This window comes from Streptomyces sp. NPDC050508, assembly GCF_040655155.1.
Taxonomy (GTDB): domain Bacteria; phylum Actinomycetota; class Actinomycetes; order Streptomycetales; family Streptomycetaceae; genus Streptomyces.
Map to the genome: position 1 here is coordinate 365,143 of NZ_JBFAJJ010000001.1, position 57,671 is coordinate 422,813.

The 57,671-nt window shown below is 70.2% G+C and carries 46 protein-coding genes (1 of these 46 running past the window's edge); 32 read left to right on the forward strand and 14 right to left on the reverse strand.

What is annotated here, in order from left to right; all coding sequences use genetic code 11:
- Positions 1–692: 692 nt before the first annotated feature.
- Positions 693–2,912, reverse strand: a complete 2,220-nt coding sequence (locus tag AB0I69_RS01650; RefSeq protein ID WP_363093456.1) for an NADP-dependent isocitrate dehydrogenase — start codon at positions 2,910–2,912, stop codon at positions 693–695.
- Positions 2,913–3,122: 210 nt separating this feature from the next.
- On the opposite strand from AB0I69_RS01650, the gene AB0I69_RS01655 reads away from it, so the two are divergent.
- Positions 3,123–4,694 (forward strand): M1 family metallopeptidase, encoded by a 1,572-nt coding sequence (locus tag AB0I69_RS01655; RefSeq protein WP_363093457.1) that lies wholly within the window; start codon positions 3,123–3,125, stop codon positions 4,692–4,694.
- A gap of 41 nt (positions 4,695–4,735) precedes the next feature.
- On the opposite strand, the gene AB0I69_RS01660 is transcribed toward AB0I69_RS01655, so the two are convergent.
- A complete protein-coding gene (locus tag AB0I69_RS01660; RefSeq protein WP_363093458.1) occupies positions 4,736–5,842 on the reverse strand; it encodes a mechanosensitive ion channel family protein in 1,107 nt (368 codons plus the stop codon).
- A 539-nt stretch (positions 5,843–6,381) separates the two neighbouring features.
- Here AB0I69_RS01660 and AB0I69_RS01665 point away from each other — a divergent pair.
- Genes AB0I69_RS01665 through AB0I69_RS01675 form a run of 3 tightly spaced genes read left to right on the forward strand, consistent with a single transcriptional unit; the run spans position 6,382 to position 10,444 of the window.
- Entirely contained in the window at positions 6,382–7,821 is a 1,440-nt protein-coding gene (locus AB0I69_RS01665; RefSeq protein WP_363093459.1) for an FGGY family carbohydrate kinase, read from the forward strand.
- Positions 7,818–9,221 (forward strand): FAD-dependent oxidoreductase, encoded by a 1,404-nt coding sequence (locus AB0I69_RS01670; protein ID WP_363093460.1) that lies wholly within the window; start codon positions 7,818–7,820, stop codon positions 9,219–9,221. Before AB0I69_RS01665 ends, AB0I69_RS01670 begins: the two co-directional genes overlap by 4 nt.
- Positions 9,218–10,444, forward strand: a complete 1,227-nt coding sequence (locus AB0I69_RS01675; RefSeq protein WP_363093461.1) for an FAD-dependent oxidoreductase — start codon at positions 9,218–9,220, stop codon at positions 10,442–10,444. The genes AB0I69_RS01670 and AB0I69_RS01675 overlap by 4 nt, the downstream gene beginning before the upstream one ends.
- Here AB0I69_RS01675 and AB0I69_RS01680 read toward each other — a convergent pair.
- Positions 10,437–11,369, reverse strand: coding sequence for a lysylphosphatidylglycerol synthase transmembrane domain-containing protein (locus tag AB0I69_RS01680; RefSeq protein WP_363093462.1), 933 nt, complete (start codon positions 11,367–11,369; stop codon positions 10,437–10,439). The two genes, AB0I69_RS01675 and AB0I69_RS01680, sit on opposite strands and share 8 nt — an antisense overlap.
- Before the next feature lie 153 nt (positions 11,370–11,522).
- On the opposite strand from AB0I69_RS01680, the gene AB0I69_RS01685 reads away from it, so the two are divergent.
- On the forward strand, positions 11,523–13,412 hold the full coding sequence (locus AB0I69_RS01685) for an ABC transporter ATP-binding protein (RefSeq protein WP_363094146.1): 1,890 nt from the start codon (positions 11,523–11,525) through the stop codon (positions 13,410–13,412).
- Between the two features lie 6 nt (positions 13,413–13,418).
- On the opposite strand, the gene AB0I69_RS01690 is transcribed toward AB0I69_RS01685, so the two are convergent.
- Positions 13,419–14,870, reverse strand: a complete 1,452-nt coding sequence (locus AB0I69_RS01690) for a cytosine permease (RefSeq protein WP_363093463.1) — start codon at positions 14,868–14,870, stop codon at positions 13,419–13,421.
- 136 nt (positions 14,871–15,006) lie between these two features.
- On the opposite strand from AB0I69_RS01690, the gene panD reads away from it, so the two are divergent.
- From panD to AB0I69_RS01710, 4 genes are all read left to right on the forward strand, one after another.
- Complete coding sequence (gene panD / locus AB0I69_RS01695; protein WP_363093464.1) at positions 15,007–15,426, forward strand: aspartate 1-decarboxylase; 420 nt, start codon at positions 15,007–15,009, stop codon at positions 15,424–15,426.
- A 23-nt stretch (positions 15,427–15,449) separates the two neighbouring features.
- Entirely contained in the window at positions 15,450–15,794 is a 345-nt protein-coding gene (locus AB0I69_RS01700) for a GNAT family N-acetyltransferase (RefSeq protein ID WP_363093465.1), read from the forward strand.
- 29 nt (positions 15,795–15,823) lie between these two features.
- A complete protein-coding gene (locus AB0I69_RS01705; protein ID WP_363093466.1) occupies positions 15,824–16,462 on the forward strand; it encodes an aspartate/glutamate racemase family protein in 639 nt (212 codons plus the stop codon).
- Positions 16,463–16,787: 325 nt separating this feature from the next.
- Positions 16,788–17,141: a VOC family protein gene (locus AB0I69_RS01710; RefSeq protein WP_363093467.1), complete on the forward strand. Its 354-nt coding sequence runs from the start codon at positions 16,788–16,790 to the stop codon at positions 17,139–17,141.
- A 39-nt stretch (positions 17,142–17,180) separates the two neighbouring features.
- On the opposite strand, the gene gndA is transcribed toward AB0I69_RS01710, so the two are convergent.
- Positions 17,181–18,620 carry an NADP-dependent phosphogluconate dehydrogenase gene (gene gndA / locus AB0I69_RS01715; protein WP_363093469.1) on the reverse strand — a complete coding sequence of 480 codons (1,440 nt, stop codon included), beginning with the start codon at positions 18,618–18,620 and terminating at the stop codon, positions 17,181–17,183.
- A 233-nt stretch (positions 18,621–18,853) separates the two neighbouring features.
- Between gndA and AB0I69_RS01720 the strand changes: the two genes are divergently transcribed.
- A complete protein-coding gene (locus AB0I69_RS01720; RefSeq protein ID WP_363093471.1) occupies positions 18,854–20,083 on the forward strand; it encodes a transglycosylase family protein in 1,230 nt (409 codons plus the stop codon).
- Here AB0I69_RS01720 and AB0I69_RS01725 read toward each other — a convergent pair.
- On the reverse strand, positions 20,073–21,212 hold the full coding sequence (locus AB0I69_RS01725) for a DMT family transporter (RefSeq protein WP_363093473.1): 1,140 nt from the start codon (positions 21,210–21,212) through the stop codon (positions 20,073–20,075). The genes AB0I69_RS01720 and AB0I69_RS01725 overlap by 11 nt on opposite strands.
- 209 nt (positions 21,213–21,421) lie before the next feature.
- On the opposite strand from AB0I69_RS01725, the gene AB0I69_RS01730 reads away from it, so the two are divergent.
- The 8 genes from AB0I69_RS01730 to AB0I69_RS01765 all read left to right on the forward strand — a co-directional run bounded on the left by AB0I69_RS01730 (position 21,422) and on the right by AB0I69_RS01765 (position 33,103).
- Complete coding sequence (locus AB0I69_RS01730; protein WP_363093474.1) at positions 21,422–22,171, forward strand: (2Fe-2S)-binding protein; 750 nt, start codon at positions 21,422–21,424, stop codon at positions 22,169–22,171.
- 39 nt (positions 22,172–22,210) lie between these two features.
- A complete protein-coding gene (gene glgA, locus AB0I69_RS01735; protein WP_363093476.1) occupies positions 22,211–23,362 on the forward strand; it encodes a glycogen synthase in 1,152 nt (383 codons plus the stop codon).
- Positions 23,363–23,413: 51 nt separating this feature from the next.
- Positions 23,414–24,634 carry a glucose-1-phosphate adenylyltransferase gene (gene glgC / locus AB0I69_RS01740; RefSeq protein ID WP_363093478.1) on the forward strand — a complete coding sequence of 407 codons (1,221 nt, stop codon included), beginning with the start codon at positions 23,414–23,416 and terminating at the stop codon, positions 24,632–24,634.
- A gap of 122 nt (positions 24,635–24,756) precedes the next feature.
- Positions 24,757–27,372 (forward strand): PA14 domain-containing protein, encoded by a 2,616-nt coding sequence (locus tag AB0I69_RS01745; RefSeq protein WP_363093479.1) that lies wholly within the window; start codon positions 24,757–24,759, stop codon positions 27,370–27,372.
- Positions 27,373–27,401: 29 nt separating this feature from the next.
- The gene (locus AB0I69_RS01750; RefSeq protein WP_363093480.1) at positions 27,402–29,717 is read left to right on the forward strand and encodes a GH92 family glycosyl hydrolase; all 2,316 of its coding nucleotides are present in this window, start codon (positions 27,402–27,404) and stop codon (positions 29,715–29,717) included.
- A gap of 155 nt (positions 29,718–29,872) precedes the next feature.
- A complete protein-coding gene (locus AB0I69_RS01755) occupies positions 29,873–31,198 on the forward strand; it encodes a wax ester/triacylglycerol synthase family O-acyltransferase (protein ID WP_363093482.1) in 1,326 nt (441 codons plus the stop codon).
- Between the two features lie 105 nt (positions 31,199–31,303).
- Positions 31,304–32,797 (forward strand): SDR family NAD(P)-dependent oxidoreductase, encoded by a 1,494-nt coding sequence (locus AB0I69_RS01760; RefSeq protein WP_363093483.1) that lies wholly within the window; start codon positions 31,304–31,306, stop codon positions 32,795–32,797.
- A gap of 72 nt (positions 32,798–32,869) precedes the next feature.
- On the forward strand, positions 32,870–33,103 hold the full coding sequence (locus AB0I69_RS01765) for a hypothetical protein (RefSeq protein ID WP_363093485.1): 234 nt from the start codon (positions 32,870–32,872) through the stop codon (positions 33,101–33,103).
- A gap of 13 nt (positions 33,104–33,116) precedes the next feature.
- On the opposite strand, the gene AB0I69_RS01770 is transcribed toward AB0I69_RS01765, so the two are convergent.
- Positions 33,117–33,947: an SDR family oxidoreductase gene (locus AB0I69_RS01770; protein ID WP_363093486.1), complete on the reverse strand. Its 831-nt coding sequence runs from the start codon at positions 33,945–33,947 to the stop codon at positions 33,117–33,119.
- Between the two features lie 25 nt (positions 33,948–33,972).
- Entirely contained in the window at positions 33,973–34,548 is a 576-nt protein-coding gene (locus AB0I69_RS01775; RefSeq protein WP_363093487.1) for an HD domain-containing protein, read from the reverse strand.
- 478 nt (positions 34,549–35,026) lie between these two features.
- On the opposite strand from AB0I69_RS01775, the gene AB0I69_RS01780 reads away from it, so the two are divergent.
- Together AB0I69_RS01780 and AB0I69_RS01785 are read left to right on the forward strand one after the other, a co-directional pair.
- A complete protein-coding gene (locus AB0I69_RS01780) occupies positions 35,027–35,200 on the forward strand; it encodes a hypothetical protein (RefSeq protein WP_363093488.1) in 174 nt (57 codons plus the stop codon).
- A 56-nt stretch (positions 35,201–35,256) separates the two neighbouring features.
- Positions 35,257–35,739, forward strand: coding sequence for a GNAT family N-acetyltransferase (locus tag AB0I69_RS01785; protein ID WP_363093489.1), 483 nt, complete (start codon positions 35,257–35,259; stop codon positions 35,737–35,739).
- Positions 35,740–35,747: 8 nt separating this feature from the next.
- On the opposite strand, the gene AB0I69_RS01790 is transcribed toward AB0I69_RS01785, so the two are convergent.
- A complete protein-coding gene (locus AB0I69_RS01790; protein ID WP_363093490.1) occupies positions 35,748–37,091 on the reverse strand; it encodes an amidase family protein in 1,344 nt (447 codons plus the stop codon).
- Positions 37,092–37,348: 257 nt separating this feature from the next.
- On the opposite strand from AB0I69_RS01790, the gene AB0I69_RS01795 reads away from it, so the two are divergent.
- Both AB0I69_RS01795 and AB0I69_RS01800 read left to right on the forward strand, forming a co-directional pair.
- Positions 37,349–39,202: a family 20 glycosylhydrolase gene (locus AB0I69_RS01795; RefSeq protein ID WP_363093491.1), complete on the forward strand. Its 1,854-nt coding sequence runs from the start codon at positions 37,349–37,351 to the stop codon at positions 39,200–39,202.
- A gap of 17 nt (positions 39,203–39,219) precedes the next feature.
- On the forward strand, positions 39,220–40,767 hold the full coding sequence (locus AB0I69_RS01800) for an alpha-L-fucosidase (protein WP_363093492.1): 1,548 nt from the start codon (positions 39,220–39,222) through the stop codon (positions 40,765–40,767).
- Positions 40,768–40,788: 21 nt separating this feature from the next.
- Here AB0I69_RS01800 and AB0I69_RS01805 read toward each other — a convergent pair whose 3' ends face one another.
- Positions 40,789–41,694 (reverse strand): helix-turn-helix transcriptional regulator, encoded by a 906-nt coding sequence (locus AB0I69_RS01805; protein WP_363093493.1) that lies wholly within the window; start codon positions 41,692–41,694, stop codon positions 40,789–40,791.
- A 160-nt stretch (positions 41,695–41,854) separates the two neighbouring features.
- Positions 41,855–42,106 (reverse strand): DUF397 domain-containing protein, encoded by a 252-nt coding sequence (locus tag AB0I69_RS01810; protein WP_363093494.1) that lies wholly within the window; start codon positions 42,104–42,106, stop codon positions 41,855–41,857.
- Positions 42,107–42,319: 213 nt separating this feature from the next.
- Between AB0I69_RS01810 and AB0I69_RS01815 the strand changes: the two genes are divergently transcribed.
- Positions 42,320–42,868, forward strand: a complete 549-nt coding sequence (locus AB0I69_RS01815; protein WP_363093496.1) for an ATP-binding protein — start codon at positions 42,320–42,322, stop codon at positions 42,866–42,868.
- 66 nt (positions 42,869–42,934) lie between these two features.
- Here the strand turns inward: AB0I69_RS01815 and AB0I69_RS01820 are convergent, their stop codons facing one another.
- Entirely contained in the window at positions 42,935–43,738 is an 804-nt protein-coding gene (locus tag AB0I69_RS01820; protein ID WP_363093497.1) for an SAM-dependent methyltransferase, read from the reverse strand.
- A 70-nt stretch (positions 43,739–43,808) separates the two neighbouring features.
- On the reverse strand, positions 43,809–44,816 hold the full coding sequence (locus AB0I69_RS01825; protein ID WP_363094147.1) for a LacI family DNA-binding transcriptional regulator: 1,008 nt from the start codon (positions 44,814–44,816) through the stop codon (positions 43,809–43,811).
- Between the two features lie 271 nt (positions 44,817–45,087).
- On the opposite strand from AB0I69_RS01825, the gene AB0I69_RS01830 reads away from it, so the two are divergent.
- From AB0I69_RS01830 to AB0I69_RS01860, 7 genes are read left to right on the forward strand one after another with little or no spacing between them, the layout of a single operon-like run.
- Entirely contained in the window at positions 45,088–46,380 is a 1,293-nt protein-coding gene (locus AB0I69_RS01830; protein ID WP_363093498.1) for a sugar ABC transporter substrate-binding protein, read from the forward strand.
- A 6-nt stretch (positions 46,381–46,386) separates the two neighbouring features.
- Entirely contained in the window at positions 46,387–47,280 is an 894-nt protein-coding gene (locus AB0I69_RS01835; protein WP_363093499.1) for a sugar ABC transporter permease, read from the forward strand.
- Complete coding sequence (locus AB0I69_RS01840) at positions 47,277–48,179, forward strand: carbohydrate ABC transporter permease (RefSeq protein WP_363093500.1); 903 nt, start codon at positions 47,277–47,279, stop codon at positions 48,177–48,179. The genes AB0I69_RS01835 and AB0I69_RS01840 overlap by 4 nt, the downstream gene beginning before the upstream one ends.
- A gap of 52 nt (positions 48,180–48,231) precedes the next feature.
- A complete protein-coding gene (locus AB0I69_RS01845; RefSeq protein WP_363093501.1) occupies positions 48,232–49,488 on the forward strand; it encodes a glycosyl hydrolase in 1,257 nt (418 codons plus the stop codon).
- The gene (locus AB0I69_RS01850) at positions 49,485–51,518 is read left to right on the forward strand and encodes an endo-beta-N-acetylglucosaminidase (protein WP_363093502.1); all 2,034 of its coding nucleotides are present in this window, start codon (positions 49,485–49,487) and stop codon (positions 51,516–51,518) included. The genes AB0I69_RS01845 and AB0I69_RS01850 overlap by 4 nt, the downstream gene beginning before the upstream one ends.
- Before the next feature lie 56 nt (positions 51,519–51,574).
- On the forward strand, positions 51,575–54,589 hold the full coding sequence (locus AB0I69_RS01855) for a glycoside hydrolase family 38 C-terminal domain-containing protein (protein ID WP_363093503.1): 3,015 nt from the start codon (positions 51,575–51,577) through the stop codon (positions 54,587–54,589).
- Between the two features lie 47 nt (positions 54,590–54,636).
- On the forward strand, positions 54,637–55,104 hold the full coding sequence (locus AB0I69_RS01860) for a DUF4231 domain-containing protein (protein ID WP_363093504.1): 468 nt from the start codon (positions 54,637–54,639) through the stop codon (positions 55,102–55,104).
- A 146-nt stretch (positions 55,105–55,250) separates the two neighbouring features.
- Here AB0I69_RS01860 and AB0I69_RS01865 read toward each other — a convergent pair whose 3' ends face one another.
- Positions 55,251–55,979: a FadR/GntR family transcriptional regulator gene (locus AB0I69_RS01865; protein ID WP_363093505.1), complete on the reverse strand. Its 729-nt coding sequence runs from the start codon at positions 55,977–55,979 to the stop codon at positions 55,251–55,253.
- Positions 55,980–56,142: 163 nt separating this feature from the next.
- On the opposite strand from AB0I69_RS01865, the gene AB0I69_RS01870 reads away from it, so the two are divergent.
- Positions 56,143–57,225 (forward strand): sugar ABC transporter substrate-binding protein, encoded by a 1,083-nt coding sequence (locus AB0I69_RS01870; RefSeq protein WP_363093506.1) that lies wholly within the window; start codon positions 56,143–56,145, stop codon positions 57,223–57,225.
- Positions 57,222–57,671, forward strand: partial view of a sugar ABC transporter ATP-binding protein gene (locus AB0I69_RS01875; RefSeq protein ID WP_363093507.1) — the beginning only. It continues 1,056 nt past the right edge of the window; the window shows 450 of its 1,506 coding nt (coding positions 1–450); the start codon lies at positions 57,222–57,224; its stop codon lies off the right edge, out of view. The genes AB0I69_RS01870 and AB0I69_RS01875 overlap by 4 nt, the downstream gene beginning before the upstream one ends.

A 57,671-nucleotide genomic window follows, 5' to 3' on the forward strand; every position in this document is an offset into this window, starting at 1 on the left:
GGCCACGGGCCACGGGCCACGGGCCACGGGCCACGGGCCACGGGCCACGGGCCACGGGCCACGGGCCACGGGCCACGGGCCACGGGCCACGGGCCACGGGCCTGCGGCCCGGCTGCGGTGCGGGCTCGGGCGGGCGGAGGGGCCGCTCTCCGGCACGGGCTACCGGCAGGCCGCTGGGGCACGGGTAAGTGGCGCTCTGCCAAGGGCCGACGGCCGGTTGAGGTTCGGGCCGGGGCGGCTGGAAGGCCGCTCTCCGGCACGTGTGACCGGTAGGCCGCTACGGCACGGGTGAATGGCGCTCCGCCCGGGGCCGGCGTCCGGGACGGGTGAGCAGCGGGCCGCGCGCAGCTTCGGGCGCCGCACACATCGTCGGGCGCAGCGCAGACCTCCGGGCCGGGACGCGGACCTCCAGGCCGGGACCGGCCGTCCCGTGGAAGGGCATCGGAGTCCCGTCCAGCGGGAAACGCGGCCGTCGTGACCGGTGAGCCCATCAGGGCCGCGCGGCCGGTGTCGGCCCGTTCGTGCCCGGGGCAGCGCTGCGGACTCCGTCTGGAATTCCGTCGCCAAGTGCGCGCGGCGGCGCGTGTGTCGGCTCGCGGGACGAGGCCGGTGTCGGCTATCGCCGCAGCCCCGGCCGGGAGAACCCGGCCGGGGCTGCGGTTGGCAAACAAGAGCCCTCAGGCTCGTTGCCGTCAGCTCAGCGAAGCCAGCGCCTCGTTCCACGTCGTCGACGGGCGCATGACCTTCGCGGCCTTGGCCGGGTCGGGCTGGTAGTAGCCGCCGATGTCGGCCGGGCTGCCCTGGACCGCGAGGAGCTCCTCGACGATCTTCTGCTCGGCGCCCGCGAGGGTCTCGGCGAGCGGCGCGAAGGCCTTCGCGAGGTCCGCGTCGTCGGTCTGCGCGGCCAGCTCCTGGGCCCAGTACAGGGACAGGTAGAAGTGGCTGCCGCGGTTGTCGATACCACCGACGCGACGGGTCGGGGACTTGTCCTCGTTGAGGAAGGTCGCCGTCGCGCGGTCGAGGGTGTCGGCGAGGACCTGGGCGCGGGTGTTGCCGGTGAACGTCGCGAACTGCTCCAGGGAGGGGACCAGCGCGAAGAACTCACCGAGCGAGTCCCAGCGCAGGTAGTTCTCCTTGACCAGCTGCTGCACGTGCTTCGGCGCGGAGCCGCCGGCGCCCGTCTCGAAGAGGCCGCCGCCCGCCATCAGCGGGACGACCGACAGCATCTTGGCGCTGGTGCCCAGCTCCAGGATGGGGAAGAGGTCGGTCAGGTAGTCGCGCAGCACGTTGCCGGTCACCGAGATCGTGTCCTCGCCGCGGCGGATGCGCTCCACGGAGAGCTTGGTGGCCTCCTCCGGCGCGAGGATACGGATGTCCAGGCCCTCGGTGTCGTGCTCCGGCAGGTACGCCTTGATCTTCGCGATCAGCTGGGCGTCGTGCGCGCGGGTCTCGTCGAGCCAGAACACCGCCGGGTTGCCGGTGGCGCGGGCGCGGGTGACGGCGAGCTTCACCCAGTCCTTGATCGGGGCGTCCTTGGTCTGGCAGGCGCGGAAGATGTCACCCTTGGCGACCGGCTGCTCCAGGACGACGTTGCCGCCCTGGTCGACGAGGCGGACCGTACCGGCGGCCGGGACCTCGAAGGTCTTGTCGTGGGAGCCGTACTCCTCGGCCTTCTGCGCCATCAGACCGACGTTCGGCACCGAGCCCATGGTGGAGGGGTCGTAGGCGCCGTGGGCACGGCAGTCGTCGAGGACGACCTGGTAGACGCCGGAGTACGACGAGTCCGGGAGCACCGCGAGGGTGTCCGCCTCGGCGCCGTCCGGGCCCCACATGTGGCCGGAGGTGCGGATCATGGCCGGCATCGAGGCGTCGACGATCACGTCGGACGGCACGTGCAGGTTGGTGATGCCCTTGTCGGAGTCGACCATCGCGAGCGCGGGGCCCTCGGCGATCTCCGCGTCGAAGGACGCCTTGATCGCGTCGCCCTCGGGCAGCGCGGCCAGGCCCTTGAGGATGCCGCCGAGACCGTCGTTCGCGGAGAGGCCGGCCGCGGCGAGCGTCGCGCCGTACTGCTCGAAGGTCTTCGGGAAGAAGACGCGGACCACGTGGCCGAAGATGATCGGGTCGGAGACCTTCATCATCGTGGCCTTGAGGTGCACCGAGAAGAGGATGTCCTCGGCCTTGGCGCGGGCGATCTGCGCGGTGAGGAACTCGCGCAGCTCGGCGACGTGCAGCACGGAGGCGTCGACGACCTCGTCCTTGAGGACGGGTACGGACTCGCGCAGCACGGTGGTGGTGCCGTCCTCGGCGACCAGCTCGATGCGCAGCGCACCGGCCTCGGTGATCGTCACGGACTTCTCGGTGGAGCGGAAGTCGTTCTCGCCCATGGTGGCGACGTTGGTCTTGGAATCCGCCGACCAGGCGCCCATGCGGTGCGGGTGGGTCTTGGCGTAGTTCTTGACCGAGGCGGGGGCGCGGCGGTCGGAGTTGCCCTCACGCAGGACCGGGTTGACCGCGGAGCCCTTGATCTTGTCGTAGCGGGACTGGATGTCCCGCTCCTCGTCGGTCTTCGGGTCGTCCGGGTAGCTCGGCAGTGCGTAGCCCTGCGCCTGCAGCTCGGCCACGGCGGCCTTGAGCTGCGGGATGGACGCCGAGACGTTCGGCAGCTTGATGATGTTGGCCTCGGGCGTCTTCGCCAGTTCGCCCAGCTCGTGCAGGGCGTCCGGGATCCGCTGGTCCTCGGTGAGGTACTCCGGGAACACGGCGATGATGCGCCCGGCCAGAGAGATGTCCCGCGTGGTCACGGGGACACCCGCCTGCGAGGCGTACGCCTGGACCACCGGCAGGAAGGAATACGTCGCCAGGGCCGGGGCCTCGTCAGTGTGCGTATAGATGATGGTCGAGTCAGTCACCGGTGCTCCGCTCCACGTCTGCAACATTGCTCGACATCAAGATATCTCGTGATGCGGTCGCACTCGACAGCGGTCCGTCCGCACTGAGCGAACACATGTGCGTCGATCAAGGGCAACCGACCGCCCGGTCCGGAAGTCAGTAAGGGGTGGATCACCTTCACTGACCGACGGCCGGAGCTGACCACCCGGCTGCCCGAGCGAAAGCGGATCATGAGATATCGCACCAGAGTGACGGCCCCCGTGGCCGCCCTGATCGGTACGACCACGGCGCTGACCGTGGGTTCCCCGGCCTTCGCGGCCGGACGGGGGAACGGCGACAGGACGACCGGACGGGGGACCGGCGACGAGGGCGCCGAGACCCTCGGCGACCCGGTGTTCCCGACCCTCGGCAACGACGGCTACCGCGTCCTGTCCTACGACCTCGACCTCGCCTACGACGCGACGACAAAGCTCGTCGACGGCACGGCGACGATAGAACTCCGCACCACCGAAGCCCTGACCCGGTTCTCCCTCGACGCCCTCGGCCTCGACATCCACGCGGTCCGCGTCCAGGGCCGTACGGCCGGATTCGAGCAGGCCGACGAGAAACTGCGGATCACACCCGCCGGAACTCTCCCGGCGAAGGCCCGGGTCACCGTCTGCGTGGAGTACTCCGTCGACCCGGGCCGCGCCGCCGCCCCCACCGGCGGCTGGGTCGTCACCCCCGACGGTTTCGCGGTGTGCGGCCAGCCGAACCTGGCGCACACCGTCTTCCCCTGCAACGACCACCCCAGCGACAAGGCCGACTTCACGTTCCGGATCACCGTCCCGGACGGGCTGCGCGGCGTCGCGAACGGTCAACTGGTGTGCACCGAGCGGCTGGACGGCGACCGGACCGCGTTCAGCTACCGCTCGCGCTCACCGATGGCGACCGAGCTGGTGCAGATCACGGTCGGCGACTACGTGGTCAAGGACCGGCCGGGCCCGCACGGGTTGCCCCTGCGCGATGTCGTGCCGACCGCCCGCGCCGCCGCCCTGGAACCGGCGCTCGCACTGACGCCCGGACTCGTGGACTGGCTGGAGCAGCGGCTCGGGGCGTTCCCGTTCGAGACGTACGGACTGCTGCCCTGCAACTCCGACGACCCGAATGCCTTCGACTTCACCGGACTTGAGACCCAGACCCTCACCCTGTACAAGCCGAACTTCCTGCTCCAGGTGGAGAGCAAGATCGGCTCGCACATGATGCACGAGCTGGTCCACTCCTGGTTCGGCAACAGCGTCAGCCCCGCCACCTGGGCCGACCTGTGGCTGAACGAGGGCCACGCCGACTTCTACGGGCTGCTGTACCGCTACGAGCGCGGCTGGGCCGACTCCCTCGGCCTGACCACGATGGAAGCCCGGATGAAGGACACCTACGCCCGCGGCGACCAGTGGCGCCACGACTCAGGACCGGTCGCCGCCCCGAACGCGGCCAACCTCTTCGACAGCCAGCGCTACCTGGGTGGTGTCCTGGTCCTGTACGCCCTGCGGGAGTTCATCGGCGAGGACACCTTCCACGCCGTCGAACGCGCCTTCCTCGCCCGGTACCGCGACTCCGCGGCGACCACCGAGGACTACATCGCCGTCGCGTCGACGGTCTCCGGCCAGGACCTGTCCGGCTTCCTGCGGGACTGGCTCTACGGTACGGCGACGCCGCGCATGCCCGGTCATCCGGACTGGACGGTGACGCCGGTGAACCCGTCCCTCGCCGTCCCGCACAGCCGGACCGGCGGGCATTACCACGACAACTCGGCGACGCTCTGAGGGAGTTGATCCGAGGGACTTGATCTGAGCCGGCTGATCCCTCAGTCGAGCCGGGTGGAGGGAACTCCGCCCGGCTCGTCCTCCGGGATCCGCTGTTGCGGTATGGCGACCGCACCGACCGCACCCTGCTGGAGCGCCACCGTGCGGGTCGGTGCCGGGATGCGGATGCCCTCGTCCCGATACCGCTTGTGCAGGCGCTTGATGAACTCGTGCTTGATGCGGAACTGGTCGCTGAACTCGCCGACACCCAGGATCACCGTGAAGCCGATCCGGGAGTCGCCGAAGGTGTGGAAGCGGATCGCCGGCTCGTGCTCCGGGACCGCGCCGGTGATGTCGGTCATGACCTCGGCGATGACCTCCATGGTCACCCGCTCGACGTGCTCCAGGTCGCTGTCGTAGCCGACGCCCACCTGGACCAGGATCGTCAACTGCTGCTCGGGACGCATGAAGTTGGTCATGTTCGTCTTGGCGAGCTGGCCGTTCGGTATCACCACGAGGTTGTTGGAGAGTGCCCGCACGGTCGTCTGACGCCAGTTGATGTCCTCGACATAGCCCTCCTCGCCGCTGCTCAGCCGGATGTAGTCGCCGGGCTGGACGGTCTTCGAGGCGAGGATGTGGATGCCCGCGAAGAGGTTCGCGAGCGTGTCCTGAAGGGCGAGCGCGACGGCGAGACCGCCGACGCCCAGGGCGGTGAGCATCGGCGCTATCGAAATGCCCAGCGTCTGCAGCATCACCAGGAAGCCGATCGCCAGGACCAGTATCCGGGTGATGTTGACGAAGATCGTGGCCGAACCGGCCACCCCGGAGCGGGAGTTGGTGACCGCCCGGACCAGTCCGGCGATCACCCGGGCCGCCGTTGCCGTGACGACGAAGATGAGCAGCACCTGGAGGGACTGGTTGACGTGGTGCTGGACGCTTCGGGTGAGCGGCAGTACGGCAGCGGCGGACGCGGCGCCGGCGATGACCGCCGACCAGGGGATCACGGTCCGTACCGCGTCCACGATCATGTCGTCGCCGCTCCACCGGGTGCGGCTCGCGTGCTTGCCCAGCCAGCGCAGCAGCAGGCGCAGCAGGAAACCCGCCAACAGGCCGGAGATGAGCGCTATTCCGGCGAGCGTGAGGTCGTCCAGGGTCAGCGCGCGGGTCATCGGTCACCGCCGGGGAGAGAAACCGGGGCGAAGGGTGTCGCCGACGGCCGGATGTGAAGAGTCGTCACGTTGTCCACCTGCTCGAATTGCGGGCATTGCTGGAATTGCCGTCGCGCCGGCCGGGACGGACCCGTGCGACGGCGCGACCGCTCATCCTGCCGTATCCGGACCGGGAGTTCGTACCTGGTCGGGGGCTGTACGGGGCCGACGCCCGGAACGTCATCAACGCGGCCCGCCGTCGGGGCGTGCCTCGCTCTCAAGGACCTGCCGGACGCCCCGAGTGGGGGTCTCATGCGCTCCCGTACCCCACGGGAGGCCGCCGCTGGGTATGCCCGCACCACGTCGGTACCGACCGCCGCAAGGCGGTTCGCGGGCACGACGGCAGGGTGGAGTGACAACAGCCCTCCTCATCACCCCTGGTTTCCCGATCGTCCCCAACTCGGTAGATATATCTGCGAGTTGACTGATGATCAGAAATGCTTGACGTGGTGTGCGGACCGGCGGCAGGCTGTCGCGCAGTGATCTACGGGAGGGGTGGTATGACGGGTCCGGTACTCGCCGTCGACCAGGGAACATCCGGCACGAAGGCCCTGGTGATCTGTCCCGAACGTGGCGTGATCGGCACCGGGTTCGTCTCGGTGGGGACCCGCCCGCTGCCGGGCGGCCTGGTCGAGGCCGACCCCGAGGAACTCTACGAGTCGGTGATCGTCGCCGGGCGCCGCGCACTCGCCGAGGCCAACGAACCCGTCGAGGCACTGGGCCTCGCAAACCAGGGCGAGACCGTGCTCGCCTGGGACCCCGACACCGGAATGCCGCTCACCGACGCGCTCGTCTGGCAGGACCGCCGCGCCGAGAGCGTCTGCGCCGAACTCGCCGAGCACGCCGACGAGTTGCGCCACCTGACCGGCCTGCCGCTCGACCCGTACTTCGCCGCGCCCAAGATGGCCTGGATCCGCCGCCACCTCACCCGCGACGGCATGGTCACCACCAGCGACTCCTGGCTGGTCCACCGCCTCACCGGCACGCATGTCACCGACGCCGCGACCGCCGGCCGCACCCAACTCCTCGACCTCGACAAGGCCGCCTGGTCGCCCCGCGCCCTCGACCTGTACGGACTGTCCGGGGAGCGGCTGCCGGGCGTGGTCGACTGCGCCCAACTGATCGGTACGACCACCGCGTTCGGCGCGGAGATACCGCTCACCGGCCTTGTCGTGGACCAGCAGGCGGCCCTGCTCGCCCAGCGGATCACCGCGCCCGGCGGCGCCAAGTGCACTTACGGCACTGGGGCGTTCCTGCTCGCGCACACCGGTGACACACCCCGGCGCGGGGACTCGGGGCTGGTGAGCTGTGTGGCGTGGCGGCTCGGCGGGCGGACCAGTTACTGCCTCGACGGGCAGGTGTACACCGCCGCGTCCGCCGTGCGCTGGCTCACCGACATCGGCGTGATCAGCGGCGCCGCCGACCTGGACCGCGTGGGCGGCACCGTTTCCGACAGCGGCGGCGTCATCTTCGTTCCCGCCCTCGCCGGACTCGCCGCCCCCTGGTGGCGCGGCGACCTGCGCGGCTCGCTCACCGGACTCGGCCTCGACACCACCGCAGGGCACCTGGTGCGCGCCCTGTGCGAGGGCCTCGCCGCGCAGGTCGTCGAACTCGCCGAAGCCGCCGCGACCGATCTCGGCACACCTCTTGACGTGCTGCGCGTCGATGGCGGCCTCACCCGCTCCGCCCTGCTCATGCAGACCCAGGCCGACCTGTTGCAACGCCCCGTCGAGGTGTCCGCGCTGCCCGACGCGACCGCCCTGGGCGTGGGCGCGCTGGCCCGACTCGGCGCCCACCCCGGACTGACGCTCGTCGACGCGCTGCCCGACTGGAAACCCGCCGCCGTCTACGAACCGCGCATCACCCCCGACCGGGCGGCCGAACGCCTCGCCGCCTTCCGCACCGAAGTCACCGCACTGCTCGACCGGGCAGCGGCATGACGGTCACGGTCAACGGACCGCTGCCGCCGCGTACTTACGACGTGGCCGTGGTCGGCGCCGGAGTGGTCGGCTGCGCGATCGCCCGCGAACTCGCCCGCCACCCGCGCCTGCGCGTGGCCCTCGTCGAGGCGCAGGACGACGTCGGCCAGGGCACCTCGAAGGCGAACACCGCGATCCTGCACACCGGCTTCGACGCGGTACCGGGTTCCCTGGAAGCACGGCTCGTCCGCGAGGGCTCACGCCAACTCGCCGCGTACGCCGCCGAGTCGGGCATCGCCGTCGAGCCGGTGGGCGCGTTGCTCGTGGCGTGGGACGAGGAACAGCTCGCGGCGCTACCGCACTTGGCGGAGAAGGCCGTACGCAACGAGTACGGTGACACCCGCCTGATCGATCCCCCCGAACTCTACGAGCGTGAACCGCACCTCGGCCCGGGTGCACTCGGCGCCCTGCACGTCCCCGGCGAGAGCATCATCTGCCCCTGGACGACGACACTGGCGTACGCGACCCAGGCCGTCCGGCACGGGGTCGACCTGCACCTCAACTCGCCGGTGTGCGCGGTCAGTCGGCGAGAGGGCGCCCACTTCCTCACCACCGCCCGCGGCACCGTCCGCGCCCGCTACCTCGTCAACGCGGCCGGACTGCACGCCGACACCCTCGACCGCCACCTCGGCCACCAGGACTTCACGGTCACCCCGCGCCGGGGCCAGCTGATCGTCTTCGACGGACTCGCCCGCGACCTGCTCCACCACATCCTCCTGCCCGTCCCCACGGCACTCGGCAAGGGGGTCCTCGTCGCCCCGACCGTTTACGGCAACCTGCTGCTCGGCCCCACCGCCGAGGACCTGCACGACAAGCGCGCGACCGGCTCGACCGCCGAAGGCCTCGCCCTGCTGCGGGAGAAGGGCGCACGTATCCTCCCCGCACTGCTCGACGAGGAGATCACCGCCGTCTACGCCGGCCTGCGCGCCGCCACCGAGCAGGACGACTACCGCATCGCGGCCCACCCCGAACAGGCGTACATCACGGTCGGCGGCATCCGTTCCACCGGCCTGACGGCGTCCCTGGCCATCGCCGCGCACGTGACCGCGCTGCTGGCCGACACGGGCCTCGACCCGGGTCCCGTGGAGGAGCTGCACCCGGTACAGATGCCGAACCTCGGCGAGGCGTCCCCACGCCCGCACCAGAACGCCCGACTCGTCGCCGCCGACCCGGAATACGGCACCCTCGTCTGCCACTGCGAGCGCGTCTCACGCGGCGAGATCCGCGACGCCCTCTCCAGCACGGTCCCACCACGCAACCTCGACGGACTGCGCCGCCGCACACGGGCTCGGGCGGGCCGCTGCCAGGGGTTCTATTGCGGGGCGGCCGTACGGGAGTTGTTCGAAGGGGCCGGCGCGTGACTCACCAAGGACGCGAGGTCGACGTCCTCATCGTCGGCGCCGGTCCCGCAGGGCTCGCCGCCGCCGCGCGTCTCGCCGTCGCCGGTGTCGCCCGGGTCGAAGTCCTGGACCGGGAGCAGCAGGCCGGGGGAGTGCCCCGGCACTGTCACCACGGCGGCTTCGGTACCTGGACGCGTCCGCTCACCGGACCCGCGTACGCCCGCCTCGTCCTCGCCGCCGCCGTACGCGCCGGAGCTGTCGTCCGTACCGGGGTCACCGCCCTCGGCTGGGCGGGACCGTCGGCCCTGGACACCGTCGGCCCGCAGGGACCCGAGACCATCCGGGCGGCAGCGGTCGTGCTGGCCACCGGTGCCCGCGAACGGCCCCGCGCGGCCCGCCTGGTGCCGGGCACCCGGCCCGACGGGGTGTACACCACTGGGGAGTTGCAGCAGGCGGTGCACCTGTACGGGCAACGGATCGGCACCCGGGCCGTCGTGGTCGGCGCCGAGGACGTCTCCTATTCGGCCGCCGACACCGTACGCGCCGCCGGAGCCGAAGTCGTCGCCATGGTCACCGACGTGCCCCGCTCCCAGACGACACCAGCCCGCGCCCACAACGCCCGCCTCCGGCACCGCATCCCCCTCCTCACCGACACCGCAGTCACCGAACTCCTCGGCCAGGGCCGGCTGTCCGGAGTCCGCGTCCGGCACCGGGACGGCCGTTCGGCCCAACTGCCCTGTGACACCGTCGTGTTCACCGGGGACTTCGTGCCCGACCACGAACTGGCCCGGCGCGGCGGCCTAGTCCTGGATCCCGGTACCCGTGGACCGGCCGTCGACGGGGCCCTGCACACCTCACGGCCGGGCGTGTTCGCCGCGGGCAGCGTGCTGCACGCCGTGGAGAGCGCGGCCACGGCCACGCGGGAGGGCGTCCGTGTCGCCGCTGCCGTCCTGGCGGACTTTGCCGGCGCCGAGCGGCCCCGCACGACAGTCCCCCTGCTCGTCGATCCGCCCCTGCGCTGGATCGCCCCGAACCGTGTCGCCCCGGGCGACGACCACCCTTACGTCCTGCGCACCTCGGCCCTGCTGCACCGGCCGGTCCTGCACGTCGTCCAGGACGGCCGCCTCCTGCATCAGGAACGGCTTCGGACGGCCGTACCGAATCGCACGCTGACCCTGACGGCGGGATGGACCGGTTCCGTCGACCGGAAGGGCGGGCCGGTGCGGGTGGGGCTCATCAGATGACTCTCAGCCGGACCAGTGCGCCGAGCGTCAACGCGCCCGGCAGCAGGGGCAGCCAGACCGTGATGATCCGGTAGGCCAGCACCACCGCCGTGGCCACCGCGACCGGGCCGCCCGCCGCGACCAGCGCCACGATCAACGCGGCCTCCACCGAACCGATTCCGCCCGGTGTGGGCACCAGCGCGACCGCGACGGTCGCCGCCAGATAGGCGAGCGCCATCTGCGCGGGCGGCACCGGCAGGTTCAATGCCTGCCCCACGGCCACGAGTCCGGCCGCCTGGAGCGTGGGGAACGCCAGCGAACCGCCCCACAGCGCCATCGCCCGCGCCGGTCGCGTGTGCACGGAGCGGGCCTCGCTGAGCGCCGTACGGAGGAACGACAGGATCGCCGTACGCAGCCGTCGTACCAGAACGAGGACCACGACCGCCGCGCACAGCACGGTGCCGATGATCAGGAGGAGTGGGCCAAGTGCCCCTGCCGGGAGGAGAGTTCCGAGGTGCAGGGCGTCCGGGAAGGCGATCAGCAGACTGGTGAGCAGGGTCAGCCGGGCTATCGACTCCGCGAGCAGGAACAGCGCCAGCGCGGCCGACGAACGGGCCAGCGGCAGCCCGCACACCGTCAGGAAACGCAGGTTCACCGCGCCCGCCCCAAGTCCCGTGGGCAGCAGGTGGTTTGCCGCGCCCGCCGCGAACTGTGTGGCCAACAGCCGCCGGGCGGGCAGCCGTTCGACCACGGCACCCTGCCGGGTGAAGGCGGCGGCGACCCAGGTCAGACAGGTGGCACCGGCCGCCGCCACCAGCCAGGGCCACTCCGCCGCCCGCAGCTGGCCGAAGCCCTCGGCGAGGACGGACCGGTGCTGTACGGCGACGACGGTGACCAGGAGCAGCGGGAGCAGGCACAGGATCTGCCGGACGCGGACGTGTCTCACATCCCTAGAGGGTTTCCGCGTCACGCCAACTGCGGGTTGCGGCAGCGGGGACAGTTCCTTACGCGCGTCCCTACACGGGGATGCGGCACGGAGGGAAGCGGCGTATTCGTTGACCTCAACGGTGCTTGAGGTCCTACGGTCTCTCCCATGAGCATGGAGAGCACGGCCTGGACCCAATTGCACAGTGTCATGACCGCAGAACAGGAGCGCCGCCCGTTCGCCCGCGCCACGCTGCGCCGCATCGCGGAGTTCGCTCGGCCGCACCGCCGTCCGATCGCGAGGTTCGTGCTGCTCGGGGTGGTGACCGCGTTGCTCGCCGTCGCGACCCCCGTACTGGCCGGGCACGTCGTCGACGCGATCGTGTCGGGCGGCGACGACGGCACCGTCGTACGCCTCGCCCTGCTCATCGCCCTGATCGCGGTCGCCGAGGCGGCCCTCGGCATTCTTGGCCGACGGCTCTCTTCGGCGCTCGGGGAAGGGCTCATCCTCGATCTGCGGACAGCTGTGTTCGATCATGTGCAGCGCATGCCGGTCGCGTTCTTCACACGTACCCGTACGGGCGCGCTCGTCTCCCGACTCAACAACGACGTCATCGGAGCCCAACGGGCGTTCAGCAACACCCTGTCCGGAGTGGTCAGCAACTTCGTGACGTTGCTGCTCACGCTGGCCGTCATGCTCACCCTGTCCTGGCAGATCACCCTGCTCGCGCTCGTGCTGCTGCCGGTGTTCGTGATCCCGGCCCGCCGGATGGGCAGCCGCATGGCCCGCATGCAGCGCGAGGCGGCGGAACTCAACGCGGCGATGGGCACCCGCATGACCGAACGCTTCTCCGCCCCCGGCGCCACCCTCGTCAAACTCTTCGGCCGCCCCGAGGAGGAGTCCCTGGAGTTCGCGGACCGCGCGAGCCGGGTCCGGGACATCGGCGTCCGCACGGCCACCGCCCAGTCCGTCTTCATCACCTCCCTGACCCTGGTCTCCGCCCTGGCCCTCGCCCTCGTCTACGGCCTCGGCGGCTGGTTCGCCCTGCACGGCACCCTGGAGCCCGGCGCGGTCGTGTCCCTCGCCCTGCTCCTGACCCGCCTCTACGCCCCGCTCACCGCCCTCGCCGGAGCCCGAGTCGAGGTGATGAGCGCCCTCGTCAGCTTCGAGCGCGTCTTCGAGGTCCTCGACCTCAAGCCCCTCATCGAGGACAAACCCGACGCCCGCGAGGTCCCCGAAGGCCCGGTCGCGGTCGAGTTCGACGAGGTCCGCTTCGCCTACCCCTCCGCCGACAAGGTCTCCCTCGCCTCACTGGAGGAGGTCGCCTCCCTCGACACCCGCGGCGGCGCAGAGGTCCTGCACGGCGTCTCCTTCCGCGCCGAACCCGGCCAGACCATCGCCCTCGTCGGCTCCTCCGGCGCCGGCAAGTCCACCGTCGCCCAACTCCTGCCCCGCCTCTACGACGTCGACGAAGGCGCCGTACGCGTCGGAGGCGTCGACGTCCGCGACCTCACCGCTTCCTCCCTGCGGGCCACCCTCGGCATGGTCACCCAGGACGGCCACCTCTTCCACGACTCCGTGCGCGCCAACCTGCTGCTGGCCCAACCCGCCGCGACCGAGGACGAGTTGTGGGACGCGCTGCGCCGCTCCCGCCTCGACGATCTCGTACGGTCCCTGCCCGACGGCCTGGACACGGTCGTCGGCGAACGCGGCTACCGGCTCTCCGGAGGCGAGCGCCAACGCCTCACCATCGCCCGGCTGTTGCTGGCCGGTCAGCGCGTCGTCATCCTCGACGAGGCCACCGCCCACCTGGACAACACCTCGGAAGCGGCCGTCCAGGAGGCCCTCGCCGAGGCGTTGCAGGGCCGTACGGCGGTGGTGATCGCCCACCGGCTGTCCACCGTGCGCTCCGCCGACCAGATCCTTGTCGTCGAGGCGGGCCGCATCGTGGAACGCGGCACGCACGACGAACTCCTCGCCACCGGCGGACGGTACGCCGAGCTGTACCGCACGCAGTTCGAGAAGCAGCCGGAGATCGGACCGATTCAGGAAGCGGTGGTGTAACGGACGTCAGGGCTCGCGGTGTTCGTGCGCCGCCTTCTCCAACTCCGCGGCCTCCGCCTCGGCCACCCGGATCTCGGCCTCCACGTCGATCGAGCGGCTCAGCCACCAGTACAGCAACCCGGCCACCGGCAGCCCGACGAACAGGGAGAGGTCGGCGCCGTCCATGGCGTGCGCGATCGGGCCGACGTAGAGCGTGCCGACGGAGAAGAACGGCACCATGACGCCGAAGCCCACCAGGTAGGAGATGATGCCGTGCCAGCCCCAACGGCCGTAGATGCCATGGGGGTTGAAGATCTCCGCGATGGCGTAGTGACCGCGGCGCACCACGTAGTAGTCCATCAGGTTGACCGCGGTCCACGGGATGAACAGATAGAGCACCAGCAGCAGGAAGTTGTTGAAGTTGGTGAGGAAGTCGGAGGTCGCGGCGAATGCGCCGGCCAGGGAGAGCGCGGCGGTCAGCCCGATCGTCAACGCCCTGACGCCCACGGTCGGATGGACCTTCTTGAACGAGTCGATCGCGCTGATCAGGGTCAGTGAACCGCCGTACATGTTCAGCGCGGTCACGGAGACCAGACCGAGCGTGGCGAAGAGGAGCACGATCGCGCCGAAGCCGCTGAACACCTTGTCGCCGGCCGCGTTGATCGAGCGGATCGTGTCGAAGTCCTTGCCCGCCCAGGCGGCGAGCAGCGCGCCCAGCGTCATCAGCCAGACCCCGCCGAGCGCCGAGCCGAAGTAGGTCCAGTAGAAGGTCTTGCGGACGGTCACGTTCGGCGGGAGGTAGCGCGAGTAGTCCGAGACGTAGATCGCCCAGCTGATCTGGTAGCCCGCGACCACGCCGAACTGCGCGAGGAACGGCGTCCAGGAGAAGCCGCCGAGGTCGAAGGAGCCCGCTGGGTAGTGCAGGGTCGCCAGCACGCCCACGGTGAAGATCCCGAAGACGACCAGGAAGGTGTACGTCAGGAACTGCTCCGCCTTGTGGATGACGTCGTAGCCCACCAGCGCGATCACGAACCCGACCACGGTGACCACGGCCACCCACATCTTGGTGTTGCCGTGCACCGTGGTGTGCAGGGCCTCACCGGCGAGGATCGTGTTGAAGACGTTGAAGCCCGCGTACTGCACATAGGCGAACAGCCACACCAGCAGGGCCCCGACATAGCCGAACTGGGGCCTCGACTGGATCATCTGCGGCAGTCCGAGCTGCGGGCCCTGGGCCGAGTGGAAGGCCATGAAGAACGTGCCGAGCAGGGTGCCCGCGACGATCGCGATGAGCGACCAGATGAGGTTTCCGCCCTCGGTGATGCTGATCAGGCCCACCGCCAGCGTGGCGATCTGCGCGTTCGACATGAACCACAGGGGGCCCAGGTGCCACAGCTTGCCGTGGCGCTCGTCGAGGGGGACATAGTCGATGGAACGTATCTCCAGCCCCGACACCCGGGGCTCTGATGCGGTGGTCACGGCGCCTCCCAGGTGCGGATCCAGCCTCTGTGGCCACATTCATCCCCCGCAGGAGCCGCCGCAACCGCTCCGGATACTGTGAAGAACGCCCTTGACCCGCGGCCGCGGGCAGGGAGCCGAGTTCCGGGAGTCTCCGATGCTGCGCAGCATGTTCAAATCCAAGATCCACCGTGCCACCGTCACCCAGGCCGACCTGCACTACGTCGGCTCGGTCACCATCGACGCCGACCTGCTGGACGCCGCCGATCTGCTGCCCGGTGAGCTGGTCCACATCGTCGACATCACCAACGGCGCCCGCCTGGAGACGTACGTCATCGAGGGCGAGCGAGGCACCGGCGTCATCGGGATCAACGGGGCCGCCGCCCACCTCGTGCATCCCGGGGACCTGGTGATCATCATCAGTTACGCTCAGGTGTCCGACGCCGAGGCGCGGGCGCTTCGGCCCCGGGTCGTGCACGTGGACTCCGCCAACCGGATCGTGGGCCTGGGCGCCGACCCGTCCGAGCCGGTGCCGGGTTCGGAGCAGGCGCGCAGCCCGCAGGCCGTCACGGCCTGACCATCGCACCAGTGAGGATGCCCATGAGCGAGATCGAGATCCGCGACGACCGGGCGGCGGGCCGCCTGGAGGCGATCGGCGACGGCGAAGTCGTAGGCCACATCGAGTACTTCGTCCTCGAATCCCCCGAGCGCGCCCTCGTCCCGGTCCACACGCTCGTGGAACCGGCCCACGAGGGAAAGGGCATCGCGGGCTCACTGGCCCGCGAGCTGTACGGCATCGCCGCCCGCGAGGGCATCGTCGTCGCGCCGCTCTGCCCGTACGTCGTGAAGTGGGCGGCACGCCACCCCGACGAAGCTCCGGCTGCCGACCCGGAGTTGCTGCGCGCGGCGATGGAGTGGCTGACGGCGCATCCCGGTCGCTTCTAGCCCACCGTTCTCAGAAAGGCCCCGCCCGCATGCTCGCCCTGCTGCACACCTCGCCCGCCCACGTCCCGGTCTTCGACGCACTGCGCGACGAGGACCACCAGGGCCTGGAACTACGGCACTTCGTCGACGAGGAACTGTTGGCGCGGGCCCGGCGCGAGGGACCGGAAGCGGTGGCAGGCGCGGTGCGGGACGCGGTGGACGAGGCCGTCGCCGAAGGGGCTCGGGCGGTGCTGTGCACGTGCTCGACCATCGGCGGGGTCGCGGAGACGGCCGGTGCGCAGGCCGGAGTGCCGGTGCTGCGCGGTGACCGTCCGATGGCGGCGGCTGCCGTGGCCGTCGGTCCACGCGTCGTCGTGGCCGCCACGTTGGAGAGCACTCTGCAGCCGACCGTGGCGCTCGTCGAGGAGGAGGGCAGGCGGATCGGCCGCCCCCTCGAAGTCCGCACACTGCTCGTTGCCGGCGCCTGGTCCCGCTTCGAGGCCGGCGACACCGAGGGGTGCGCGCGTCTGGTGGCGGACGCCGTGGACGCGGTCACCGGCGCCGACGCGATCGTGCTCGCGCAGGGTTCCATGGCACCGGCCCAGCACCTCACGACCACGGTGATCCCGGTGCTGTCGAGCCCCCGCCCGGGGCTGGCCGCCGGTGCCCGGGCGGCGCGCGCCGGCTGAGCCCAGCCGGGTGAGTGGCGGCGCGGGTGACGGGTAGGTGGGGGAGTAGTCCAGAGCCGACGTACCCATTGGCTGGAGGACACGATGACCGACCCGTACCCCGACCCCGTCCCCCCGGGTCCGACCCCGGGCCCCGTGCCCACACCGTTCCCGGACCCCGAGCGCCCGGTACCGTTCCCCACACCACCGCCGGACCCCCGCCCCACCCCGGACCCGTCCCCGATCCCGCCGGGCCCGGAACCGGTACCGAACCCGGAACCGGGACCACCGCTCACCTGACACGGGTCACCCGGCATCGGCCCGGTCGCGCTGGCACGATGACCCCATGGAACGTGTGCTGGGAATCGGCGGATACTTCCTGCGGGCCACCGACCCGGAGGCGATCGGCGCGTGGTACCGGGACTGCCTCGGCCTCGATGCCGACGAGCACGGTCTGTGGGGTCAGGAGGCCGGGCCGACGGTGTTCGCGGCCTTCGAGTCCGGGACCGACTACTTCGGGTCCCGCACCCAGCAGACCATGCTCAACTTCCGGGTCCGCGACCTCGACGCGATGCTCGCGCAGCTGCGCGCCAAGGGCGCGGACGTCACCGGGGAGACGCAGGACATGGACGGCATCGGCCGATTCGGCTGGGTCACCGATCCGGAGGGCAACCGGATCGAGCTGTGGCAGCCCGCCTGACCGTCTCATCGGCAGGCGGGCCCGGCACAGCGGGAGAGGTCAGCCGGAGACCTCCGAGCGGTCACCGCCCCAGAGGGTGTGGAAGGAGCCGTCCCGGTCCACCCGGCGATACGTGTGCGCCCCGAAGAAGTCCCGCTGCCCCTGCGTCAGCGCCGCCGGCAGCCGCTCGGCGCGCAGCGCGTCGTAGTAGGCGAGGGCCGCGGAGAAACCGGGGGTCGGAACGCCCTGGCGGGTCGCCGCGACGACGACCTCGCGCCAGTCGTCCTGCGCCGCAGCGATCTCCTGCGCGAACGTCTCGTCGGACAGCAGGCTCGGCAGGTCCGCGCGAGCGTCGTAGGCGGCGCGGATGCGGTCGAGGAAGGCCGCGCGGATGATGCAGCCGCCGCGCCAGATCGAGGAGACCGCGCCGAGGTCGACGTTCCAGTCGTACTCCTCGCTGCCCGCCGCGATCTCGTGGAAGCCCTGCGTGTACGACACGATCTTCGACGCGTACAGCGCCTGCTCGACCCGGTCCGCGAAGGCCGCCGCCTCCGACTCGTTCAGCGGGGAGGCCGTGGGTCCGGCCAGGCCGCGCGAGGCCTCGCGCAGTGCCGCGTGCCCGGAGAGGGAGCGGGCGAAGACCGCCTCCGCGATGCCCGAGACCGGAACGCCGAGGTCGAGGGCGATCTGGACCGTCCAGCGGCCCGTGCCCTTCTGCTCGGCCTGGTCGACGACCACGTCCACGAACGGCTTGCCGGTGGCCGCGTCCACGTGGGACAACACCTCGGCGGTGATCTCGATCAGGTAGGAGTCCAGCCGGCCCGTGTTCCAGGTGCGGAAGATGTCCGCGATCTGCGCGGGGGAGTACCCGGCGACATCGCGCAGCAGCTGGTACGCCTCGCCGATCAGTTGCATGTCGGCGTACTCGATGCCGTTGTGCACCATCTTCACGAAGTGCCCGGCGCCGTCGGGACCCACGTGGGTCACACAGGGAGCCCCGTCCTCCGCCTTCGCGGAGATCTTCTCCAGCATCGGACCGAGCGAGTCGTACGACTCCTTCGGGCCACCCGGCATGATGCTCGGCCCGTGCAGCGCGCCCTCCTCGCCGCCGGAGACGCCCATGCCGACGAAGTGGATGCCCTGTTCGCGCAGGTCGCGCTCCCGGCGCCGGGTGTCCGCGAAGTGCGCGTTGCCGCCGTCGATGATCATGTCGCCGGGTTCGAGGAGTGGGGCGAACTCCTGGATCACGGCGTCCGTCGGGTCACCGGCCTTCACCATGATGACCAGGCGGCGGGGCCGCTCCAGCGCCGCCACGAAGTCCTTGGCCGTCTCCGCGGCGATGAAGTCGCCCTCGCTCCCGAACCCCTCCACCAGGTCGCGCGTGCGGGACGGCGTCCGGTTGTGCACGGCGACCGTGTAGCCGTTGCGCGCGAAGTTGCGGGCGAGGTTGCGGCCCATGACCGCGAGACCCGTGACGCCGATCTGCGCTGAAGTGCTCATTCGGTTGGCTCCTAAGGATCAGGAAGGTCCTGACATCGGTGGTACCGGTGGTGCCCCGCCAGTATTGCCGCACTGACCATCCTGGCCCGCCGGTACCCCGACCGCACGTGCTCAGCGGGACCGGAGCGGGTTACCGGTCACTTGAGCCACAGGGCGGCCGGTTGCCGTCTTGTCATGGCCTGTTCGGGGCGCTTATTTTTGGCCCTCCTGACGCATGTGGAGGGGGATTCCCCATGGCGCTACGCGGTCGGCACCGCCGGTATCAGCCGAGCAGGATCAACCGGGCCTCGCTGCTCACGGTCACGGCGGGCGGCGCGGGCATCGCGATCCCGCTCGTCGGCGCCGGCGCGGGCACCGCCCAGGCGGCAGATGTGAGCACCTGGAACAAGGTCGCGGCCTGCGAGTCCAGCGGCGACTGGAGCATCAACACCGGCAACGGGTATTACGGCGGGCTCCAGTTCACCCAGTCCACCTGGGAGGCCTACGGCGGTACGGCGTACGCGCACCGCGCGGATCAGGCCACCCGGGACCAGCAGATCGCCATAGCGGAGAAGGTGCTCAAGGGCCAGGGACCCGGCGCCTGGCCGGTGTGCTCGGTACGCGCCGGACTCACCAGGGGCGGCGGCACCCCCGACATCCACGTCGGCGGCACCAAGACCGAGGCCACCAAGGCCGCCAAGTCCAAGGCCGCGAACGCCAAGACGCAGACCGTCGTCAAGCGGTCCGTGAAGGACGTCCAGCCGCAGACCACACCGCAGTCCCGCGCGGGCACCGCCGAGATGTACACGGTCGTGCGCGGCGACACCCTCTCCGGGATCGCCGACACCGAGCGCGTCGACGGCGGCTGGCACGCGCTCTACGCCGCGAACCGCACGACCGTCGGCAGCGATCCCGACCTGATCCTGCCGGGCCAGCGGCTCAGCCTGCACGCCAAGGCCGATCCCACGGCCCACACCACGACGAAACCGGCCACCAAGTCGTCGACCACCAAGTCCACGAAGAAGAAGGCATCTTCGGACACCGCCGAGAAGGTCACCCACAAGAAGACGTCGACGAGTCACTCCCTCGTCGCCCCCGTGAACGCCCCCATCGGCACCTCGTACCACGCGGAGGGCTCCTCCTGGTCGAAGGGCTATCACACGGGCGTCGACTTCCTTGTCCCCACCGGCACTTCGGTGAAGGCCATCGAGAAGGGGACGGTCGTCAGCGCCGGGTGGGCGGGGTCGTACGGCTACCAGGTGGTGATCCGGCACGCCGACGGGCGGTACTCGCAGTACGCGCACCTGTCCGCGATCTCGGTGCGGGACGGTCAGTCGGTCGGCGAGGGGCAGCGCATCGGGCGGTCGGGGTCCACCGGAAACACCACGGGCCCGCATCTGCACTTCGAGGTGCGGACGGGGCCCGGCTTCGGCAGCGACATCGACCCGCTCGCCTATCTGCGGGCCGGCGGCGTCAGGATTTGACTCGGGTACGGTGCCGGTCGTGGACCGGCATCATCACGTACAGGCCGGCGTGGAACGGACCGAAGTAGCTGGGCGGTTCAGCCGACCCGGCCGGCTCCAGGGTCTCGTAACCCTCGCCGGCCGGGATCGCCGCCGGGGCCGGTACGAGGATCTCGGCGCCCTGTGCGTCGGCTGTGATGTCCGCGGCCCGCACGCCGACGTTCGCGCTCACGTCGACGGGCTGTCCAGGGAGGGCGTCCAGCAACTCCTCGATGGGCGAGGGCGCCAGGGGAGCCGTGGTGGTGTCGGCCGGTGCGGTCTTCTCCAGCCGCTCCGTGGTCAGCAGGATCAGGCCGCCCGCGGCGACCACTGCGGCGCTCAGGGCGAGCAGGGTGCCCGTCGTGCCGTAGCGGAAGGTCTCACCGAACATCGTGATGCCGACCGCTGCCGCCACCACCGGGTTCACGACCGTCAGGACCGCCAGCGGAGCCGCCAGACCGGCGCCCCGGTAGGAGGCCTGCGACAGCATCAGACCGGCCACCGCGAACACCGCGATCACGCCCAGGAACGGGATGTCGGTCGCCGAGACCGCGCCGTTGTCCCAGTCGACCGTCACCGTCTTCGTGAACACCGAGGACATGCCGAAGGCTATGCCGGACGCGGTCGCCAGCAGCACGCTGCGGACCGCCGGGTGCCGGTGCGCCGCGCGGCCCGCGATCATCAGGGTCACGACCACCGCGCCGGTGAACACGGCCACGGACACCCGCTGGGCGGTGCTCAGCGACTGCCCCTCGGACGTACCCACCAGGGACAGCAGACCCGCGAGGCCGATCGTCGCCATGATGGCGCCGCGCCAGGCGGTGGAGCCGGCCTTGCGGCCGACGAACAGGGCCGCCATCGGCAGCGCGAACACGATCGTCAGCGCGCCGAGCGGCTGCACCAGGCTCAGCGGGCCGTAGGCCAGCGCCACCACGTGCAGCAGACCGCCCGTGCCGTTCAACGCGACCGCCGCCCACCAGCTCGGGCGGCGCAGCGGCGCGTACTCCTGGTCGGGAGAGGACACCGCGACGCGCTCCTGCACGATCGCGCCGCCGGCGTAGGCCACTGCGGAGACGAGCGACAGCACGATGGACAACGCGAGGGCGCTCATCGGCAGCTCCTCTGCGTCAGGCGGGCGCCTCTGGCACCACGCGGCGAACGGTCGGCTTCCATACACAACACGATGCCGCTTGATGTTCTTCCCGTCGTCGTACCTGAGCACCGATTGGGTAGTACTGCCGATGGAGTACGAAAGGCCCCTTGTCCTCCCCAAGGTGGGTGACACCGGACGACACCCCCTGGGGGGAACCCCTAAGAGCCTTGGTACTACTGCTCTTCGTGGACCTCGACCCCGAACTCGCCGCGCTCCGCCCCCTCGGCGGCTTCTTCGTACTACGCACGGGCGGAGCCCCGCACGGCCCGCTGCCGACGCTCGCGCAGGCCTACGAAAACCCGGCGACGGAGGTTTACGGAAATTCCCTGACTTTTCGTGTCCGCGTCGTCGCGGACCGCCTCCAAGCCCCTGAGCTGCGCATTGCCGCCTCGATCGCCCAACAGGCGCTCGCGGCCCGGCTGTGGTCGGTGGCGCTCGGCTGCGCCGCCCTGTACGACCGGATCCCCGACCTCGACCCGCGAATGCTGCACTGGGACGCCGACCGCAGCGCACCGGACGACCTGTGGCTGGCCGAGGTGCGCCCGCTGCCGGCCGACGCCCTCGCCGAGACCGTGCTCCACGGCCACCTCGAACCGCTGAACGCGGCCCTGGTCTCCCACTACCGCATGTCCACGGGCCTGCTGCGGGGCAACGCGGCCTCCGCGCTGGCGGGCGCGGCCCGGGAACTGGACCGGTGGGCACGCGCGCGTGGCCGTACGGAAGTGGCCACGCGCGCGCGGGCGCTCACCGCGGAACTCTTCGCCGACCCGCTCCTCGCCGGAACCGGAACGTTCACCGGCACCTCCTTCCGGCGCCGCAGCTGCTGCCTCTACTATCGGGTCCCTGGTGGCGGGGTGTGCGGGGACTGCTGCTTCACACAGCCGCCGGGCTCTTCCCGAAACGCCGCTTCTGGGTGACCATGAGGGCAATCAGCCGCCGAGAACAAGGGGTTTCGGGTGCGAGTGGGACTGCTGACCCGGGAGTACCCGCCGGACGTGTACGGCGGCGCGGGCGTCCATGTGGAGTTCCTCGCCCGGGAGTTGAGGCCCCTGGTCGATCTCGACGTGCACTGCTGGGGCGAGGGCCGCACGGAAGGCGTCGTACGCCACCGCTCCTGGCCCACCCTCGACGGCGCCAACGACGCACTGCGGACCTTCTCCGTGGACCTCTCCATGGCCGCCGCCCTCGAAGGCCGCGAACTCGTCCACTCCCACACCTGGTACGCCAACCTCGCAGGACACTTCGCCAAGCTCCTCCACGGCGTCCCGCACGTGATGACCGCCCACTCCCTGGAGCCGCTGCGCCCCTGGAAGGCCGAGCAGCTCGGCGGCGGATACGCCCTCTCCAGCTGGGCCGAGCGCACCGCGATCGAGGCCGCCGACGGCGTGATCGCCGTATCGGGAGCCATGCGCGAGGACATCCTCACCTGCTACCCGTCGCTGGACCCCGCCAAGGTGCAGGTCGTCCACAACGGCATCGACACCACGCTCTACCAGCCCGACCACGGCACCGACGTCCTCACCCGGCTCGGCATCGACCCCGACCGCCCCTACGTCCTCTTCGTCGGCCGCATCACCCGCCAGAAAGGCGTGCCCCATCTGCTGCGCGCCGTGCGGAACATCGACCCGGCCGCCCAGGTCGTGCTGTGCGCGGGCGCGCCGGACACCCCCGAGATCGACCGGGAGTTCCGCGATCTCTTCCAGGAGCTGAGCAGTGTCCGCGCGGGCGTGCACTGGATCCCGCAGATGCTGCCGCGCCCGGAAGTGATCCAACTCCTCACCCACGCCACCGTGTTCGCCTGCCCCTCGGTGTACGAACCCCTCGGGATCGTCAACCTTGAGGCGATGGCCTGCGGTACGGCCGTGGTGGCCTCGCGGGTCGGAGGCATCCCGGAGGTGGTGGCACACGGGGAGTCGGGGCTCCTGGTGTCCGTCGACGACGACTTCGAGGCGAACCTGACACTGGCCCTCGACTCCGTGCTCGCCGACCCGGAGACTGCGAAACGGATGGGCGAGGCCGGGCGGGAGCGCGCGGTGGGCGAGTTCGGCTGGGACGCCGTGGCGCTGCGCACCGCGCGGCTCTACGGGGAGATCCTCAAACAGGCTTAGTGTGCGCTGCTCAGGGGCAGGCTGGGGTCAACCAGGGTGAGGGGAGCGGCCATGCGTCGTGGCGGACCTTCGGTGCTCGGGATCGTACTGGCGGGCGGTGAGGGCAAGCGGCTGATGCCCTTGACCGCCGACCGGGCCAAACCCGCGGTCACCTTCGGCGGAACGTACCGCCTCGTGGACTTCGTACTGTCCAATCTCGTCAACGCCGACATTCTGCGCATCTGCGTCCTCACGCAGTACAAGTCGCACTCGCTGGACCGCCACATCACCACCACCTGGCGCATGTCCAGCCTGCTCGGCAACTACGTCACGCCCGTCCCGGCCCAGCAGCGCCTCGGCCCGCGCTGGTACCTCGGCAGCGCGGACGCGATCCTGCAGTCGCTGAACCTGATCTACGACGAACGCCCCGAGTACGTCGCGGTGTTCGGCGCCGACCACGTTTACCGCATGGACCCGCGCCAGATGCTCGCCCAGCACATCGAGAGCGGCGCGGGCGTCACGGTGGCCGGCATCCGGGTCCCGCGCGTCGAGTCCTCGCAGTTCGGCGTGATCACCCCCGGCTCGGACGGCCAGACGGTCGAGCGCTTCCTGGAGAAGCCCGCCGATCCGCCCGGCCTGGTGGACGACCCGGAGTGCGTCTACGCCTCGATGGGCAACTACATCTTCACCACCAAGGCGCTGATAGAGGCCCTCCAGCGGGACGCGGAGGACATCGGCTCGGTCCACGACATGGGCGGTTCGATCCTGCCCGCGCTCACCGACCGGGGCGAGGCCGCGCTGTACGACTTCAGCGCCAACCACGTCCCCGGCGAGACCACCCGCGACCAGGGCTACTGGCGGGACGTCGGCACGCTGGACGCGTACTACGACGCCCACATGGACCTCATCGCCGAGCGCCCCGCCTTCAACCTCTACAACCGCAACTGGCCCATCTACACCCACTCCGGCCAGCTCTCCCCGGCCCGCTTCAACGCCGGCGGCATGGCCAGCGAGTCGATCATCAGCTCCGGGTGCCTCATCCGCGGCCAGGTCACGCGCTCGGTGCTCTCCCCGGGCGTGGTGGTCGACCCCGGAGCCGTCGTCCAGGGCTCGATCCTGCACGACAACGTGCACATAGGCCGGGGCGCGGTGGTCCGGGGCGCCGTCCTGGACAAGAACGTCGAGGTACCGCCGGGCGCGACGATAGGCGTCAACCCGGAGCGGGACGCCGACCTGTACACGGTGTCGAAGGGTGGGGTCATCGCGCTCGGGAAGGGCCAACTGGTCACGTAACGGCGGTCCATGGCCCCGGTGCATTTCGGCCGCACCGGGGCTTTGTCATGTCCCTGGACGGAATCCGGAATCCGTGTTGTCATGCCAACTGCTGCCCATGACAACGTTGTTATGGAGGTTCCGTGCGCATCAGACGACTCAGAGACCGACTCGCGCTACTCCTCGCCCTGGCCCTCGGCATCGCCGGGCTGGCCGCCGTCCCCACCGCGAGCGCCACCGCCGCAGACGACCCCGTCGTGATCCACGGCCTGAAGGGCGAGTACTACACCCAGTCCGCCCCCGGCGCCTTCGACTTCGCCGACCTCAAGGCCACCGGCTTCGACCCGAACCTCGACTTCGACAACCTCGAACCCCGACTCGCCTTCACCACCGGCCAGTCCGACGACGTGAACGTCCGCTGGACCGGCAAGCTCGTCCCGACGAAGTCCGGCCCCCACACCTTCTCGATCATCGGCGACAACGGCTTCCGGCTGTGGATCGGCGGACAGCTCGTCATCGACCACTGGGTCGACGACTGGGACCAGGAACAGACCTCCGCCCCGGTCGAGTTGACCGCCGGCACGGCCTACGACATCAAGGTCGAGTACTTCGAGCACTACGGCGGCTCCAACCTCCATGTGCGCTGGACCGAGCCCGGCGGCACGAAGACGGCCATCCCGCAGTCGGCGTTCCGCCTCCCCGACGGCTACGACTACGACGGCGCCCTCGCCGCCACGGTCACGAGCACCGGCCGCACCCTGAAACTCGACTTCGCCCAGCCCCTCGCCGCGCCCCCGGCCGACCTGACCGACCACCTCGAAGCGGTGATCGGCGGCGCCAAGTGGCCGCTGGGAACTGCCGAGTTGGATCCGGCGGACCCGCGCACCCTGCTCATCCCGCTCAGCGAACCGGTCGTAGGCAACAAGACGGGCACCGCACCCGGCACCGCGGACATCCGCTACGACGGCGAAGCCGGCCTCGCCTCAGCAGATGGCAACGTTATCAACGGCTTCTGGAGCACCGGCCCGAACCACTCCACCTACGAACTGCGCACCCAGTGGGCCGACCAGGTGGGCCCGCACAACGCCCTCCCCGAGTACCCGCGCCCGCAACTCACCCGCACCGACTGGCGCAACCTCAACGGGAGTTGGCAGTTCGCCGCGGCCACGGCAGGGGAGCAGCCGCCGGTCGGCAGGAACCTGGCCGAGCGCATCCTCGTCCCGTACCCCGTCGAGTCCCAGCTCTCCGGCCTCGAACGGCACGAGGACCGCATGTGGTACCGCCGCACCTTCACCGTCCCCGCCGACTGGAGGATCGGCTCCGGCAAGCGGCTGATGCTCAACTTCGGCGCCGTCGACTGGCGGGCCGAGGTCTACGTCAACGGCACCAAGGTCACCGAACATCAGGGCGGCTACGACAAGTTCAGCGCCGACGTCACCGACGCGTTGAAGCCCGGCCGTACCCAGGAGTTGATCGTGGGCGTCTACGACCCCACCGACGCGGCGAACGGCGAGAACCCGCCGATCGGCAAGCAACGCCTGGACCCGAGCGGCATCTGGTACACCCCGACCTCGGGCATCTGGCAGACGGTCTGGATGGAACCGGTCGCCCCCGACCACGTCGACTCCCTAAAGCTCACCCCCGACGTCGCCAGGAGCCAACTCACCGTCGATGCAAAGGGAGTTCGGGACGGCGTACCGATCACGGCGACGGCGTACGACGGAAAACGCGAGGTCGCCACGGCACACGGCCGCACCGGCGCCCCGCTGACCCTGACCATCCGCAACCCGCGCCTCTGGTCACCCGACGACCCGTTCCTCTACGACCTGAAGGTCACCGTCGGCCATGACCGCGTCGGCAGTTACTTCGGGATGCGCTCGATCGCCGTCGAGAAGGTCAACGGCGTCCCGCGCACGGTCCTCAACGGCAAGCCCATCTTCATGATGGCCACCCTCGACCAGGGCTTCTGGCCGGACGGTCTCTACACCGCTCCGACCGACGAGGCGCTCGCCCATGACCTCAGGATTCACAAGGAGTTGGGCTTCAACGCCGTGCGCAAGCACATCAAGGTCGAGCCCGACCGCTGGTTCTACTGGGCCGACCGGCTGGGCCTCATGGTGTGGCAGGACATGCCCGCGATGACCGCCGGCGTGAACCCCTCTCCCGCCGCACGCGCCGAGTACGAGCGCGAGATGAAGCAGATGATCGACGAGCACATCAGCAGCCCGTCGGTCGTCATGTGGGTGACGTTCAACGAGGGTTGGGGCCAGTACGACGAGGCCCGGATCGCCGACCAGGCGAAGGCCTGGGACCCGACCCGGCTCGTCAACAGCATGTCCGGCATCAACCTCGGTGTCGACGGCGGCACCGGCGACATCATCGACGAACACGGCTATCCCAGCCCCGCCCTGCCACCCCACCCGGACGGTCAACGCGCCCTGGTCAGCGGCGAGTACGGCGGACTCGGGCTCGCAGTGCCCGGCCACGCGTGGTCGGTCCAGCAGTCGTACGTCGACGTCGACCCGGCGGCCTACACCGACGACTACCTCGCCAAGCTCGCCGAGGTGCACGCCCTGACCTGCCAGGGGAGCAACGGCGCGGTCTACACCCAAATCTCGGACGTCGAGGGCGAGTTGAACGGCCTGATGACCTACGACCGCCGCGTACTCAAACCCGACGCCCAGCGGGTGAAGGCCGCTCAACAGGCCCTGATCCGCGACGCCTCGCAGGCGACTCCCGCGAACTGCCCGTCCACCTGACCCCTTTCGCCAACTGGAGGCCCACCCGCATGAGATGGACCCGGCGCCTGCGCCTGTGCGTGGCGGGGGCGGTGGCAGCGTCCGCGCTGTTCGCCGTCCCCGGCACCGCCCAGGCCTCGACCGACAGCCGACTCACCGATCTGGTCAACCCGTTCATCGGTACCGAGAACGACGGGAACACCTATCCCGGCGCCGCCGTGCCTTTCGGCATGGTGCAGTTCTCGCCGGACACCGGCCACAACACCGGATACGACTACTCCCAGAACCACATCCGCGGCTTCTCCCTCGTGCACCTCTCCGGCGTCGGCTGCGGCCTGGGCGGTGACCTGCCCGTGCTGCCGACGACCGGTGACGTGACGCAGACGGACTACGCCCAGTACGCGGCCGAGTTCAGCCACGACGACGAGCACGCGAGCCCCGGCTACTACCAAGTCGGCCTGAAATCAGGCATCGAGGCCGAACTGACGGCGACCGCGCGCACCGGCGTCCAGCGCTACACGTTCCCGGCCACCGACAAGGCCAACGTCCTGCTGAACGCGGCCCAGTCGCTGCACAGCGGGGTCACCTCGAAGGTGGAGGTCCTCGACAACCGGACCGTGCGCACGACGATCACCGGCCGCGGTTTTTGCCAGGACACCAAGCCGTACACCGTCTACACGGTTACGCGCTTCGACCGGCCCTTCACCACCTACGGCACGTGGAACGGCGGTACGGTGACCGCCGGTTCGAAGAGTGGGACCGGCGGTGCGTACGTCCGCTTCGACACGACGAAGGACCGTACGGTCGAGGCGACCACGGCTCTCTCGTACGTCGACGCGCACGGTGCCGCCGTCAACCTCCGTGCGGAGGGCGGCCGTTCCTTCGACACCGTGCGCCACCGGGCCCAACAGGCCTGGGAGGACCGGCTCGACGACGTCCGTGCGCAGGGCGGCTCCGACAGCCTGCGCCGGACCTTCTACTCGTCCCTGTACCGGTCCTTCCTCGCACCCAACATCGGCAGTGACGCCGACGGCCGCTACACCGGCTGGGACCAACAGATCCACCGGGCAAGGGACTTCACCTACTACCAGAACTGGTCCCTGTGGGACACCTACCGCACCCAGTCCCAACTCCTCGCCCTCCTCGCACCCCGCGAGGCACGCGACATGGCGATCTCGGTGATCAAGATCGACGAGGAGAGCGGCTGGCTGCCCAAGTGGGGCTACGGCACGGTCGAGACGAACATCATGACCGGCGACCCGGTCACCCCGTTCCTCACCAACGCATACCAACAGGGGCTCCTGAAGGGCTACGAGGAGCGCGCCTACCGGGCGTTGAAGCAGAACGCCGACGGCGTGCCGCCCACCGACTCGGCGGCCGTGGGCCGGGAGGCGAACAAGGAGTACATCGCCGAAGGGTTCGCGCCTTACATCAAGGACCGCCCGCACGCGAAGCCGGGAGACTCCGACTACGACCACGGCGCCTCGGCCACCCTGGAGTACGCACTCTCGGACGCGATGCTCGCGCAGATGGCCCGCGACCTCGGGCACGACGCCGACGCCGCTCGCTATGCCGCCCGCGCCCAGAGCTACCGGAACATCTTCGACCCCTCGACCGGCTTCTTCCGCGCCCGTGACGCCTCCGGCGCCTTTGTCGGACCGGCCGACCCGGCGCAGAGCGAGGGCTTCCACGAGGGCACGTCGTGGCAGTACCAGTGGCTGGTGCCGCAGGACCTGCCCGGCATGGTCGACCTCATCGGCGGCCGGCAGGCGGCCAACGACCGGCTCGACTCCTTCTTCGCCTACGACCAACTGCTGGCCGACCCGGCGAAGACCGCGCGTGAGGTGTGGGTCAACGGGCCGTACGACTACTACAACGCGGACAAGTACAACCCGCAGAACGAGCCCGACCTGATCGCCCCGTACACCTACCTCTCGACCGGCCAGCCCTGGAAGACGACCGACGTCGTCCATGCCGCGCTGACCCTGTTCACGGACGGCCCGACCGGCATGACCGGCAACGACGACCTCGGCACGATGTCCGCGTGGAACGTGCTGTCGTCGATCGGGATCTTCCCGGTGCAGCCCGGCTACGACACCTGGGGCCTGTCCACGCCCGTCTTCGACCGGGTCGACCTGACCCTGGACCGCCGCTACTACCCGCACGGCGCCCTCACCATCAAGGCGACCGGCAGCTCCGCCACCGACCGCTACATCCAGGAGGCCCGGACGGACGGGGCGTCGTACGACCGGACGTACCTGACGACCGGCGATCTCCGCTCCGTACGGTCGCTCGACTTCACGGTCGGCCCGCACCCGTCGGAGTGGGGTACATCACCCCAGGCGGCACCACCTGCACTGAAGTGATCTCAGGCGCCTCATGAGTCCCGCCCCTCTCAGAGGGGTGGGACCGGGGCCGGATGTAATCTGCTGTTAACTGTGCGTAGCTTGATCGTACTTGACCGTAATCGCTTGTCACCGCTTGACTGCTGGCTCACCCCTAGTCGACGCGAGGCAAGCAATTGACTTCTGACCTGCTCGCTCCTCTCGACCTTGCGTTCTGGAACATCGAGTCCGACCGGAACCCGATGCACCTGGGCGCACTCGGCGTCTTCTCGGCGCACTCGCCGACCGCGGGAGCCCACGCCGCCGACCTCCTCGCCGCCCGCGCCGCCGCCGTCCCCGGGCTGCGGATGCGCATCCGGGACGTGTGGCAGCCGCTGTCCCTGTCCTTCGGGAGCGCGGCCCGCGAGGCCGACCCCGACTTCGACCCGCTCCACCACGTCCGGCTGCACGCCCCGACCGCCGACTTCCAGGAGGTCGCGGGCCGGCTCATGGAACGCCCGCTGGAGCGCGGCCGGCCCCCGTGGGAAGCGCATGTGCTGCCCGGCGAGGACGGCGTCTCCTTCGCCGTGCTGTTCAAGTTCCACCACGCCCTGGCCGACGGACTGCGGGCACTGGCGCTCGCCGCCGCCATCCTCGACCCGATGGACATGCCCGAGCGCCGCCCGCGCCCCGCAGAACCCGCGCGGGGCCTCCTGCCCGACGTGCGCAAGCTGCCCGGGCTGGTCCGCGGTGCCCTGTCCGACGTAGGCCGGGCTCTCGACATCGGGGCGTCCGTCGCCCGCTCCACTCTGGACGTCCGCTCGTCGTCGGCGCTGACCTCCGACGCCTCGGGCACCCGCCGTACCGCCGGAGTCGTCGTAGACCTCGACGACGTGCACCGGATCCGCAAGACCGTCGGCGGCACCGTCAACGACGTGCTCATCGCCGTCGTCGCGGGCGCCCTGCGCCGCTGGCTCGACGAACGCGGCGACGGCAGCGAGGGCGTCGCCCCCCGCGCCCTCATCCCCGTCTCCAAACGCCGCCCGCGCACCGCGCAGCCACAGGGCAACCGGCTCTCCGGCTACCTGATACGGCTGCCCGTCGACGACCCGGACCCCCTCGCCCGGCTCGCATCGGTGCGCACCGCCATGGACCGCAACAAGGACGCGGGACCCAACCGGGGCGCCGGCGCCGTCGCCCTGCTCGCCGACCACGTCCCCGCGCTCGGCCACCGGCTCGGCGGACCCCTCGCAGCGCAGGCCGCCCGGCTCTGGTTCGACATCCTGGTCACCAGCGTCCCGCTGCCCGGCATCGGCCTCAAACTCGGCGGCAACCCGGTCACCGCGGTCTTCCCGTTCGCCCCGCTGGCCCGCGGCCAGTCCCTCGCGGTCGCCGTCTCGACGTTCCGCGGACAGGTCCACTACGGCCTTGTCGCGGACGCCGAGGCCGTACCGGATCTCGATGTGTTCGCCCGCGCCCTCACCGAGGAGGTGGAGACGCTCATCACCGCCTGCGGGTCGTGACCTGGCGCGGGTTTGGTGCTGCGGCCCGGCGCTCCGTAAAATTCCGGGTTCGACGGTGTGCGCGATCGAGCGCCGCCGCGGATGACCCAAGGAAACGGCAGCGCGATGACGGTGACAGAGAACGGCTCCACGACCCCGGACGAGGTCGTGTACGGGCCCGGCATCGACCCCGAGCGGCTGGCCGTCTGCCTCAGCGTGCTCGACGAACTGGAGAAGATCGACGTCGACCACCCCGACGCGATCACCGTGCGCCGCGCCACCGCGGGCATCTACCGCAGCGTCAAGCAGCGCCGCCGCCAGGACCGCCGGGCCGCGAAGACCGCGCACGACAAGGCCGTCACCGAGTCCACCGCGACCGGCTCCGCCCAGCGCATCGACGACGAGACCGAGGGCCTCCTCCCGTCGTCGGTGACGGAGGAGGGCCGGATCGCCGGGATACTCCAGCGCCCCCGCTCCTGCTACACCTGCAAGACCCGCTACGTGGAAGTCGACTACTTCTACCACCAGCTCTGTCCCGACTGCGCCCGCCTGAACCGCGAGAAGCGCGACGACCACGCCGACCTCACCGGCAAGCGCGCCCTGCTCACCGGCGGCCGAGCCAAGATCGGCATGTACATCGCGCTCCGACTGCTGCGCGACGGCGCCCACACGACGATCACCACGCGCTTCCCGAAGGACGCCATCCGCCGCTTCAAGGCCATGGACGACTCCGCGGACTGGCTGCACCGCCTGGAGGTCGTCGGCATGGACCTCCGCGACCCCGCACAGGCCGTCGCCCTCGCCGACCAGATCGCCGAGGCGGGCCCCCTCGACATCCTCATCAACAACGCGACCCAGACCGTACGCCGCCTGCCCTCCGCCTACGCCGCCCTCGTCGACGGCGAGAGCGCCCCGCTGCCCGCCGGTGAGCTGCCCGCCCATCACGTCATCGGCGCCTTCGGCTCCGGCGCGGTCGACGGCCTGGCCGCGCTGCCCGTCGGCATCAGCGGTCTCGACGCCCAGCAGGTCGCCGACCTCGCCCTGGTCGCGGGCAACGCCAGCGTCGCCCGGCACCTCGACGGCACCGCCATCGACGCCGGCGGCCTCGTCCCCGATGTCGTCGACACCAACACCTGGGTGCAGACCATCGAGCAGATCTCCCCGGTGGAGCTGCTGGAGACCCAACTCTGCAACTACACAGCCCCGTTCATCCTGATCAGCAAGCTTCGCCCGGCCATGGCCGCCGCCGCCAAGGCCGCGAGGAGCGGGCGCGCTTACATCGTCAACGTCTCGGCGATGGAGGGCGTCTTCGGCCGCGGCTACAAGGGCGCCGGGCACCCCAACACCAACGCCGCCAAGGCCGCGATGAACATGGTGACCCGCACCAGCGGCCAGGAGATGTTCCAGAGCGACGGCATCCTCATGACCTCGGTCGACACCGGCTGGATCACCGACGAACGCCCCCACTACGACAAGCTCCGCCTCGCCGAGGAGGGCTTCCACGCACCGCTCGACCTGGTCGACGGGGCCGCCCGGGTCTACGATCCGATTGTGCGTGGCGAGCAGGGCGAGGACCTGTACGGCGTCTTCCTGAAGGACTACGCGCCCGGTAAGTGGTAACCCGCCACCCTGGACGTGGGCCCGGGCGTCCGGCGGGTTCCGGCCCTGGTGAACACCGCGCGAGGAGTTCCCATGGCCAGTACACACGGCATCGATCCGAGGGCCTTCAAGGACCCGCGCAACCACTATCCGACCGATGACGAGTTCTACGCGAGCGACCGCCCGGCCCACCCCGTTCTGCCGGAGGACCGTCCGCGCGGTGGCGGGCCCACGACTGCGGTGAAGCACCGCGGGACCTGGGCCACCGTCGCGCTCGTCGCCGGAATCGTCCTGCTGATCCTGGTGGGGATCGCGCTGTTCCCGTGAGGAAGCCGAGCCGTCATCTGTGAGGTGGCGCGGACGGCTGTGGCTGGGGTGGCGCGGCCGACCTCAGCCGGTCGTGGACGGCGTATCCGCCGGCGGTCCGCGCCGCCCTGACCCGGGTCCCGCCGTCCACCAGCAGATCCGCGCCGGTGACCCACTCGGCCTGGTCGGAGGCCAGCCACAGCACGGCCCGTGCGATGTCGGCCGGCTCCCCGATCCGGCCGAGCGGCAGCCCGGCGGCGACCTCCGCCTCGCCGGGCTCCCACACGAACCGAGCCATCTCGGTGCGGACCAGCCCGGGGGAGACGGAGTTCACCCGCACCTTCGGCGCGAGCTCGCCCGCGAGCTGCTGGGTGAGGTGGAGGAGGGCCGCCTTGCTGGTGCCGTACGCGCCGACGTTCGGCCCGACATGCCCGGCGCCCTCCGTGCACACGTTGACCACCGCGCCGCCGTGCTCCCGCATCCACGCCCGCCACACGCACTGCACCAGCCGCAGCGGCGCTTCGACGTTCATGGTGAACGCCGTCCGCCACGCGTTCGGATCGGCCTCCATGAGCGGTCCGTACGGCTGGTTCGTCGCCGCGTTGTTGACCAGTACGTCGATCCGCCCGAAGGCGCGCAGCGCGAACTCGGTCAGCTCCCGCAGATGCTCCGGGTCGGCGACATCCCCGGCCAGACCGGCACCGCCCAGCTCCGCCGCCGCCCGCTGCACCTCGTCGGCATCCCGCGCGGTCACGCAGACCAGTGCTCCGGCCCCGGCGAACGCCTCGGCGACCGCGCGTCCGATCCCGCGCGTGCCCCCGGTGACCACGGCGACCCGGCCGCGCATACCGTACGACGACGTCATCGCCGTACCGTCTCATGACGGACCGTCAGTCGACAGCCCCCAGGCGGGAGTTGGGCAGTCGTGAGTGCTGGGCGGCGACGATGCCCAGCACCGTGCGCCAGTCCTCCAGGACGCCGGCGTCGAGGCCGACGACCTTGGCCGCGTCGTCGGCCTGGCGCAGGGTGACCGCGTCGTCGGCGTGCGGGTCGCGTTCGAAGGCGGCTGCCTCCGCCGGGGACATCCGGCCGCCCTGTGCCCGCAGGGTCAGCGTGCTCTGCGCGGACAGGTCGTGGCCCGGCGAGGACGTGGCCAGATAGCGCTTCGCCGGCACGTGCAGGCGGACCAGCCGGGCGACCCGCTCACCCAGCAGGCCGCGCACCGCGTCCGCCGCGTGGTCCGCGTGTCCCGCGTCGTCGCCGGGCTGCAGCAGATGCCCGATGTCGTGAACCAGGCCGGCGATCTGAAGTTCCTTGTCGGCGGGGCGACTTCGGCGCAGCAGCGCGGCCGTCTGCAGCGCGTGGTCGTGCAGATCGACCGGATCACCGCTCCGGTCGGGGGTGTCCCAGGCGCCCCGACAGGCGTACAGCAGATCCATCAGCTCCTCGACGCTGCGCAACTCCATGCGTCAGTCCTCCCGCGAGACAGCCCGTGCGGAACGTCAGCAGATCATGGCCGGCTTTCGACTCGGCCAACGGCACCTGAACTGCGCGACGCCTTCAGTGACGTAGGTCATGTTCTCGCTCGTGCGTGCGCACATGTAGGGCGCGCGGGTGGTCGGCAAACCGCGCATGATGTAACAAACCGGCTCAGATCATGGCTGAAGAACACGGGGAGACTTGCAATAGTTACCCCATGTTTTCAGCCCCATCGAGCGGCGGCCCGCTCATTTGGTTAACCTGAGGCGGACGGACAGCGACAAGGGGTCCCACCCACACCCATGGTCCGTCCCGGGGCCGGCCGTTCACAACGGCCTGCTCTCACACGAGTAACCGGCGCCACCGCGTCCGAACTGCCTTCAACCCACGCCCGAGCGGGCCAGGTACCGGACCGGAGAGCGGCCGGTGTGCCCCGAGGGTGACCCGACACATAAGGAGTGCGCGGTGACACCGGAGAAGACGAACAGCGAGCAACGCCCCAAGGAACCCACGGAGCGTGCGGGCCACCGGTCCGACGAGCTCGGCAGCCTGGCCGTGTGGGCCCGGTCCGCCCCCATCCGTCTCGCGGGCTACGAGGACGACCTCGCCGAGCCCCACATCCTGCCCAGCGTGGACTGACCCCCTTCGGGACCCATCGCGATCGTCGACAGCATGGGCGTGCGAAAATCATGCCCATGCTGATCAGAGAAGCCGCGGCCGACGACTGGCCGCGGATCTGGCCTTTCTGGCACCGGATCGTCGCCGCCGGAGACACCTACACCTGGGCCCGGGACACCTCCGAAGAGGCGGCCCGGGCCCTGTGGACGAGCCCACCGAAGCGCGTGTACGTCGCCGAGGACGAGACCGGAGCCGTCGTCGGCTCGGCCTTCGTCACCCCGAACTACGGCGGCCCCGCCGACCGCATCGCCAACGCCGGCTTCATGGTCGACCCCGACCACGGCGGACGCGGCATCGGCCGCGCCCTCGCCGAACACATCCTCACCGCCGCCCGCGACCAGGGCTTCCGGGGCATGGTCTTCAACGCCGTCGTCGAGACCAACCCCGCCGTCAAGCTCTGGCTCTCCCTCGGCTTCACGATCCTGGGCACGGTGCCGGACGCGTTCGAGCATCCCCGGGACGGGCGCGTGGGCCTGCACATCATGTACCGCGCTCTCTAAGGCGAGTTCTATTCAAGCGGCGCCGTCCGCACCCAGGGGTGCAGCTTCTCCAACTCCTCCGCGAGTTCCAGCAGCGCCGCCTCCGACCCCGGCCGCCCCACCAGCTGTACGGCGCAGGGCGCGCCGGAGGGCAGGGTGCCGAACGGCACCGACATCGCCGGCCAGCCGGTGAGGTTCCACGGGGGCGTCATCGGCGAGTAGTTGGTGTTGGCCAGCACATTGCGCAGCCAGCCCCGCTCGTGCCACGGCCCGGCCTTGGGGGAGCGGCGAGCGAGGGCCGCCGTCAGCAGGATGTCGTGCTCGGCGAAGAAGGGCGTCAGCCGCTCCCTGAGCTGCTCCCGGCCCTTGCCGGTACGGACGCTCTTCACGAACCGGCGCCCGATGGCCGCGTGCACCCGGGTCCGCCGTGTCAGCTTCCGCGGGTCGAGCCCCGCCGCGTCCACCGAGGTGCCCGCCGTCCAGTGCGCGAGCGACGTGGTGCTCAGCGAGAGCGGATACGGCGGATCGGCACGGTGCATGGTGTGACCGGCCTCGGCCAGCAGCCCGGCCGCCTCCCGGACAGCGGTCGTATACGGCTTGCTGACGGCGACTCCGGCGAGCGGGCTGCGCACGGAGACGGCGACCTTCCGGGAGACGGGCTCGTCGGGACGTACGACCTCGATGTCCGCGATGACCGAAAACATCAGCCGGGCGTCCTCGACGGTCGTCGCGAGGGGGCCGTTCTCGGACATTCCGAACCAGTCGCCGTCGCCGATGCCGGCCGGGACGACCCCGAACCCCGGCTTGATGGTGACCAGACCGCAGTTGGCCGCCGGGATGCGCAGGGACCCCATGCCGTCGTTGCCGAGGGCGATCGGCACCATGCCGGCGGCGACCGCGGCGGCGCTGCCGCCGGAGGAACCGCCCGCGGTGCGGGTGGTGTCCCACGGGTTGCGGGCGGTGCCGTGGACGCCCTCGGAGGTGCCGAAGACACACAGCTCGGGCACGTTCGTCAGCCCCACGACCACCGCACCCGCCGCCCGCAGCCGGGCCACGGTGACATGGTCGTGGTCGGCCGGGGTGTCCGGGGTCGCGGCGGAGCCGAGCCGGCTGGACTCGCCGGTCACGGTGAGGTTGTCCTTCACGGCCACCGGCACGCCCGCCAGGGGCAGTTCGGCCAGATCGGCCCGCGCGCCCACCTCGTCGGCCTCCGCGAGCGCCGCCTCCGCCCGCACCACCCGGAACGCGCCGACCCGCCCGTCGAGCCGCTCGATCCGGGCGAGATGCTCGGCCACCACCTCCCGGGGCGTGACCCGCTTCTCGCGTACGGCGGCGGCGATCTCGGCGGCGGTACGGCCGACCCAGCTGGTCACGGGCGTGCTCCTTCGATCTACTCGCGAGTATGTAGAGAGAACTGTGCCTCCGCAGGGGCGGCACGTCGAGAGGTGACCGGCCTTGGACATTCGGTCCCGTCTTCTTGGACTTTTCGCGAGCCGGGTTCGGGCGGGCATCGACGGATCCGCTGGTCATCCGATCAATGGCTCAACTTGACTGCTCCCGCCGCCCATTGACAGCTCCTGAGGGCAGTCCAATCATCAGTCGTCCGATCAATCGCGACCGGTGGAGTGGCATGGCTGAGCGCAGGAAGAGACGGTTCCGGTTGGTCGGCTTCGCGGCGGTGTGCGCACTGCTCGCGGCCCCCGTGCCGGCGGTCGCGGTCCAGCAGGAGCAGGCGGTCCCGGTGACCGTGCCCGCCCTGTCCGACTGGACGCCCGAATCGGGGAGTTACGACTTCGGGGGCGGCACCCGGCTCATAGCCGACAGCACGAGCGAACGCAGAGTCGCCGGCACTCTCGCCGACGACCTGAAGGCAGCCGGTCACGGAACGGTGCCCGTCGTACGGGGCGGTGCCGCCCGGCCCGGCGACATCGTGATCGAAGTCCGGCCGGCGAAGGGGGCGTTGGGTGCGGAGGGGTACGAACTCCGGTCGGGCCGACGGCTGTCGGTGACCGGCGCGACCGAGACCGGTGCCTTCTACGGCACCAGGACCCTCCTGCAACTGCTCGCGCAGGGCGACCGAATCCCCGCCGGACACACGGTCGACGTACCGCGCTACAAGGAACGGGGAGTCGGCGTCTGCGCCTGCTACATCCACATCTCCCTGCCCTGGCTGGAGAACCTGGTGCGCGAGATGGCATACCACAAGCTCAACCAACTGCTCCTCGAACTCAAGGTGAAGAGCGCCGCGCACCCCGAGGCCGACACCTGGGGCTACTACACCCAGGACGAGATGCGCCGCCTCGTCGCCCTCGGCGACAAGTACCACGTCGAGATCATTCCGGAGATCAACTCCCCGGGCCACATGGACCCGTGGATAGAGAACCGCCCCGACCTCCAACTCACCGACAGCGACGGCAACAAGCAGCCCGCCCGGCTCGACGTCACCCAGCAGGCCGCGTTCGACTACTACACCAGCCTGATGGACGAATACGCGCAGGTCTTCACCGCGACGTCCTGGCACATGGGCGCCGACGAGTACATGCTCGGCTCCGACTACTCGAAGTACCCGCAGATGCTGCGCTACGCCCAGGAGAAGTACGGCGCGAACGCCACCCCGCAGGACGCCTACATCGACTTCATCAACCGCGTCCGGGCCTACGCCGCGAGCAAGGGCAAGAAGCTGCGCATCTGGAACGACGGACTCACCGGTGCCAACACCGTGCCGGTGGCGGCGGGCACGACGGTCGAGCACTGGCTGAACGTCCAGGAGAAACCGAGCGAACTCGTCGCCGAGGGCTATCCGTTGATGAACGCGGCCTACTCGCTCTACCTCGTCCGAGGCGGCTTCCACAGCGACACCGAGGCGCTGTACGACCAGAGCTGGGACCCGCGCAGCTTCGAGGGCGAGAAGCTCGCCTCCAGTGACGGCATCACCGGGGCGAAGATCAGCCTCTGGCCCGACAACGGACGAGGGGAGACCGAGAACGAGGTCGCCGCCGACACGGAGCCCGCGCTGCGGCACCTCGCCCAGGCGACCTGGGGCGATCCGCATCCCGACGCCACGTATGCCCAATTCACCACGCGCGGTAAGGCAGTTGGGCAGGCGCCGGGCCGACGGGATCTGACCCGGGTACCGGTGACGGACGGAACGTACACCTTCCGGACGGCGGGCGCCTCCTTCGATGCGGAGGTGCAGCGCACGCCGGACGGCTATGCCACGGTGCGCACCGCCAGCGGCTGCCTGGAGGTTCAGGGCGGCAAACTCACCCTCAACGTGCCGCTCCAGCCGGGAGTCGCGGCTACCCCGCAGCCCTGCGATGCCATGAACACCATGCAGCGCTGGGAGTTGGCACCCGTCGCGGGAGGCTACCGGTTGGTGAACGCGATCACGCAGATGGCGCTGAGCGTCGCTGACGACGGGCGGCTCGTGCAGTACCCGCCGGACCAACACCAGCCCTCCTCCTGGAACTTGACCGCCCACTGACCCGAGGAGTCCCACCCATGGCCCTCTCCAGACGTCTCTTCGTCCTCTCGGCCACCGCACTCGCCGCGACCGGCGCCGCCACGCTGCCCGCACTCGGGACACCGCTGTCCCCGTCCGACTCGCGCTCCCGTATCCCCGTCAGCCCCGACGACACCGCGGACGAGCTGGTCCGCAAGGCCTCCCAAGTCCGGCCCACCGCACGGCAGGTGGCCTGGCAGCAGCTGGAGCGGACGGCGTTCCTGCACTTCGGCGTGAACACCTTCACCGGCCTGGAGTGGGGGACCGGCGACGAGGACCCGAACGTGTTCCAGCCGACCGGCCTCGACACCGACCAGTGGGCCCGCGCCCTGCGCGACGGCGGCTTCAAGCTCGCCATCCTCACCGTCAAACACCACGACGGCTTCGTCCTCTACCCCTCCCGCTACACCAACCACACGGTGGCCTCGAGCAGTTGGCGCGACGGCCAGGGTGACGTACTGCGCTCCTTCGCCGACTCCATGCGACGGTACGGCCTCAAGGTCGGCGTCTACCTCTCGCCCGCCGACGAGAACCAGTACCTCCACGGCGTCTACGCCAACGGCAGCAGCCGCGTCACCCGGACCGTCCCGACCCTCGTCGACGGCGACGACCGCTCCCCGGACCGCTTCTACACACTCGACGCCACCGACTACGGCGCCCACATGCTCAACACCCTCTACGAAGTGCTGACCTCATACGGACCGATCGACGAGGTCTGGTTCGACGGCGCCCAGGGCCGCATCCCGCCGGGCAAGGTCGAGGACTACGACTGGGACAGCTGGTACACCCTGGTCAGATCGCTGGCCCCGGACGCGGCGATCGCCGTGACCGGCCCGGACGTGCGGTGGGTCGGCAACGAGGGCGGCACCGCGCGGGAGGACGAGTGGAGCGTCCTCCCGGTCAAGGAGGAGCAGTACGGCCGTACCGACTGGGCGCTGTCGTACGACACCCCCGACGAGGGCAGCCGCACCGCGCTCGTCTCGGCGCAGCCGAACACCGACTACCTGCAGTGGTGGCCCGCCGAGTGCGATGTGTCGATCCACGACGGCTGGTTCTACCACCCCGACCAAGTCCCCAAGAGCGTCGACGAGTTGATCGACATCTACTTCGGCTCGGTCGGCCGCAACTCGGTCCTGCTGCTCAACGTGCCGCCGGACACCGACGGCCTGCTGGCAGCCCCGGACGTGGCACGCTTGCGGGAGTTCCGCGAGCGCGTGGACCTGGAGCTGCCCGAGGACCTGGCGCGCGGGGCCCGGACAACTGCCGTACCCGGCCGGGTCACCGTGGACCTCGGCGCGGAACGGGAGGTGGACCGCGTCCGGTTGGGGGAGGACATACGGCGGTACGGCCAGCAGGTCGAGGGCTTCGTGGTCGAGGCGCACGTCGACGGGGCGTGGACCGAGGTCACCCGGGCCGGAACGATCGGTGCGAGCCGCATCCTGCTGCTGGCCGCGCCCGTGCGCGCCCGGCGCTGGCGGGTCCGTGTGACGGCGGCCCGGGACACCGTACGGATCGCGGAGTTCGGGCTGTACCGGTCGCTGGTCTGAGCGGCCGGAGAACGACTGCCCTCACATGTCCTTGAGGAGCTTCTCCAGGAAGGCCACCGACTCGGGGGCCGGCGAAGCGACCATGCTCAGCCGGTCCATGACCGCGAGATAGCGGTCGACCTCCTCGGGCTTGTCCAAGTAGAGGGCGCTGGTGAGCTGTTCGAGGTAGACGATGTCCGGCAGGTCCGGGACCGGGAAGCGCAGCACGGTGATCGGACCGCCGGCCGCCGCATGGCCGCCCACGTGGAAGGGCAGCACCTGAAGCGTCACGTTGGGCAGAGCGGCCGTCTCGACGAGGTGGCGCAACTGCTCGCGCATCACGTCCGCCCCGCCGAGCGGACGGCGCAGCGCCGCCTCGTCCACCACGACCCACAGCCTCGGCGCGCCGGGCCTGGTGAGCAACTCCTGCCGGGTCATGCGCAGTTCGACACGGCGCTGGATCGCGTCCGGGGTGTCGACGGGGCGGCCGAGCCGGATGACGGCCTCGGCGTACGCGGAGGTCTGCAACAGGCCCGGGATGAACTGGACTTCATACGTGCGGATGAGGGAGGTGGCCTCCTCCAGCCCCAGGTGCTGCTCGAACCAGGTCGGGAAGGCGTCGCCGTACGCACGCCACCAGCCGGGTTCGTTGGCACGGCGGACCGAGTCGAGGAACTCCTGGCGGAGGTCCGGTTCATGGAGGCCGTACAGCGTCAACAGGTCGGCCACGTCGCGCTCCTTGAAGCCGACGCGTCCCAACTCCATCCGGCAGAGCTTGGCGTCCGAGGCGCGTATCGCCGAAGCGGCCGTGTCCCGCGTGATGTTGAGGGACTCGCGCAGGCGGCGCAGGCGGGTGCCCAGCATGATGCGCTGGACGGTGGGACCACCGCGCTGAAGGCTCAGCACATCCGAACCCGAGGGAGCGTATTCCGGTTGAGCTGCAGTCATGTTCATCCCCTCGGCGGTCGCGCCGATACCGTCCGCAAGTTTTCGGGATTCAAAGAAGGATCGTAGCACCGAGGTTCCGGATAACTGCGGGGAGTGAAGGAGCCGGAAGGTGCCGGCCTGTGTCCGGCGCCTTCCGGCCGATCCGCGGGTTTGCCTGACCTCAACGACCGGGGAGTAGGCCGTCGAAGTCGCCGTCCTTCACACCGCGGACGAACGCGGAGATCTCGGCGCTGGTGTAGACGAGCGCCGGACCTTCGGGATGGCGTGAGTTGCGTACGGCGATGTGACCGTCGGAGAGCGCGGCCAGTTCGACGCAGTTGCCCTCGGGGTTGCTGTGGTGGCTCTTGCGCCACTGCGCGCCGCTCAGCAGGGTCGCCGACATGCCGTTCTCGTGCTCGATCTGACGCCTCATCGCTCCCCCGGAAGATCGGGTGCAATTGCAGCTTCAATTGCACCCATTGGTGATGGGGAGGACGATAGCCCTCGGGTGAGCCGCTCGCAAGATCGTCTGCAATTGCAGCGGTAATTGCCGATGCACTTGCGTTCGCAGGGTCAGGCGGAGGACGATACTCCGGACAGGTGTAGTGCGCGCAGTTGTTCTCTCCCAGGGGTATCAGGGGTCGCGATGTCCGCAGAGCAAGTCGTACGGCCGGTCGACTCCCTGCGGATCGAGGGGACTTGGGAGTGGCTGTGCCGGGCCGTCGACGAGGTGGGCCGGCCCGAACCGGGGCAGACCGTCACACCGATCCCAGCCGTCGGGGACGGGCGCGACCCCGCACTCTGTTCCGTCCTGCTTGTGCCGCCGATGCCTCAATCGGCCCATGTGGCAAGGGACTTCACCCGCGCGGCGCTGGCCGACCGGGCCGCGGACGAACTCGTCGACGACGTGACGGTCACCGTGTCGGAACTGGTGAGCAACGCGCTGCGCTACGGCCGGGCGCCCAACTCCGCGAGGGAGCCGCAGCCTTCACTGTGGCTCGCGGTGTGGGACCGGCTGCCGTACGCGGTGTGCGCGGTCACCGACGACAGTGATCGCATACCCGTCGAGGGGCACCCCGACGAGTTCGCGGAGTCCGGACGCGGTCTGCAGGTGGTCTCCGCGCTGAGCGACTCGTGGGGCTGGAACCTGCGGGCGGGCGGCGGGAAGACGGTCTGGGCGCTGTTCAGGATCTGACCCCGGGGATACAGAACAAGCGAGAGGGGCACCGGCAACTCCGGTGCCCCTCCTCTCTGTTAGTGCTCAGACCTTGCGGCCGATACCGCAGATCGCGTCCACGTCGGACGGGTCACGGCCCACGTCGACCGGCTCCGGGTGCCACTGCGACGTGGGTACGATGCCGGGCTCGATGACCTCCAGGCCGGTGAAGAACGCCTCGATCCGCTCGGGACTGCGCAGGTGGTACGAGCTGGCGGAGTTGGCGTTGTACACCGAAATCGCCTGGTTGAGCGCCGCGTTGGTGTCGGTGCCGTCGCTCAGGGCGAGGTAGCTGCCCGGGGGCAGGGCGTCCAGGAAGCGGCCCACGACGGCCTCGGGCTCGTCCGAGTCCGGGATCTGGCCCAGGATGCCCAGCATCGTCAGCCCGATCGGCTTGCTGAAGTCCAGTGTCCTGGCGGCGACTTCGAGAATCCCCTCGGGGTCCCGCACATCGGCGTCGAGATAGGCGCAGGCGCCCTCCGGGGTGCTGGTCAGCAGCGCCTGCGCGTGCACCAGTACCAGCGGGTCGTTGTCGACGTACACGATGCGGCTCTCGGGCGCGATGCGTTGGGCGACCTCGTGCGTGTTGTCGACGGTGGGCAGGCCGGTCCCGATGTCGAGGAACTGGCGGATGCCCGCCTCGTCGGTGAGATAGCGCACCGCCCGTACCAGGAAGCGTCGTTGGAGGCGGGCGAGCAGGGCGATGTCCGGGAACATCTGGACGATCATCTCGCCGGCCTCGCGGTCGGCGGCGTAGTTGTCCTTGCCGCCCAGGAGGAAGTTCCACACACGGGCGGAGTGCGGCCGGTCGAGCTGCAGCCGGTCGGCCAGCGGGTCTTCGGAGGTCATGGGCAAAGCCTCACACGAAGTACCCGACGGTGTCCGGCGATTCGGACGCGAACCGGGCGACATGGCCCTTTCACGCCCGCGCCGTCCCCGTGCTGTCCCGTTCGATCAGGCGTGGCACCGGCACCCGCACCGTGCGCGCCGGGCCGCCGTCCAGCAGTGCGGTCAACTCCTGGGCCGCCGTACGGCCGAACTCCACGCTGTCCCGGGACAGTGCCGACAGCCACGGCCGGACCATGCGGCACAGTGCGGAGTCCTCCCAGGCGACCACCGACACGTCCGCCGGTACGGAGAAGCCGAGTTCGGTCGCGGCGGCCACTCCGGCGACGGCCATCACGTCGTTGTCGTAGATCAACGCCGTTGGTGGAGCGGCGACTTCGAGGACCCGGCGGGTGACGGCGGCACCGGCCGCGTCCGAGTAGTCGGTGGTCACGGAGTGCACCTCGGTCAGCCCGCGGCGCGCTGCCTCGGCGCGCAGGGCGCGGATGCGGCGCTCGGTGTGCGCGAGGCCGGGAAGTCCGGCGATGTGTGCGATCCGCCGGTGGCCGCGCGCGTACAACTCGTCGACGACAGAGGCCATCGCGCCCGCGTCGTCCGCCCACACCGTCGACAGGCCCGGGTGCCGCTCGTCGGGTGCGCCGCCTATCACCACGGCGGGCAGGCCCAGTTCGTCGAGGAGGTCGGGCCGCGGGTCGGCGGTGCGCGGGTCGGCCACCAGGACGCCGTCCACCCGGTGTTCGGCCCACCAGCGCCGGTACACCGCGCACTCGTCGTCGACGTCCTCGGCCATCTGGAAGAGCAGCCCGAGATGACGTTCGGCCAGCACTTCCTGGATGCCCGAGACGAGTTGGAGGAAGAAGGAGTCGACGCCGAGGGTGTCCGCGGGCCGGGCGAGGACGAAACCGACGGTCGCCGCACCCTCCCCGGACAGTGCCCGCGCCGCCGTACTGGGCCGCCAGCCCAGCTGCTCCGCGACCCGGCGCACCCGGTCGCGGGTGATCTCGGAGACACCGGGCCGGCCGTTGAGCGCGAAGGAGACCGCGCTCTCGGACACGCCGGCGCGCTGCGCGATGTCCTTCATCGTCGGCCGACGCGCGGGCGACCGCTTCCCTGACAACCCTGCTCTCCATTCCACCGGCGACGCGCACTAATGCGCTTGAGTCCACACACCCTAAAGCGCATTAGTGATCCACCGCAAGAATGCGAACACACCGCTCTGACCAGCGTAGTTGGCCGGATTCGGCCAACTAATGAATTTAGCTGAGCAGAATCCATTGACGGGCCCCGCGCGCAGCGTGCAAGGTCTGCCCCGGCACGATTGGCCAACCCCCACTGCAAAGGAGCCACTCGCCGTGCGCATCTCCCGCAGAGCCTTCGCCGCAGCTGCCGCCGCCGTCGTCCTCATGCCGCTGAGCGCCTGCGGTTCCGGGGGAGACGGCGGCGGATCGACCGACGCCTCGGGCAAGGTCGAGGGCGACATCACCTTCCAGACCTGGAACCTCCGCGCCAACTTCAAGTCGTACTTCGAGGGCGTGATCTCCGGCTTCGAGAAGAAGTACCCCGGCACCCATGTGAAGTGGATCGACCAGCCCGCCGAGGGCTACGCCGACAAGATCAGCGCGGACGCCGCCGGCGGCACCCTGCCCGACGTCGTCAACGTCTCCCCGGACCTGGTCGCCCCGCTCGCCAAGGCGGGCCTCGCGCTCGACCTCGACAAGTCGGCCGCGAAGTACAAGAGCGAGTACCTGGCCGGGGCTTGGGCCAGCCACCAGATACCGGGCATGAGCGGCACGTACGCCTTCCCCTGGTACCTCAACACCGGCCCGCTCTTCTACAACAAGTCCCTCTTCGAGCAGGCCGGACTCGACCCCGACCAGCCGCCGAAGACGTACGACGAACTCTTCGCCCAGGCCCTCCAGTTGGCGAAGAGGACCGACGGCAAGGTCGCCACCCTCGCCAACGTCCCCACCGTCGAGGACTTCGGCCGCTACGGCGTCGAGCTCATGAACAAGGCGGGCACCGCCTTCGCCTTCAACGACGCGAAGGGCATCGAACTCCTCACCAAGTACAAGGAGTTGTACGACGCGAAGGCCCTCGACCCGCAGGCGCTCACCGCCACCCCCGAGTCGTCCGGCAAGAAGTTCCTCACCGGGGCCGTCGCCATGAACCCCGGCAGCGCCCTGGACCTCGACAACTTCAAGAAGCAGGCGCCGACCCTGTACAAGAACATCGGCATCACCGACCAGATCACCAGCACCGGGCACGTCAACATGTACGTGATGGGCGTGATGGTCAACTCCAAGACCAAGCACACGCCCGCCTCGGTGGCCTTCGCGCACTACGTCACCGACGCCCAGCAGCAGATGTCGTTCGCGAAGAAGGTCGCCATCTTCCCGAGCACCGCCGGCTCCCTCGACGACCCGTACTTCACCAAGGAGGACGGCACCGACGAGACACGGGTGCGGATCGCCGCCGCCAAGTCCCTGAAGAACGCGGTCAATTACACGCCGGTGCTGTTTAGCGAGCAGATGAAGACCGCGCTGCGCAACGAGGTCGCCAAGGCGTTGCAGGGCAAGGAGAGCCCCGAGACGGCTCTCGACAACGCTGTCAAGCAGTGCAACACGCTCCTCCAGCAACAGGGGTAATCCGCGATGGCCCTCTCCACCGTCTCCCGGGTGCGGCGCCAACTGCCCACCAGTCCCTGGCTGTTCGCCGCACCCGGACTGCTGATCACTGGCGCCTTCATCCTCTACCCGTTCGGTTCCACGCTCGCCAACGCCTTCACCGACCGGCGCACCCTGATCCCTGGCCACTTCGTGGGCTTCGCCAACTTCCGCGAGCTGTGGCACGACGACATGTTCTGGACCGGCCTGCGCAACAGCACGCTGTACATCGTCGGGGTGGTCCCGGCACTCGTCGTACTCCCGCTGCTGCTCGCCCTGTTGGTCCAGAAGAACATCCCCGGCATCACCTTCTTCCGGTCCGCCTTCTACACGCCGGTCGTCGCCTCGATCGTGGTGGTCGGGCTGATCTGGGTGTGGCTGCTGGACGAACGCGGCCTGGTCAACTCGCTGTTGGAGGCGATCGGCGTCGGCCAGGTCGGCTTCCTCAGCGACCAGTGGCTGCTGCTGTTCAGCGCCATGGCCGTCACGGTCTGGAAGGGCCTCGGCTACTACATGATCATTTACCTGGCCGCGCTCGCCAACGTACCGCGCGAACTGCACGAGGCCGCGTCGGTCGACGGCGCGGGCGCGGTGCGCCGCTTCTTCACGGTCACCGTGCCCGCCGTCCGCTCCACCATGGTCCTCGTCGGCGCGCTGTCCTCGGTCGCCGCCTTCAAGGTGTTCTCCGAGGTCTACCTGATGGCGGGCCCGAGCGGCGGACCGGCCGGCGAGGACACCACCCTCGTGATGCTCGTCCAGCGCACCGGCACCGGCCTGACCGGCCGGGTCGGCTACGCCTCCGCGCTCTCGGTCGTCGTCTTCGTGGTCACCGTCGCACTGATGCTGCTCGTGCTGCGGGCCGACCGGAAGGAGGACGCTTGAGCGTCATCGAGCGCACAAGGCCCGTCCAGGAGACGGCAGTTCGCGAACCCCGCATCACCGACGAGCACGGCCGCCGCATCCGCGTCTGGGAACTTGCCCTGCGCTACACGCTGTTGCTCCTCGTCCTCGCCATCACCGTCGGCCCCTTCGTGTGGCAGCTGTCCACCTCGCTCAAGGGCCCGACCGAGGACATCTACAGCTCACCGCCCACCTTCCTCCCCGAACACCCCACCCTGCACAACTACAAGCGGGTCGCCGACACCATCCCCGTCTGGGACTACGCCTTCAACTCACTGAAGGTCGCCTCCGCCAACGTCGTGACGAACTGCGTCGGTTCGGCCCTCGCCGGGTACGCGCTGGCCCGGCTGCGCTACCGGGGCCGCCGCGTGGCCACCCTCGTCTTCATCCTCGCGATGCTCGTGCCGGTGGAGGGCATCATCATCGCCCAGTTCACGACCATGCGGGAGCTGGGCCTGAACAACACCCTGATCGGGGTGGTCCTCCCGGGCTGCATCGGCGCGATGAACGTACTGCTGATGCGCAACGCCTTCCTCAACCTGCCGTACGAGATCGAGGAAGCGGCCTACGTCGACGGCGCCAACGTGTGGCAGCGGTTCCTGCGGATCGCGCTGCCGTCCGTGAAGGGCACCGTCGCCGTCGTCGCGATCTTCGCCTTCATGGGCGCCTGGGACGACTTCCTGTGGCCGCTCATCGTGCTCAGCGACCCGTCCAAGTTCACGCTCACCATCGGCCTCAACTATCTGCACGGCACCTTCGCCAACGACGAACGCCTTGTGGCCGCCGGCACGGTCATCGCCGTGGCACCACTGATCGCCCTCTTCGCCTGCCTCCAGCGGTACTTCTTCCGGGGCGTGGGCGAAGGAGCGGTCAAGGGCTGAGGCCCACGCGCGCCGACTTCCCCCACGTACGCACTACAGAACCAGGATCCCGATGTCTTCTGCCGTGCGCTTCGGCGTCAACTACACCCCCAGCAAAGGGTGGTTCCACCACTGGCTCGACTTCGACCTCGACTCCGTACGCGCCGACCTCGACTCGATCGCCGAGCTGGGTCTCGACCACGTCCGCGTCTTTCCGCTGTGGCCGTACTTCCAGCCCAACCGGACCCTGATCCGGCCCAGGGCCGTGGAGCAGCTCGTCCAGCTCGTCGACGCGGCGGGCGAGCGCGGGCTCGACGTCAACGTGGACGGTCTGCAAGGGCACTTGAGCAGTTTCGACTACCTGCCGGCGTGGACCCGCACCTGGCATCGGCGCAACCTCTTCACCGACCCGGACGTCCTCGACGGCCAGGCCGCCTATCTGCGCACGCTCGCCGCCGCCCTCGCCGACAGGCCGAACTTCATCGGCATGACCCTCGGCAACGAGGTCAACCAGTTCTCGGCGGGCCCGCATCCGGACCCCGACCGGGCGACGGAGGACCAGATCGACGCCTGGCTGGAGCGGATGCTCGCGGCCTGCTCGGAGGGTGCGCCCGGCAAGCCGCATCTGCACGCCGAGTACGACGCGACCTGGTACCAGGACGACATGCCGTTCACCCCGGCCCAGGCCGCCCGGCACGGAGCGATGACGGCCGTGCACTCCTGGGTCTTCAACGGCACCGCCCAACGCCACGGCCGTACTTCCGTGCCGAGCGAACACCACGCCGCGTACCTGATCGAGCTGAGCAAGGCCTGGGCCGAGGAACCGCACCGGCCCGTCTGGCTCCAGGAGGTCGGCGCACCCCAGCCGCTCGTACCCGCCGAGCACGCGGCCGACTTCGCCTCCGCGACCATCGCCAACGCCCTTGACTGCCCTGACCTCTGGGGCATCACCTGGTGGTGCTCGCACGACGTGTCACGCGACCTCGCCGACTTCCCCGAACTCGAATACGGGCTGGGCCTGTTGACCAACGACCGGCAACCCAAGGACATCGCGTTGGTGTTGGCGGAGGCGGCCCGCGAGCCCTCGTACGCGCCCGCCACCCGCACCACGGCGCTCGTCGTACCCGCCGATCCGTCGGTCCGGTCGGTCTGCGGTCCCGGTGGGCGGGTCTTCGACGCGTACTTCCGACTCGTCGCCGACGGTGCCCGCCCGGCGACCGTCCTCGACGCGCGCGCGGACAACAAGGACCACCTCGCCGCGCGCGGCATCACCGAAGTCGTCACTCCCGACCAGGTACTCCCCACCCCACAAGGAGGCACCAGCTCGTGAACTCCGGACGCCCCACCAGACGCACGGTCCTCCTCGCCGGCGCGGCGGCCACCCTGCTGCCCCAACTGCCCACGCCCGCCTTCGCCGCCTCGCCGGCCGCCACCAACACCAGTCAGCCGTACGCCAGTTACTGGTACCCGGACTCCCTCCCCTCCGGCACCCCGGGCACCGGCATCACCTGGAACAGCCTGAAGACCTGGACCGCCGCCTCGGACGCGGACCTCGCCTTCAACACCGCCGCCGTCCCTCTGGCCGCACGCTTCACCCCGACCCCCGCGAACAGCACCGCCCGCTCGGGCCAGGCCCGCATCCAGTCCCTGGTCTCCTTCGGACCGACGTCGAGCAACCCCTCCCAGGGCGCGGCCACCGCCGACTACTACGCGCTCACCCACTGGTCCTACCTCGACGAACTCGTCTTCTGGGGCGGCTCGTCCGGCGAGGGCATCATCCTCGCCCCCAACGCGCCCATCGTCGACGCCGCCCACCGGCACGGCGTCCCCGTCCTCGGCAACATCTTCCTGCCACCCGTCGCCTACGGCGGACAGCTCCAGTGGACCCGTGACCTGGTCCAGAAGGACTCCGCCGGGCACTACCCGCTGGCCGCCCAACTCGTCGCGGTCGCCGCCGCGTACGGCTTCGACGGCTGGTTCGTCAACGCCGAGACCAGTGGCGGGAACACGGCACTCGGTACGGACATGCAGGGCTTCGTGGGCGAGTTGACGTCCCTCGCCGCCGCGCAGGGACAGCGAGTCACTTGGTACGACGCGATGACCGTGAACGGGACGGTCAGCTGGCAGGGCGCGCTGAACAGCTCGAACCAGGCGTTCTTCCAGGCCGCGAACGACATGTTCATCGACTTCCGGTGGAGCACGAGCAGCCTCGCCGCGTCCGGAACCACGGCTGACGGGTTCGGGCGCAGCCGCTACGAGTTGTGGGCCGGCGTCGACGTCGAGTCCAACGGGTCCAGTACGTCCGTGAGTTGGGACGCGATGATGCCGACGACCAAGGCGCACATCACGTCCATCGGCTTCTACCGGCCCGAGTGGACCCGCAACCACCTGCCCGCGAGCCGCACCCCGGGCGACTTCCACGCGGCCGACGACCGGTTCTGGACCGGCCGCTCGCTCGACCCGTCGACGCCGGACAGCACGGACACCTGGCGGGCGCCGGCCGTGTCGGTCGCGGACCGGTCGACGGTGGGCGGCGCGCTGCCGTTCGCGAGCGTCTTCAACACCGGGCACGGGCTGCGGTGGTACGAGGACGGGGCGGTCACCTCGGACGTGGCATGGAACCACCTGGGGCTCCAGGACCGGCTGCCGTCCCGGCGGTGGGTGGTGCGGACGGCCGGGCAACGGCCCACTGTGACCTTCGACTTCGCGGACGCGTGGCACGGCGGCAGCAGTGTGCTGGTCTCGGGTGTACTGGATCAACCGACAACGGTGGACCTGTACGGTTCACAGCTGCCGATCGGTGTTGACTCGGTTGTCGACCTGACGTTCCGCACCGACACCGGCAGTGTGAACGTCGAGCTGGCCGTCGCCACCGCCGAGCCGAGCGCACCGGGTTCGACACCGCCGTACACGTATCTGCCTGTGAACTCGGGCAACGGCTGGCAGACGGTGACCGTGCCGCTCACAGGGCTCTCCGACACGCTGCATGCGATCGGTGTACGGCTCACCGCGGCCGACACGAGCGGGAGCACTGTGAACTGGCGGCTCGGTGGACTCGCTGTTCGCGATGTCAACGACACCCAGCCGCCCGCTGCCCCCTCCGGTTTGCAGATCACCGCCGCCACCGGCGGCGACCTGCGTTTCGCCTGGGACGCCGCGCCCGGCGCCGTACGCCACTACACCCTGCACCGCCTCCTGCCGGACGGCACCCGGCGCTTCCTCGGCGGCACCTGCCAGCGCGCGTTCTTCGTCGGCGGGCTTCAGGCCGAACAGGGTGAGCAGGCGGCGGGGTTCGAACTGCGCGCGACAGGGGAGCTGTACACAGCGTCGGCCCCCGTGACCGTCACGCACACCTGGTAACACCCGCTTGGCACCACCCGTGACCCAACCCGCAACCGAGCTACGGAGCACCCCACATGCATGACGACCGCAGCCTGGTCGAAGCCCGCCTCAAGCGTGTCCTCGAAGAGCGCATCCGTCCCGCCGTGTACCCCGAGTCCGTGCCGCTGGAAGTCGCGGTGTGGCACGCGCCCGGTGAGCCGGTGCCCGTCGCCGAGGGGCTCGCCGCCGTACCCGAACCGATCGAGGTGGGCGCCCGGTGGGGTGCTCCCTGGGGAACCAGTTGGTTCCGCGTCACCGGGACCGTCCCGGAGGAGTGGGCCGGGAAGACCGTCGAGGCGTTGCTCGACCTCGGCTTCGACGAGAACATGCCCGGCTTCCAGTGCGAGGGCCTCGTCTACCGGCCCGACGGCACCCCGGTGAAGGGCCTCAACCCGCGCAACCAGTGGGTCCGGATCGGCGCGCCCGTCGCCGGCGGCGAGGAGGTGCGGCTGTACGTCGAGGCCGCCTCCAACCCGGTGGTCATGGACTACCACCCGTTCGTGCCGACCCAGTTGGGCGACAAGGAGACCGCCGGCAGTGAGCCCCAGTACACGCTCACCCGCATGGACCTCGCCGTCCTCGACGAGAACGTCTGGCAGCTCGTCCTCGACCTGGAGGTCGTCGGCGAGCTGATGGCCGAGCTGCCGGTGGACTCGGCCCGCCGCTGGGACCTCCTGCGGGCGATCGAGAGGGCGCTGGACGCCGTGGACCTCCAGGATGTCAACGGCACGGCGGAGCACGCCCGTTCACAGCTCGCGGCCGTGCTGTCGACGCCCGCTGTCCCGTCCGCGCACCGCATCAGCGCGATCGGACACGCGCACATCGACTCCGCGTGGCTGTGGCCGCTGCGGGAGACGGTCCGCAAGGTGGCGCGCACAACGTCCAACATGACGGCCCTACTTGAAGACGAGCCCGACTTCATCTTCGCCATGTCGCAGGCCCAGCAGTGGGCCTGGGTGAAGGAGCACCGGCCCGAGGTGTGGGCGCGGGTCAAGAAGGCGGTGGCGGACGGGCGGTTCGTGCCGGCCGGTGGCATGTGGGTGGAGTCGGACACCAACATGCCGGGCTCGGAGGCGATGGCCCGTCAGTTCGTGCACGGGAAGCGGTTCTTCCTCGACGAGTTCGGCATCGAGAACGAGGAGGCCTGGCTGCCCGACACCTTCGGCTTCGCCGCCGGACTCCCGCAGATCATCAAGGCCGCGGGCTCCAAGTGGCTGCTGACACAGAAGATCTCCTGGTCCCAGACCAACAAGTTCCCGCACCACACCTTCCGTTGGGAGGGCATCGACGGCACCCGGATCTTCACCCACTTCCCGCCCGTCGACACCTACAACTGCTCCATGCAGGGCCGCGAGATCGCCCACGCGGCACGCAACTTCAAGGACAAGGGCGTCGCCCGCCACTCCCTCGCGCCCACCGGCTGGGGTGACGGAGGCGGCGGCACCACCCGCGAGATGGTCGCCAAGGCGGCCCGCCTGCGCGACCTCGAAGGCTCCGCGACCGTGGCCTGGGAGACCCCGAAGGAGTTCTTCGAGAAGGCCGAGGCCGAATACCCCGAACCACCCGTCTGGGTCGGCGAGTTGTACCTCGAACTCCACCGTGCCACCCTCACCAGCCAGGCCAAGACCAAGCAGGGCAACCGCCGCAGCGAACACCTCCTGCGCGAGGCAGAGCTGTGGGCGGCCACCGCCGCCGTTCGGGCCGGATTCCCGTACCCGTACGAGGACTTGGACCGGATCTGGAAGACGGTGCTGCTCCACCAGTTCCACGACATCCTGCCCGGCTCGTCCATCGCCTGGGTGCACCGCGAGGCCCGCCGGACGTACGAGCGGATCGCCGCGGAACTGAACGGCATCATCGACGCGGCCCAGCGCGCGCTGGCCGGGGAGGGCACCAGGACCCTCGTCTTCAACTCGGCGCCCCACACCCGCGAAGGCGTCCCCGCCGGCGGCGCGCAGACCCCGGCCGTCCAGGGCGAGACGGCACTCGCGTCCCGGGTTGGCGGCGGGCACGTACTGGAGAACGGCTTGCTCCGCGTCGAGGTCGATGCCCGGGGCCTCGTCGTCTCGGCCTACGACATCGAGGCCGACCGCGAGACCGTCGCCCCCGGCCGAGCCGCCAACCTCCTCCAACTCCACCCGGACTTCCCGAACATGTGGGACGCCTGGGACGTCGACGAGTTCTACCGCAACACGGTCACCGACCTCACGGACGCGGACGAGGTCGTGGCCGACGGGAACGCCGTGCGGATCGTACGGTCCTTCGGCGCGTCCCGGGTCACCCAAGTGCTGTCCCTCGCCCCGGGCGAGCGGCGGCTGCTCATCGACACCGAGGTCGACTGGCACGAGACCGAGAAGTTCCTCAAGCTCGCCTTCCCGCTCGACGTGCACGCCGAACGCTACGCGTCCGAGACCCAGTTCGGGCACTTCCACCGCCCCACGCACACCAACACCTCATGGGAGGCGGCCAAGTTCGAGGCCTGCAACCACCGCTTCGTCCACATGGAGGAACCCGGCTGGGGCGTCGCCGTCGTCAACGACTCGACGTACGGCCACGATGTGACCCGTACGGTCCGCAGCGACGGCGACAACGGTACGACCACCACGGTCCGCGTCTCCCTCCTCCGCGCCCCGCGCTTCCCGGACCCCGAGGCCGACCAGGGCGTCCACCGTTTCCGGCACGCACTGGTGCCGGGCGCGGCCATCGGCGACGCGGTGCGCGAAGGCTGGCGGATCAACCTGCCCGAGCGGCAGGTCACGGGTGGGCAGGAGGTCGCTCCGCTGGTGAGCGTCGACCGGGACGCGGTCGTGGTGACGGCGGTGAAGCTGGCCGATGACGGGAGCGGTGACGTCGTCGTCCGGTTCCACGAAGCGCACGGGGGACGGGCCAGGGCGACACTGACGGTGGACTTCCCCTTCGACTCCGTGGAGGTCACCGACCTGCTGGAACGTCCGTCGGCCGACGCCGAGGAGGTAATCCGCGAGGGCGGTCAACTGGCTTTGAGGCTGCGCCCGTTCGAGCTGGTGACGCTGCGGTTCGGACGCTCCTGACCCGGTACGGCTTTCGCCGACGGCCGTGATCGCCCGATGATGTGGCGATGAGACGAAGAACGGCCGTCGGCCAGGCCTGGGCCTCCCAACCCGATCCTCTACTGGGGCTTGCCCGGCAGGAGTTGGAGTTCTACGCGGGGGCGTGCGACCGGGCGAGGTGGCTGCACTACACGACGGAACTCGGCGCTCTCGCCGCCACGTCCGCGACGGTCGTGGCGGCGGGCCTGCACGCACCCGCCTGGCTCACCGCCCTGATCGCGGGCAGCGCCGTCTTCTTCACCGGCATGCGCCAACTCTTCAGCCCGGGCTCGCGCTGGGTCCTGGCCGCACAGGCGCGGGAGGGCCTGCGGCGGGCGATCGACCACTACCTGCTGCTCCCGCAGGCCGAGCGCGACGCGGACGCACGGGCCGCCCTGCACCGGGCGATCGACGAGGTGGGCACCAGTGAACTGCGCGGATGGGCAGAGGTCCAGGGGCAACGGGGCGAACCGCCGTTGCCCGCCTCCGGCGGTTGAGGGCTGGGACAGGGCGCATTTCCGCTGCGGGTGCGTGGGGGCTGGTCATGCCCGCGCGGCGGAGCCGCGTATCGATTGTCCGCTGTTCGCCGTAGGCCCGCGACGACCAGCACGGCCCGGATGTCAGGGCGTCTGAACCCCTGTTCCTAGGGGGCGAGTTGCGCCCGCAGCCACTCCTCGACCTCGCCCACGTGCGAGGCCGCCGCCGCGCGTGCCGCCTCCGGGTCGCGGGCCACCAACGCCCGGTGGATGGCGGCGTGTTCGCGGCGGGTGCGGGCGAAGGCGCCCTCCTCCTGGTAGCCGCGCCACACCCGGGCGCGGAACGTCCTGGACGACAGGCCCTCCAGGATCGCGGCCATGGTGTCGTTGCCGGCGGCGGCGGCGATCTCGCGGTGGAAGGCGAGGTCGTGGGCGAGGATCTCCTCGGGGTCGTCGGTGGCGTTCATCGCCGTGAGGTGCTTCTCGACCTCGGCCAGCTGGTCAGGGGTGATGCGGGCGGCGGCCAGCGCCGTCGCCGTCGACTCCAGGATGCGGCGGACCTCCAGCAGCTCCACCAGACCCGGGCCGCGCGAGAGGTCGGCGACGACACCGAAGGTCTCCAGCAGGTCGCCGGCCTCCAACTGCGTGACGTAGATACCCGAACCGTGCCGCGCCTCCAGCACGCCGAGCACCGTGAGCGCGCGGATCGCCTCGCGCATCGAGCTGCGGGAGATGCCCAGTTGGGCCGCGAGATCGCGCTCGGTGGGCAGCCGCTGGCCCGGCTCCAGGCGGCCCTCGCCGATCAACGCCTTGATCGAGTCGATGGCGCGCTGCGTCACCGTGCCCTTCGGTGCGGCGGCCCCCGGTTCCGTCTCGCTCGGCAGGGTCTCGTCCACGCCACTCCTCCTGTCGCCGGTCCGCGCAGTCTAGTCACGGATGTGGTCCGACCACTACGGCCAGAAACCGCGAATTTTTGGCTCCTGAGGGTGTTGTAGCCCCGAAGTGGTCTGATAAATATTCCGGCAACTGCTCGAACACGCTCGATGAGGAGCCCGACAGATGGCCGGCAGCACAGTGCGGAACGGACGGCAAGGCAGGCGATTGACCGCGTGGGCGGTGCGTGTGACGGCAGCTGCCGCGTGCGGCACCCTCGCGCTCACGGCATGCGGCAGCACCAAGGACACCGGCGCGTCCAGCACCGGCGGCGGCACCGGCAAGGTGGGGGTGATCCTGCCCCTGCTGACCTCGCCGTTCTGGCAGTCGTACAACGACTACGTGCCGAAGATGGCGAAGTCCGAAGGTGTCCAGGCACTGAAGACGGTCAACTCCAACAGCGACCCCTCGCAGCAGATCACCGACATCAACAACGAGCTGAACCAGGGCGTCAAGGGCCTGGTCGTCGCCCCGCTCGACAGTGCCGCCATCGAGGCGGGTCTCGACCAGGCCGAGCGCAAGGGCGTGCCGGTCGTCGCCGTGGACGTGGCGCCCGACAAGGGCAAGGTCGCGATGGTCGTGCGCGCCGACAACGTCGCGTACGGCGAGAAGGCCTGCGAATACCTCGGGGCGCACATCACCAGCGGCAAGGTCGTACAGATCATGGGCGACCTCGCCTCGGTCAACGGCCGTGACCGGTCGGAGGCGTTCAGGGCCTGCGTCAAGAAGAAGTACCCGAAGCTCAAGGTCCTGGAGATCCCCGCCAAGTGGGAGTCCGACACGGCCGCCTCCAAGCTCGACACGCTCCTCAACGCCAACCCTGACATCAAGGGCATCTACATGCAGGCGGGCGGCGTCTACCTCGCGCCCACCCTCCAGACCCTCAAGTCCAAGGGCATGCTGAAGACGGCGGGCAAGGCCGGGCACATCGTGATCGTCTCGAACGACGGCATCCCGCAGGAGTTCGACGCGATCCGCAAGGGCGAGATCGACGCCACGGTCTCCCAACCGGCCGACGCCTACGCCAAGTACGGCATGTACTACATCAAGGCCGCGATGGCGGGGAAGACCTTCAAGCCCGGCCCCACCGACCACGACTCCACGATCGTCAAGCTGCCCAGCGGCATCCTTGAGGACCAACTGCCCGCACCCCTGGTCACCAAGGACAACGTCGACGACCCCAAGCTCTGGGGCAACACGGTCAAATGAGCACTTCAGTGACCACTCCGCTGGTGGAGGCGGAGGGAATCGTCAAGCGGTACGGCCCCACCGTCGCCCTCGCCGACGGCCGACTGACCGTACTGCCCGGCGAGTCCCACGCCCTCGTCGGCCGCAACGGCGCCGGCAAGTCCACCCTCGTCACCGTCCTCACCGGACTCCAGGCCCCCGACGAGGGCACGGTCCGCTTCGACGGCGAGCCGGCGCCCCCGCTCACCGACCGCGACGCCTGGCGCGGCAAGGTCGCCTGCGTCTACCAAAAGCCCACGGTCGTCCCCGAGTTGACGGTCGCCGAGAACCTCTTCATCAACCGTCAGCCGACCTCCCGCGGCGGTGTCATCAGCTGGCGCCGCCTCCGGACCGAGGCCGCCGAACTCCTCGACACCTGGGACGTGCGCGTCGACCCGGAGGCGCGTACCGCCGACCTCAAGGTCGAG

Bases quoted from the DNA above. Each gene is read 5' to 3' on its own strand.
- AB0I69_RS01805 (WP_363093493.1), bottom strand. From the start codon at position 41,694: ATGACTGCAGCTCAACCGGAATACGCTCCCTCGGGTTCGGATGTGCTG.
- AB0I69_RS01800 (WP_363093492.1), top strand. From the start codon at position 39,220: ATGGCCCTCTCCAGACGTCTCTTCGTCCTCTCGGCCACCGCACTCGCC.
- gndA (WP_363093469.1), bottom strand. From the start codon at position 18,620: ATGAGCACTTCAGCGCAGATCGGCGTCACGGGTCTCGCGGTCATGGGC.
- AB0I69_RS01710 (WP_363093467.1), top strand. From the start codon at position 16,788: ATGGAACGTGTGCTGGGAATCGGCGGATACTTCCTGCGGGCCACCGAC.
- glgC (WP_363093478.1), top strand. From the start codon at position 23,414: ATGCGTCGTGGCGGACCTTCGGTGCTCGGGATCGTACTGGCGGGCGGT.
- AB0I69_RS01785 (WP_363093489.1), top strand. From the start codon at position 35,257: ATGCTGATCAGAGAAGCCGCGGCCGACGACTGGCCGCGGATCTGGCCT.
- AB0I69_RS01825 (WP_363094147.1), bottom strand. From the start codon at position 44,816: ATGAAGGACATCGCGCAGCGCGCCGGCGTGTCCGAGAGCGCGGTCTCC.
- AB0I69_RS01660 (WP_363093458.1), bottom strand. From the start codon at position 5,842: ATGACCCGCGCGCTGACCCTGGACGACCTCACGCTCGCCGGAATAGCG.
- AB0I69_RS01870 (WP_363093506.1), top strand. From the start codon at position 56,143: ATGGCCGGCAGCACAGTGCGGAACGGACGGCAAGGCAGGCGATTGACC.
- AB0I69_RS01685 (WP_363094146.1), top strand. From the start codon at position 11,523: ATGGAGAGCACGGCCTGGACCCAATTGCACAGTGTCATGACCGCAGAA.
- AB0I69_RS01775 (WP_363093487.1), bottom strand. From the start codon at position 34,548: ATGGAGTTGCGCAGCGTCGAGGAGCTGATGGATCTGCTGTACGCCTGT.
- AB0I69_RS01725 (WP_363093473.1), bottom strand. From the start codon at position 21,212: ATGAGCGCCCTCGCGTTGTCCATCGTGCTGTCGCTCGTCTCCGCAGTG.
- AB0I69_RS01700 (WP_363093465.1), top strand. From the start codon at position 15,450: ATGAGCGAGATCGAGATCCGCGACGACCGGGCGGCGGGCCGCCTGGAG.
- AB0I69_RS01665 (WP_363093459.1), top strand. From the start codon at position 6,382: ATGACGGGTCCGGTACTCGCCGTCGACCAGGGAACATCCGGCACGAAG.
- AB0I69_RS01835 (WP_363093499.1), top strand. From the start codon at position 46,387: ATGGCCCTCTCCACCGTCTCCCGGGTGCGGCGCCAACTGCCCACCAGT.
- AB0I69_RS01795 (WP_363093491.1), top strand. From the start codon at position 37,349: ATGGCTGAGCGCAGGAAGAGACGGTTCCGGTTGGTCGGCTTCGCGGCG.
- AB0I69_RS01750 (WP_363093480.1), top strand. From the start codon at position 27,402: ATGAGATGGACCCGGCGCCTGCGCCTGTGCGTGGCGGGGGCGGTGGCA.
- AB0I69_RS01720 (WP_363093471.1), top strand. From the start codon at position 18,854: ATGGCGCTACGCGGTCGGCACCGCCGGTATCAGCCGAGCAGGATCAAC.
- AB0I69_RS01855 (WP_363093503.1), top strand. From the start codon at position 51,575: ATGCATGACGACCGCAGCCTGGTCGAAGCCCGCCTCAAGCGTGTCCTC.
- AB0I69_RS01670 (WP_363093460.1), top strand. From the start codon at position 7,818: ATGACGGTCACGGTCAACGGACCGCTGCCGCCGCGTACTTACGACGTG.
- AB0I69_RS01765 (WP_363093485.1), top strand. From the start codon at position 32,870: ATGGCCAGTACACACGGCATCGATCCGAGGGCCTTCAAGGACCCGCGC.
- AB0I69_RS01820 (WP_363093497.1), bottom strand. From the start codon at position 43,738: ATGACCTCCGAAGACCCGCTGGCCGACCGGCTGCAGCTCGACCGGCCG.
- AB0I69_RS01655 (WP_363093457.1), top strand. From the start codon at position 3,123: ATGAGATATCGCACCAGAGTGACGGCCCCCGTGGCCGCCCTGATCGGT.
- AB0I69_RS01705 (WP_363093466.1), top strand. From the start codon at position 15,824: ATGCTCGCCCTGCTGCACACCTCGCCCGCCCACGTCCCGGTCTTCGAC.
- panD (WP_363093464.1), top strand. From the start codon at position 15,007: ATGCTGCGCAGCATGTTCAAATCCAAGATCCACCGTGCCACCGTCACC.
- AB0I69_RS01770 (WP_363093486.1), bottom strand. From the start codon at position 33,947: ATGACGTCGTCGTACGGTATGCGCGGCCGGGTCGCCGTGGTCACCGGG.
- AB0I69_RS01810 (WP_363093494.1), bottom strand. From the start codon at position 42,106: ATGAGGCGTCAGATCGAGCACGAGAACGGCATGTCGGCGACCCTGCTG.
- AB0I69_RS01815 (WP_363093496.1), top strand. From the start codon at position 42,320: ATGTCCGCAGAGCAAGTCGTACGGCCGGTCGACTCCCTGCGGATCGAG.
- AB0I69_RS01845 (WP_363093501.1), top strand. From the start codon at position 48,232: ATGTCTTCTGCCGTGCGCTTCGGCGTCAACTACACCCCCAGCAAAGGG.
- AB0I69_RS01860 (WP_363093504.1), top strand. From the start codon at position 54,637: ATGAGACGAAGAACGGCCGTCGGCCAGGCCTGGGCCTCCCAACCCGAT.
- AB0I69_RS01760 (WP_363093483.1), top strand. From the start codon at position 31,304: ATGACGGTGACAGAGAACGGCTCCACGACCCCGGACGAGGTCGTGTAC.